53 protein-coding genes, 1 tRNA gene and 1 riboswitch (2 of these 55 running past the window's edge) are annotated in these 57,671 nt (G+C 60.2%); of the genes, 26 read left to right on the forward strand and 28 right to left on the reverse strand.

Annotated features, from left to right (window positions below; genetic code table 11):
* From nusA to LJE98_RS04705, 10 genes are all read left to right on the forward strand, one after another.
* A protein-coding gene (gene nusA, locus LJE98_RS04660; RefSeq protein ID WP_229573669.1) for a transcription termination factor NusA crosses the window boundary here: on the forward strand, nt 1–93 show its 3' portion. It extends 1,527 nt beyond the left edge of the window; only the last 93 of its 1,620 coding nucleotides appear in the window; the start codon falls outside the window, past its left edge; the stop codon is at nt 91–93.
* Nucleotides 93–776 carry an RNA-binding protein gene (locus tag LJE98_RS04665; RefSeq protein WP_229573670.1) on the forward strand — a complete coding sequence of 228 codons (684 nt, stop codon included), beginning with the start codon at nt 93–95 and terminating at the stop codon, nt 774–776. The genes nusA and LJE98_RS04665 overlap by 1 nt, the downstream gene beginning before the upstream one ends.
* A gap of 101 nt (nt 777–877) precedes the next feature.
* On the forward strand, nt 878–3,577 hold the full coding sequence (infB, locus tag LJE98_RS04670; protein WP_229573671.1) for a translation initiation factor IF-2: 2,700 nt from the start codon (nt 878–880) through the stop codon (nt 3,575–3,577).
* 161 nt (nt 3,578–3,738) lie between these two features.
* Complete coding sequence (gene rbfA / locus LJE98_RS04675) at nt 3,739–4,143, forward strand: 30S ribosome-binding factor RbfA (protein ID WP_229573672.1); 405 nt, start codon at nt 3,739–3,741, stop codon at nt 4,141–4,143.
* 12 nt (nt 4,144–4,155) lie between these two features.
* On the forward strand, nt 4,156–5,085 hold the full coding sequence (truB, locus tag LJE98_RS04680; RefSeq protein ID WP_229573673.1) for a tRNA pseudouridine(55) synthase TruB: 930 nt from the start codon (nt 4,156–4,158) through the stop codon (nt 5,083–5,085).
* A gap of 150 nt (nt 5,086–5,235) precedes the next feature.
* On the forward strand, nt 5,236–5,505 hold the full coding sequence (gene rpsO, locus LJE98_RS04685) for a 30S ribosomal protein S15 (RefSeq protein ID WP_112247036.1): 270 nt from the start codon (nt 5,236–5,238) through the stop codon (nt 5,503–5,505).
* Nucleotides 5,506–5,822: 317 nt separating this feature from the next.
* A complete protein-coding gene (pnp, locus tag LJE98_RS04690; RefSeq protein ID WP_229573674.1) occupies nt 5,823–7,961 on the forward strand; it encodes a polyribonucleotide nucleotidyltransferase in 2,139 nt (712 codons plus the stop codon).
* A 75-nt stretch (nt 7,962–8,036) separates the two neighbouring features.
* Nucleotides 8,037–9,053, forward strand: coding sequence for a class I SAM-dependent methyltransferase (locus tag LJE98_RS04695; protein WP_229573675.1), 1,017 nt, complete (start codon nt 8,037–8,039; stop codon nt 9,051–9,053).
* 117 nt (nt 9,054–9,170) lie between these two features.
* Nucleotides 9,171–10,193, forward strand: coding sequence for an AraC family transcriptional regulator (locus LJE98_RS04700; protein ID WP_229573677.1), 1,023 nt, complete (start codon nt 9,171–9,173; stop codon nt 10,191–10,193).
* A 209-nt stretch (nt 10,194–10,402) separates the two neighbouring features.
* Nucleotides 10,403–10,666 (forward strand): LuxR C-terminal-related transcriptional regulator, encoded by a 264-nt coding sequence (locus LJE98_RS04705; RefSeq protein ID WP_229573678.1) that lies wholly within the window; start codon nt 10,403–10,405, stop codon nt 10,664–10,666.
* Between the two features lie 87 nt (nt 10,667–10,753).
* Here the strand turns inward: LJE98_RS04705 and fabB are convergent, their stop codons facing one another.
* Both fabB and fabA read right to left on the reverse strand, forming a co-directional pair.
* Nucleotides 10,754–11,977: a beta-ketoacyl-ACP synthase I gene (gene fabB, locus LJE98_RS04710; protein ID WP_229573679.1), complete on the reverse strand. Its 1,224-nt coding sequence runs from the start codon at nt 11,975–11,977 to the stop codon at nt 10,754–10,756.
* Between the two features lie 44 nt (nt 11,978–12,021).
* Nucleotides 12,022–12,537, reverse strand: coding sequence for a 3-hydroxyacyl-[acyl-carrier-protein] dehydratase FabA (gene fabA, locus LJE98_RS04715; RefSeq protein ID WP_229573681.1), 516 nt, complete (start codon nt 12,535–12,537; stop codon nt 12,022–12,024).
* A 304-nt stretch (nt 12,538–12,841) separates the two neighbouring features.
* Between fabA and irrA the strand changes: the two genes are divergently transcribed.
* Complete coding sequence (gene irrA / locus LJE98_RS04720; protein WP_229573682.1) at nt 12,842–13,258, forward strand: iron response transcriptional regulator IrrA; 417 nt, start codon at nt 12,842–12,844, stop codon at nt 13,256–13,258.
* A gap of 24 nt (nt 13,259–13,282) precedes the next feature.
* Here irrA and LJE98_RS04725 read toward each other — a convergent pair whose 3' ends face one another.
* Nucleotides 13,283–13,918, reverse strand: coding sequence for a trimeric intracellular cation channel family protein (locus LJE98_RS04725; protein WP_229573684.1), 636 nt, complete (start codon nt 13,916–13,918; stop codon nt 13,283–13,285).
* A 125-nt stretch (nt 13,919–14,043) separates the two neighbouring features.
* Here LJE98_RS04725 and LJE98_RS04730 point away from each other — a divergent pair, with 125 nt between their 5' ends.
* Nucleotides 14,044–14,520 (forward strand): hypothetical protein, encoded by a 477-nt coding sequence (locus tag LJE98_RS04730; RefSeq protein WP_370660300.1) that lies wholly within the window; start codon nt 14,044–14,046, stop codon nt 14,518–14,520.
* A 6-nt stretch (nt 14,521–14,526) separates the two neighbouring features.
* Here the strand turns inward: LJE98_RS04730 and LJE98_RS04735 are convergent, their stop codons facing one another.
* Nucleotides 14,527–15,318 carry a YdcF family protein gene (locus tag LJE98_RS04735; protein WP_229573686.1) on the reverse strand — a complete coding sequence of 264 codons (792 nt, stop codon included), beginning with the start codon at nt 15,316–15,318 and terminating at the stop codon, nt 14,527–14,529.
* 143 nt (nt 15,319–15,461) lie between these two features.
* Here LJE98_RS04735 and LJE98_RS04740 point away from each other — a divergent pair, with 143 nt between their 5' ends.
* From LJE98_RS04740 to LJE98_RS04750, 3 genes are all read left to right on the forward strand, one after another.
* Complete coding sequence (locus tag LJE98_RS04740) at nt 15,462–15,659, forward strand: hypothetical protein (protein ID WP_229573692.1); 198 nt, start codon at nt 15,462–15,464, stop codon at nt 15,657–15,659.
* A 209-nt stretch (nt 15,660–15,868) separates the two neighbouring features.
* Nucleotides 15,869–17,221: a DUF6538 domain-containing protein gene (locus LJE98_RS04745; protein WP_229573693.1), complete on the forward strand. Its 1,353-nt coding sequence runs from the start codon at nt 15,869–15,871 to the stop codon at nt 17,219–17,221.
* A gap of 1,567 nt (nt 17,222–18,788) precedes the next feature.
* On the forward strand, nt 18,789–19,811 hold the full coding sequence (locus LJE98_RS04750; protein ID WP_229573695.1) for a hypothetical protein: 1,023 nt from the start codon (nt 18,789–18,791) through the stop codon (nt 19,809–19,811).
* 134 nt (nt 19,812–19,945) lie between these two features.
* Here the strand turns inward: LJE98_RS04750 and LJE98_RS04755 are convergent, their stop codons facing one another.
* The 3 genes from LJE98_RS04755 to LJE98_RS04765 form a co-directional block, all read right to left on the reverse strand.
* The gene (locus LJE98_RS04755) at nt 19,946–20,209 is read right to left on the reverse strand and encodes a hypothetical protein (RefSeq protein ID WP_229573697.1); all 264 of its coding nucleotides are present in this window, start codon (nt 20,207–20,209) and stop codon (nt 19,946–19,948) included.
* A gap of 244 nt (nt 20,210–20,453) precedes the next feature.
* A complete protein-coding gene (locus tag LJE98_RS04760) occupies nt 20,454–21,023 on the reverse strand; it encodes a hypothetical protein (RefSeq protein WP_229573699.1) in 570 nt (189 codons plus the stop codon).
* A gap of 1,359 nt (nt 21,024–22,382) precedes the next feature.
* The gene (locus LJE98_RS04765) at nt 22,383–22,853 is read right to left on the reverse strand and encodes a hypothetical protein (RefSeq protein WP_229573707.1); all 471 of its coding nucleotides are present in this window, start codon (nt 22,851–22,853) and stop codon (nt 22,383–22,385) included.
* Between the two features lie 176 nt (nt 22,854–23,029).
* Between LJE98_RS04765 and LJE98_RS04770 the strand changes: the two genes are divergently transcribed.
* A complete protein-coding gene (locus LJE98_RS04770) occupies nt 23,030–23,599 on the forward strand; it encodes a recombinase family protein (protein WP_229573708.1) in 570 nt (189 codons plus the stop codon).
* 262 nt (nt 23,600–23,861) lie between these two features.
* Here LJE98_RS04770 and LJE98_RS04775 read toward each other — a convergent pair whose 3' ends face one another.
* From LJE98_RS04775 to LJE98_RS04785, 3 genes are all read right to left on the reverse strand, one after another.
* Nucleotides 23,862–25,610, reverse strand: coding sequence for an AAA family ATPase (locus tag LJE98_RS04775; protein WP_229573709.1), 1,749 nt, complete (start codon nt 25,608–25,610; stop codon nt 23,862–23,864).
* A 232-nt stretch (nt 25,611–25,842) separates the two neighbouring features.
* A tRNA-Ala gene (locus LJE98_RS04780) sits at nt 25,843–25,918 on the reverse strand.
* Between the two features lie 155 nt (nt 25,919–26,073).
* Entirely contained in the window at nt 26,074–26,460 is a 387-nt protein-coding gene (locus LJE98_RS04785) for a TIGR02300 family protein (protein WP_229573710.1), read from the reverse strand.
* 220 nt (nt 26,461–26,680) lie between these two features.
* On the opposite strand from LJE98_RS04785, the gene cmk reads away from it, so the two are divergent.
* Nucleotides 26,681–27,307, forward strand: a complete 627-nt coding sequence (gene cmk / locus LJE98_RS04790) for a (d)CMP kinase (RefSeq protein WP_229573711.1) — start codon at nt 26,681–26,683, stop codon at nt 27,305–27,307.
* A gap of 152 nt (nt 27,308–27,459) precedes the next feature.
* Nucleotides 27,460–29,163 (forward strand): 30S ribosomal protein S1, encoded by a 1,704-nt coding sequence (rpsA, locus tag LJE98_RS04795; RefSeq protein ID WP_229573712.1) that lies wholly within the window; start codon nt 27,460–27,462, stop codon nt 29,161–29,163.
* A gap of 73 nt (nt 29,164–29,236) precedes the next feature.
* On the opposite strand, the gene LJE98_RS04800 is transcribed toward rpsA, so the two are convergent.
* Nucleotides 29,237–30,829, reverse strand: coding sequence for a hypothetical protein (locus tag LJE98_RS04800; RefSeq protein WP_229573713.1), 1,593 nt, complete (start codon nt 30,827–30,829; stop codon nt 29,237–29,239).
* 342 nt (nt 30,830–31,171) lie between these two features.
* On the opposite strand from LJE98_RS04800, the gene LJE98_RS04805 reads away from it, so the two are divergent.
* On the forward strand, nt 31,172–32,569 hold the full coding sequence (locus tag LJE98_RS04805; protein WP_229573714.1) for a nicotinate phosphoribosyltransferase: 1,398 nt from the start codon (nt 31,172–31,174) through the stop codon (nt 32,567–32,569).
* Between the two features lies 1 nt (nt 32,570).
* Here the strand turns inward: LJE98_RS04805 and LJE98_RS04810 are convergent, their stop codons facing one another.
* Entirely contained in the window at nt 32,571–32,900 is a 330-nt protein-coding gene (locus LJE98_RS04810; protein WP_229573716.1) for a hypothetical protein, read from the reverse strand.
* Nucleotides 32,901–33,144: 244 nt separating this feature from the next.
* Entirely contained in the window at nt 33,145–33,768 is a 624-nt protein-coding gene (locus tag LJE98_RS04815) for a ribonuclease D (RefSeq protein WP_229573718.1), read from the reverse strand.
* Between the two features lie 579 nt (nt 33,769–34,347).
* On the opposite strand from LJE98_RS04815, the gene LJE98_RS04820 reads away from it, so the two are divergent.
* Together LJE98_RS04820 and LJE98_RS04825 are read left to right on the forward strand one after the other, a co-directional pair.
* Complete coding sequence (locus tag LJE98_RS04820; RefSeq protein WP_229573720.1) at nt 34,348–35,772, forward strand: phosphomannomutase; 1,425 nt, start codon at nt 34,348–34,350, stop codon at nt 35,770–35,772.
* A gap of 52 nt (nt 35,773–35,824) precedes the next feature.
* On the forward strand, nt 35,825–36,577 hold the full coding sequence (locus LJE98_RS04825; protein ID WP_229573721.1) for an SDR family NAD(P)-dependent oxidoreductase: 753 nt from the start codon (nt 35,825–35,827) through the stop codon (nt 36,575–36,577).
* Nucleotides 36,578–36,610: 33 nt separating this feature from the next.
* Here LJE98_RS04825 and LJE98_RS04830 read toward each other — a convergent pair whose 3' ends face one another.
* The 3 genes from LJE98_RS04830 to LJE98_RS04840 are packed head-to-tail and all read right to left on the reverse strand — an operon-like array spanning nt 36,611 to nt 39,968.
* A complete protein-coding gene (locus LJE98_RS04830; RefSeq protein WP_229573722.1) occupies nt 36,611–37,828 on the reverse strand; it encodes an SAM-dependent methyltransferase in 1,218 nt (405 codons plus the stop codon).
* The gene (locus LJE98_RS04835) at nt 37,825–38,619 is read right to left on the reverse strand and encodes a DUF1365 domain-containing protein (protein ID WP_229573723.1); all 795 of its coding nucleotides are present in this window, start codon (nt 38,617–38,619) and stop codon (nt 37,825–37,827) included. Before LJE98_RS04835 ends, LJE98_RS04830 begins: the two co-directional genes overlap by 4 nt.
* Nucleotides 38,616–39,968: an NAD(P)/FAD-dependent oxidoreductase gene (locus tag LJE98_RS04840; RefSeq protein WP_229573724.1), complete on the reverse strand. Its 1,353-nt coding sequence runs from the start codon at nt 39,966–39,968 to the stop codon at nt 38,616–38,618. The genes LJE98_RS04835 and LJE98_RS04840 overlap by 4 nt, the downstream gene beginning before the upstream one ends.
* Between LJE98_RS04840 and LJE98_RS20215 the strand changes: the two genes are divergently transcribed.
* Genes LJE98_RS20215 through LJE98_RS04865 form a run of 5 tightly spaced genes read left to right on the forward strand, consistent with a single transcriptional unit; the run spans nt 39,868 to nt 44,578 of the window.
* The gene (locus tag LJE98_RS20215) at nt 39,868–40,788 is read left to right on the forward strand and encodes a sigma-70 family RNA polymerase sigma factor (protein WP_324255810.1); all 921 of its coding nucleotides are present in this window, start codon (nt 39,868–39,870) and stop codon (nt 40,786–40,788) included. The two genes, LJE98_RS04840 and LJE98_RS20215, sit on opposite strands and share 101 nt — an antisense overlap.
* Entirely contained in the window at nt 40,785–41,462 is a 678-nt protein-coding gene (locus tag LJE98_RS04850; protein WP_229573725.1) for a ChrR family anti-sigma-E factor, read from the forward strand. Before LJE98_RS20215 ends, LJE98_RS04850 begins: the two co-directional genes overlap by 4 nt.
* Before the next feature lie 40 nt (nt 41,463–41,502).
* Nucleotides 41,503–41,904, forward strand: coding sequence for a DUF2177 family protein (locus LJE98_RS04855; protein WP_229573726.1), 402 nt, complete (start codon nt 41,503–41,505; stop codon nt 41,902–41,904).
* Nucleotides 41,905–41,946: 42 nt separating this feature from the next.
* Entirely contained in the window at nt 41,947–42,957 is a 1,011-nt protein-coding gene (locus LJE98_RS04860; protein ID WP_229573923.1) for a ligase-associated DNA damage response exonuclease, read from the forward strand.
* Nucleotide 42,958: 1 nt separating this feature from the next.
* Nucleotides 42,959–44,578: a cisplatin damage response ATP-dependent DNA ligase gene (locus tag LJE98_RS04865; protein WP_229573728.1), complete on the forward strand. Its 1,620-nt coding sequence runs from the start codon at nt 42,959–42,961 to the stop codon at nt 44,576–44,578.
* A 1-nt stretch (nt 44,579) separates the two neighbouring features.
* On the opposite strand, the gene glpK is transcribed toward LJE98_RS04865, so the two are convergent.
* The 12 genes from glpK to LJE98_RS04925 all read right to left on the reverse strand — a co-directional run bounded on the left by glpK (nt 44,580) and on the right by LJE98_RS04925 (nt 57,464).
* Nucleotides 44,580–46,073 (reverse strand): glycerol kinase GlpK, encoded by a 1,494-nt coding sequence (glpK, locus tag LJE98_RS04870; protein ID WP_229573730.1) that lies wholly within the window; start codon nt 46,071–46,073, stop codon nt 44,580–44,582.
* A gap of 81 nt (nt 46,074–46,154) precedes the next feature.
* On the reverse strand, nt 46,155–47,873 hold the full coding sequence (locus LJE98_RS04875) for an ABC transporter substrate-binding protein (protein ID WP_229573732.1): 1,719 nt from the start codon (nt 47,871–47,873) through the stop codon (nt 46,155–46,157).
* 83 nt (nt 47,874–47,956) lie between these two features.
* On the reverse strand, nt 47,957–48,238 hold the full coding sequence (locus LJE98_RS04880) for a DUF2160 domain-containing protein (protein WP_229573734.1): 282 nt from the start codon (nt 48,236–48,238) through the stop codon (nt 47,957–47,959).
* A gap of 10 nt (nt 48,239–48,248) precedes the next feature.
* Nucleotides 48,249–49,067: a carbohydrate ABC transporter permease gene (locus tag LJE98_RS04885; RefSeq protein ID WP_229573735.1), complete on the reverse strand. Its 819-nt coding sequence runs from the start codon at nt 49,065–49,067 to the stop codon at nt 48,249–48,251.
* 11 nt (nt 49,068–49,078) lie between these two features.
* On the reverse strand, nt 49,079–49,945 hold the full coding sequence (locus LJE98_RS04890; protein WP_229573737.1) for a carbohydrate ABC transporter permease: 867 nt from the start codon (nt 49,943–49,945) through the stop codon (nt 49,079–49,081).
* Nucleotides 49,946–49,948: 3 nt separating this feature from the next.
* Nucleotides 49,949–51,019, reverse strand: coding sequence for an ABC transporter ATP-binding protein (locus LJE98_RS04895; RefSeq protein WP_229573739.1), 1,071 nt, complete (start codon nt 51,017–51,019; stop codon nt 49,949–49,951).
* Nucleotides 51,020–51,030: 11 nt separating this feature from the next.
* Nucleotides 51,031–52,110 carry an ABC transporter ATP-binding protein gene (locus tag LJE98_RS04900; RefSeq protein ID WP_229573741.1) on the reverse strand — a complete coding sequence of 360 codons (1,080 nt, stop codon included), beginning with the start codon at nt 52,108–52,110 and terminating at the stop codon, nt 51,031–51,033.
* Between the two features lie 51 nt (nt 52,111–52,161).
* Complete coding sequence (gene glpD / locus LJE98_RS04905) at nt 52,162–53,673, reverse strand: glycerol-3-phosphate dehydrogenase (protein WP_229573743.1); 1,512 nt, start codon at nt 53,671–53,673, stop codon at nt 52,162–52,164.
* Between the two features lie 101 nt (nt 53,674–53,774).
* The gene (locus LJE98_RS04910; protein ID WP_229573745.1) at nt 53,775–54,554 is read right to left on the reverse strand and encodes a DeoR/GlpR family DNA-binding transcription regulator; all 780 of its coding nucleotides are present in this window, start codon (nt 54,552–54,554) and stop codon (nt 53,775–53,777) included.
* Nucleotides 54,555–54,627: 73 nt separating this feature from the next.
* Nucleotides 54,628–55,638 carry a FecCD family ABC transporter permease gene (locus tag LJE98_RS04915; RefSeq protein WP_229573747.1) on the reverse strand — a complete coding sequence of 337 codons (1,011 nt, stop codon included), beginning with the start codon at nt 55,636–55,638 and terminating at the stop codon, nt 54,628–54,630.
* 54 nt (nt 55,639–55,692) lie between these two features.
* Nucleotides 55,693–56,649, reverse strand: a complete 957-nt coding sequence (locus LJE98_RS04920) for an ABC transporter substrate-binding protein (protein WP_229573749.1) — start codon at nt 56,647–56,649, stop codon at nt 55,693–55,695.
* A 20-nt stretch (nt 56,650–56,669) separates the two neighbouring features.
* Nucleotides 56,670–57,464 carry an ABC transporter ATP-binding protein gene (locus tag LJE98_RS04925; RefSeq protein ID WP_229573751.1) on the reverse strand — a complete coding sequence of 265 codons (795 nt, stop codon included), beginning with the start codon at nt 57,462–57,464 and terminating at the stop codon, nt 56,670–56,672.
* 201 nt (nt 57,465–57,665) lie between these two features.
* Nucleotides 57,666–57,671, reverse strand: a riboswitch (cobalamin riboswitch); it runs 227 nt beyond the window's last position.

The following is a 57,671-nucleotide window of genomic DNA, read 5'->3' on the forward strand; positions in this document are numbered from 1 at the left end:
GCCGGTTGGATCACCGAGGAAGACCTCGCAGCCGAAGCGGAAGTCGAAGCTGAAGGCGAACTCGAAGGCGAAGAAGCCGAGCAGGCAACGTGATGGGCGCGCAGACGCCCGACGCGACAGAGGCCGAAGACGATTTCGACTTCTCCGACGCGAACGGACGCATGTGCATTGCCACCCGCGAAAGCGGATCGCCCGAAACGCTCCTGCGTTTCGTGGCCGCGCCTGACGGGACGGTCGTCCCGGATCTGAAGCGGACGCTTCCGGGCCGGGGCTGCTGGGTCAGCCCCAGCCGGGAGGCCGTCGAGAAGGCCGTGGCGAAGAAACTCTTCGCCCGGGCCCTGAAACGAGATGTGAAGGCGGATCCGGATCTCGGATCCGTGGTTGAGCGGCTTCTGGTCGCGCAGCTGATCGGAATGATGAACATGGCGCGCAAGGCCGGCCAGTTCGTCACCGGAGCGGCGAAAGTCGAGGCGGCGGTACGAAGCGGTGAGGCCATTGCGGTGTTCCATTCGCAGGATGCCGCAGCGGATGGCGTGAGAAAGATCGACCAGGCCCGTAAGGCCTGGCACCTCGGAACGGGGGCGAAGGCGGAAGTGCCCGCTTTCCACCTTCTGACCGGGGCGGAATTGGAAGAGCAGATGGGCCAGAATGCGTTTATCCATGCTTGCGTGCTTGCAGGGCAGGCAGGTGAAGGTGTAGTGAAGCGCGCAACTCTGCTCGAAACCTATCGCGGCCACGCGCCGCAGGTCTCGGGCGCTGGCCCGAAATCACAATGACGCGGTCACCGGCACAGGTCGGCCTCCGTGGTTTAGGACAGTATGTGAACGGCGAGGCCTGATGCTCGGCATCCGGCCCCGCTCGAAGGAACGGGAACGGAATGACCGACAACAAAGACGACAAGACAATCGGCGTGAAGAAGACACTCACCTTGAAGCCCTCAGGGATGAGCCAGGGTACCGTGCGCCAGGACATGGGGCGCGGCCGTACGAAGTCGGTCGTCGTAGAGACGGTGAAGCGCCGCCCGACCCGCCCGCTGGACGAAAAGCCACCGATTACACCGGTTACCCCTGTTCGTGCGGAACCGGTCGCGGCAGCTCCGACGCCGGCACCGACACAGGCGCCTTCGCCGGCTCCGGCACCCGTTGCAGCGGCCCGCCCGGCACCAGCACAGCAGCCGCAGCGCCCTCAGCGCCCCCAGCAGCCGCAGCGCCAGCAACCTTCGCAGCCGCCGCGCCAGCAGGAACGCCCGCGTGGCGCCGTTCTGCACGACCTGTCGGCCGGCGAAATGGAAGCGCGTCGCCGCGCTCTCGCCGAAGCCCAGGTTCGTGAAGTCGAGGAAGCCAAGCAGCGCGTGATCGACGAGGCTCGCCGCAAGGTGGAAGCCGAGGAAGCCGCACGCGTGGCCGCCGAGGAGGCAGCGCGCCGCGCTGCCGAACCGCAGCCCGAACCGCAGGCGGAACCCGACGCTGCTGCCGAGCCCGCTGAAGCGCCGGTGGCTGCTGCGCCCGTCGCTGTGAACCGTACGGCCATTCCGGCACCCGGCGCACCCGGATTCGTGCGTGGGCGCAAGACCAATGACGAAGACGATAGCCGCGCCTCTCCGCGGACGATCCCCGGCCGCGGCAAGGTCGCCATGCCCGTGGCTCCCAAGGTCCCTGCCCGTCCGAAGGTCGAGGAAGACCGTCGTCGTGGCAAGCTGACCGTCACCACGGCCAATGTCGAGGATGACGGCACGGCACGCGGCCGTTCGCTGTCTGCCATGCGCCGCCGGCAGGAGAAGTTCCGCCGCAGCCAGATGCAGGAAACCCGCGAAAAGGTCATGCGCGAGGTCATCCTGCCGGAAACCATCACCATTCAGGAGCTGTCGCAGCGCATGTCCGAGCGCGCCGTCGACGTCATCAAGTACCTGATGAAGGAAGGCCAGATGATGAAGCCGGGCGACGTCATCGACGCCGACCTCGCCGAGCTCATTGCCACCGAATTCGGTCACACCGTGAAGCGCGTTTCGGAATCCGACGTTGAAGAAGGCATCTTCAACGTCAAGGACGACGAAGGCGAGCTGGTGTCGCGTCCGCCCGTGGTCACGATCATGGGTCACGTCGACCACGGCAAGACCTCGCTGCTCGACGCCATCCGCAAGACTTCGGTCGTATCCGGCGAAGCCGGTGGCATCACCCAGCATATCGGTGCCTACCAGGTCGAGCAGAACGGCCAGAAGATCACCTTCATCGACACGCCCGGCCACGCCGCCTTTACGGCCATGCGTGCCCGTGGTGCCCAGGCGACAGATATCGCGATCCTCGTGGTTGCCGCCGACGACAGCGTGATGCCGCAGACGATCGAATCGATCAACCACGCCAAGGCGGCCGGTGTGCCGATCATCGTGGCGATCAACAAGATCGACAAGCATGAGGCAAACCCGGACAAGGTTCGTCAGCAGCTTCTGCAGCACGAAGTCTTCGTGGAATCCATGGGTGGTGAAGTGCTCGACGTCGAGGTTTCGGCGAAGAACAAGCTGAACCTCGACAAGCTGCTCGAAGCCGTGTTGCTGCAGGCCGAAATCCTCGACCTGAAGGCCGACCCGACCCGCACCGCCGAAGGTACCGTTATCGAAGCCCAGCTCGACCGCGGTCGTGGCGCGGTTGCAACCGTTCTCGTCCAGAAGGGTACGCTCAAGCCTGGCCAAATCATCGTGGCCGGCGATCAGTGGGGCCGTGTTCGTGCGCTGGTCAACGACCAGGGTGATCACGTCAAGGAAGCCGGACCTGCCATGCCGGTCGAAATCCTCGGCCTGTCGGGTACGCCTGCTGCCGGTGACAAGTTCGCCGTCGTTGAAAACGAGAGCCGAGCCCGCGAAATCTCGGAGTATCGCCAGCGTCTGACCCGTGACAAGGCCGCAGCCCGCCAGTCGGGTCAGCGCGGCTCGCTGGAACAGATGATGAGCCAGCTGCAGAATACCGGCTTCAAGGAATTCCCGCTGGTCATCAAGGCCGACGTGCAGGGTTCCGTCGAAGCAATCATTGCGGCTCTCGACAAGCTCGGCACCGACGAAGTGCGCGCTCGTATCGTCCATTCGGGCGCCGGAGCGATCACGGAATCGGATATCTCGCTCGCCGAGGCATCCAACGCCGCGATCATCGGCTTCAACGTGCGTGCCAATGCTCAGGCCCGCACCGCCTCCGAGCGTGCCGGCATCGAGATTCGCTACTACAACATCATCTACGATCTGGTGGATGACGTGAAGGCAGCGATGTCGGGTCTGCTCTCTCCGGAGCGTCGCGAAACCTTCCTCGGCAATGCCGAGATCCTCGAGGTGTTCAACATCACGAAGGTCGGCAAGGTCGCGGGTTGCCGCGTCGTCGAAGGCAAGGTCGAACGTGGTGCCGGCGTGCGCCTGGTGCGCGACAACGTCGTCATCCACGAAGGCAAGCTCAAGACGCTCAAGCGCTTCAAGGACGAAGTCGCCGACGTGCCGATGGGTCAGGAATGCGGTATGGCCTTCGAGAACTACGAAGACATCCGTGCCGGCGACACGATCGAGTGCTTCCGCGTGGAACACATCACGCGTACGCTCTGATTTCAGGCGTTTCGAACCACGATCCCTTCGGGCGCCGGATCTTCCGGCGCTCGCTGTTTATGGGGATCATGAGCTCCGGCGCATCGTCGGATGAACGACAATTCACAGCATGATGCGCGCGGCGAAAGCTCCGGATGCCTCGTGCGAAAGGCGACTGAACCATGACAAAACCAACCTCATCGGCACCTTCGCAGCGCATGCTGCGCGTCGGCGAGCAGGTGCGCGCCGCCATAACCCAGGTGCTTCAGCGCGGAGAGGTCAATGACGACCTCATCGAAAAGACAGTGATTTCGGTTTCGGAAGTCCGCATGTCGCCCGATCTGAAGATGGCGACCGCCTATGTGGCGCCGCTCGGCGTTTCCGATCATGACGCGGTGATCGCGGCCTTGAACAAACATGCGAAATTCATTCGCGGACGCATCGGCGGCCAGCTACGGCAGATGAAGTACATGCCGGAAGTACGCTTCCGCGACGACACCAGCTTCGACAACTACCAGAAGATCGATGCGCTGCTGCGCTCGCCGGAGGTCCAGCGCGACCTCGGTACCGACGAAGACAAAGACTGAGAAAAGACCTAGATGTCAAAACCCAGAAAGCCCAAGGGCCGCCCGATCTCGGGCTGGCTCATCCTCGACAAGCCGGTCGATTTCGGCTCGACCGAGGCAGTCGGCAAGATCAAGTGGCTGTTCAATGCCCAGAAGGCCGGACATGCCGGCACGCTCGACCCTCTCGCTTCCGGCATGCTGCCGATCGCGCTCGGTGATGCGACAAAGACCGTTCCCTACGTGATGGATGGGCGCAAGATCTACGAATTCACGGTCACCTGGGGCGAGGAGCGCTCGACGGACGATCTGGAAGGCGAGGCCACACACACCTCCGACCAGCGTCCGAGCGAAGACGCCATACGCGCCCTGCTGCCGAACTATACCGGCACGATCAATCAGATCCCGCCGCAATTTTCGGCGATCAAGATCGCTGGCGAGCGCGCCTATGACCTCGCCCGCGATGGCGAGACGGTCGAGATCCCCTCGCGCGAAGTCGAGGTTCATCGCCTGACACTGCTCAATTGCGAAACCGACAAGGCGCATTTCGAGGTGGAATGCGGCAAGGGAACCTATGTACGCTCGCTGGCCCGGGACTTCGGTCGCGATCTCGGCTGCTACGGTCACATCTCCTCGCTCCGCCGTACCTTTGTCGCCCCGTTCGCAGAAGAGATGATGGTGCCGCTCGCAGAGCTCGTGGCGCTCGAAGGCATTGAAGACCGCGATGAGCGTCTGGCTGCTCTCGACGCCTTCCTCGGGGATACGGCCGAGGCGCTGTCGGCCTTGCCGCAGCTTCGGATCACCGATGACCAGGCGCATCGCCTGCGGATGGGCAACCCGATCATCCTGCGCGGGCGCGATGCGCCCGTCGCCGAACCGGAGGCCGTCGCACTTGCCGGCGGCAAGCTGATCGCGATCGGCGAGATCGCTGGCGGTGAATTCCATCCACGGCGAGTTTTCGCCTGAACCCTTCCTGCCGCCTGCTCTTTCCTTTCATCAGGGAATAGAGTATAGGCGGCGGCAGCTGGCCCTTCGGGTGCCTGCATTCACGGCCAATGCTGGACGACATCCCGGCCTTTGGCGTCCCTGTCTCCTATAATCCAGAAAGGATTTACGATGTCGATCACTGCAGAGCGCAAGGCTGAGCTCATCAAGGAATACGCGATCAACGAAGGCGACACCGGTTCGCCGGAAGTCCAGGTTGCGATCCTGACAGAACGGATCAACAACCTGACCGAACACTTCAAGGGTCACAAGAAGGACAACCACTCGCGTCGTGGCCTTCTGACCATGGTTTCGAGCCGCCGTTCACTTCTCGACTACGTGAAGAAGAAGGACGAAGGCCGTTACACGAAGCTGATCACGAGCCTCGGCATCCGCCGCTAACAAGTTCCCGGCGGGTCTTCGCTAGCGAAGATCCGCCGGTTGCCTTTCCGGGTCAGGCCAAAGGACCCGCACCCCGTCTCGCGCATGGATTTGCCCGGGACGAATGACAGACCGGATGGGCCGGTCATGTCGACACCAACCGATGACCTGTCATGGGGCAGGATTGTTGGATGCTTCCGCGCCATAGGGCGAATTTGCGGGGATGACCCGCCGGATCTGAAGCCTCCCACTGTCTTGCCCGTGATTGCGTCAGCACATTGCAGACCCTGCGAGCCCCCGGATTACGGCGGCCCGGACCTGCATATGAAGGACAAGATATGTTTGATGTTCACAGCGTTGAAATCGAGTGGGCAGGCCGTCCGCTGAAGCTGGAAACGGGCAAGATTGCCCGCCAGGCCGACGGCGCCGTTCTCGCCACCTATGGTGAAACCGTCGTTCTCGCCACCGTGGTTTCGGCCAAGTCGGCAAAGCCGGGCCAGGACTTCTTCCCGCTCACCGTCAACTACCAGGAAAAGACCTATGCCGCCGGCAAGATCCCGGGTGGCTATTTCAAGCGCGAAGGTCGTCCTTCGGAAAAGGAAACGCTGGTTTCCCGCCTGATCGACCGTCCGATCCGCCCCCTCTTCCCGGAAGGCTACAAGAACGAAACCCAGGTCGTCGTCACCGTCGTCCAGCATGACCTCGAAAACGATCCGGACGTACTTGCCATGGTTGCCGCTTCGGCGGCCCTCACGCTCTCCGGCGTTCCGTTCATGGGCCCCGTCGGCGGCGCACGCGTTGGCTACATCAACGGCGAATATGTTCTGAACCCGCATCTCGACGAGATGGACGAGTCGACCCTCGACCTCGTCGTTGCCGGCACCCAGGACGCCGTGCTGATGGTCGAATCGGAAGCCAAGGAACTGAACGAAGACATCATGCTCGGCGCCGTCATGTTCGGCCACAAGGGCTTCCAGCCGGTCATCGACGCGATCATCAAGCTCGCCGAAGTCGCTGCCAAGGAGCCGCGCGAATTCGAACCGGAAGATCATTCCGCTCTCGAAGCCGAAATGCTCTCGATCGCCGAGACCGAACTTCGCGCTGCCTACAAGATTACCCAGAAGGCTGATCGCTACGCCGCCGTCGACGCCGTCAAGGCAAAGGTGAAGGCACACTTCTTCCCGGAAGGCGAAGAGCCGAAGTACCCGAATGAAGTGATCGGCGCCGTCTTCAAGCACCTGCAGGCGAAGATCGTTCGCTGGAACATCCTCGACACCAAGAGCCGTATCGACGGCCGTGACCTGTCGACCGTTCGTGCGATCGTGTCTGAAGTCGGCATCCTGCCGCGCACGCATGGTTCGGCTCTGTTCACCCGTGGCGAGACCCAGGCGATCGTTGTCGCCACGCTCGGCACCGGCGAAGACGAACAGTATGTCGACAGCCTGACCGGCATGTACAAGGAACGCTTCCTTCTGCATTACAACTTCCCGCCCTACTCGGTCGGTGAAACGGGTCGCATGGGTTCGCCGGGCCGTCGCGAAATCGGTCACGGCAAGCTCGCATGGCGCGCCATCCGTCCGATGCTGCCGTCTGCAGAACAGTTCCCGTACACGCTGCGCGTCGTCTCCGAGATTACCGAGTCGAACGGCTCGTCCTCGATGGCAACCGTTTGCGGCACGTCGCTGGCTCTGATGGACGCCGGCGTTCCGCTGGCAAAGCCGGTTGCCGGTATCGCCATGGGCCTCATCCTCGAAGGCGAGCGCTTTGCGGTTCTCTCCGACATCCTCGGCGACGAAGATCACCTCGGCGACATGGACTTCAAGGTAGCGGGTACTGCCGACGGCATCACCTCGCTGCAGATGGACATCAAGATCGCCGGTATCACCGAAGAGATCATGAAGGTCGCGCTCGGCCAGGCTCAGGGTGGCCGCAAGCACATCCTCAACGAGATGGCCAATGCCCTTTCGGAAAGCCGTGGCCAGCTCGGCGAGTTCGCCCCGCGCATCGAAGTGATGAACATCCCGGTCGACAAGATCCGTGAAGTCATCGGTTCGGGCGGCAAGGTCATCCGCGAAATCGTCGAAAAGACCGGCGCCAAGATCAACATCGAAGACGACGGCACCGTGAAGATCGCCTCTGCCTCCGGCAAGGAAATCGAAGCTGCCCGCAAGTGGATCCATTCGATCGTGGCCGAGCCGGAAGTCGGCGTGGTCTACGAAGGTACGGTTGTGAAGACCGCCGACTTCGGCGCCTTCGTCAACTTCTTCGGTTCGCGTGACGGCCTCGTGCACATCTCGCAGCTCGCTTCCGAGCGCGTTGCCAAGACCTCCGACGTCGTCAAGGAAGGCGACAAGGTCTGGGTCAAGTTGATGGGCTTCGACGAGCGCGGCAAGGTTCGCCTGTCCATGAAGGCCGTCGACCAGACGACCGGCAAGGAAGTCGCTGCCGATAAGAAGGATGGCGAAGCCGCTGAATAAGCGGACGTCGTTCCCGATCCGAGGCGCGGGAGAAATTCCGCGCCTTTTTTGTTCGCCGAGAGAGAAGACCGAGCCATGAGCCGCGAAAGCCTGAAGACCCTGTTCCATCCCTTCGTTACCGAAGCTGTCGCCCTGCCGGCTGCGGAAAGCCGCTGGCTTTTCCTGGGCGCTGAAGCAGGGTTTGCCAAGCCCGAAGGTTTCGCGGCCGAACTCACGGCCGTTCAGGATTTCCGCCCCGAATTCCGCCGCCTCGAGGCGAGCCATCTCAAGCCACTGCCGGCTGTCGAGGGCAATGATTACGATGGCGCGCTGGTACTGTGCGGCAAACACAAGGGTGTCAACGAAGATCGCGTTGCCGAGGCGCTGAAGCGCGTCAAGCCCGGCGGCACCGTGCTGGTCGCCGGCGCCAAGGAAGACGGGATCCTGCCGCTTCGCAAGCAGCTCGATCGCCTGGGTCTTTCGCCCGAATCCATGCCGAAATATCACGGCGTGGTCGCCTGGTTCACCGTGCCCGAGGATACATCGGCACTCGTTTCGACATTGGCCGCCAAGACGGTCACGGTCGATGGCCGTTTCGAGACCCGCTCGGGGCTCTTTTCCCATGCCCATGCGGATGAAGGGTCCGAATTGCTGGCGACCCGTCTGCCGGCAGACTTCAACGGCAATGCCGCTGATTTCGGCGCTGGCTGGGGCTATCTTTCGGTGATGCTGGCAGATGCTGCCCCCCGCACCAACCGTATCGACCTGTTCGAGGCGAGCCACGAAGCGCTGGAACATGCCAAGCGCAACCTGGCGAAGAACTGCCCGACCCTGACAACGCGTTTCTTCTGGCAGGATCTGGCCAACGAACCGGCGAAAGAGAAATACGACCTCGTCATCATGAACCCACCCTTCCACGAGGGGCATGCCGCCGAACCGTCGATCGGGGCGGCCATGATCAAGGCAGCCGCAGAAGCACTTCGCGGCGGTGGCGAATTGCTGATGGTGGCGAACCGCGGCCTACCCTACGAGCCAATCCTCGGGGCGCATTTCAAGCAGCATGGCGAAGTCTGCCGCAATGCCCGCTTCAAGGTGCTTTGGGCCAAACGCTGAGCAGACGCCTTTGTGATCAACCGCGTTCGGACATAGACCATGTGGCACTCGACTCTGTGCCTGTCCTCGCTTAGCATCTGACGCCAGTAGCTTTCACTTCTGGCGCCAGCGGTCTTCATGCCTTCTCGGAACCTCACCGATGAATTGACCACCGTGGCCGGCCTTGCTTCGGCGGTGGTCGTGCATGCCAAGTCCTATGGAATAGACGTCGAGCCGATCTGCAGGGCTCTGGAGATCGATCCCGAGACATTTCAGAGCCTGACTGCCCGGATCAGCCTCGACCGCCTCTGCCGGCTCCTGGAGGCCTGTGCCTTGCTGGCCGATGACGAGGCTTTCGGGCTCACGAGCATCAAGGACTATGAAGCGGGGTCCACCGGGCCTTTCGGTTACGGCCTCATGGCAGCGCCTACCGGGCTGGACTTCGTTCGCTTCCTGGACGACCACATCCAATATGTCACCCATACCAGCTATTGCCGGCTCTCGCTCGACGAACGCGGGGCGCATCTGGCCTGGACCTTTGCGCCTGTTATCGTGAAGCGCGACCAATATGTCGACATGTCGGTTGGTCTCGTCATGCAGCGCGCAAAGGAACTCGCCAACAGCGATGGCATAGAGATCGAGCTCGAACGGCCGCACCCGCGCAATCCGCAGCTTTTCCGCCAGTTGCTGTCACGCCGCGTGAGCTTTGCGGCGGGCATGAACTGCATTCACTTTCCCTTGAGCTTTCTGGAGGCGCACAACTCCACGGGCGACCGGCGCCTCTTCGAGCTCATGGACCTCCAATGCCGCAGCCTGAGACCAGCCTTGCCGGAGAAGGGAGCGGATTTCCTGGAACAGGTGCGCCGCTATCTCCTGCTTCATGTCTCCGACGACGACTATCCCCTCTCCGAAATCGCACCCTATTTCGGCCTCTCCGGGAGGACATTCCAGAGACGGCTTGCCGCCCAGGGGACCAGTCTCAACGACTTGCGGGACCAGATCAGGAAAGACGTCAGCTTCAGCCTGCTGACGGAGAGCGAACTTCCGATTTCGGAAATCTGCTATCGCCTGGGCTATTCGGCTCCCAGCGCCTTTACTCGATCGGTGACGCGCTGGTTCGGCTCGACGCCGACAGAAGTGCGCGAGCGCAAATCCGCCTGAGCGCAGCCCAGCTTGACAAGTGGCGGCTGAGCGGCCCTAATATGCTCCACGAGACGCTCCATGCAGCCGGCTCCGCTTATTTAGCGCGTGCGGATAAATACTTGGCGTGCAGTGTCAACGACACGGTTCCAGTTATAATGGTATTCGCGCCGTCTGACGACCTGATGTGATCATCAGGTCGCGTATTCTCCATGGCGGTAATTGCAATTATGAATACCGATACCAAACGGGCGATCGGGCGACATCCCGCCTTTGCCGTCTTATCAGCCCGCGAAATCCGCTGCCTGCAGCTCGTGGCCGAGGGCATGCGCGCGGACGAAGCAGCCAATGTGCTCGCACTATCGAGTGATGAAGTAAACGAGGCGCTCACCGGCGCTCGGGAGAAGCTCGAAGCAAGCAATCTCATGCATGCAGTCAGCATCGCCATGCTGATGGGCGTCATAGATCACACCAATCCGCATCAACCGAAGTAAGCCGTGCTTCCACGGCTGGCGGACCACTTCGGATGAATGCCTGGCGCAGCAACGCGCCAGGCTTTTTTTTTGTGCCGGCTGTCAGGATCAGCCGTTGTGACGCTGGAAGACCAGCGTCGCATTGGTGCCGCCAAAGCCGAAGGAATTGGACAGCACCGTATCGATCTTCGCATTGTCGATGCGCTTGCGCACGATTGGCACCCCTTCGAATTCAGGGTCGAGTTCGGTGATGTGGGCGCTCTCGCCGATGAATTTTTCCTGCATCATCAGAAGGCCATAGATCGATTCCTGGACGCCGGCGGCACCCAGCGAGTGACCCGTCAGAGACTTGGTCGACTGGATATGCGGGATCTTGTCGCCGAAGACTTCCCGGATCGCGCCGATTTCCTTGCTGTCGCCCACCGGCGTCGACGTGCCGTGGGTGTTGATGTAGTCGACGTCGCCTGTCACCGTCGAGAGCGCCTGGCGCATGCAGCGCATCGCGCCTTCGCCCGAGGGAGCGACCATGTCGTAACCGTCAGACGTCGCGCCATAGCCGGTGATTTCGGCGTAGATCTTGGCACCGCGAGCCTTGGCATGCTCAAGGTCTTCCAGAACCAGGACGCCGGCACCGCCGGCGATGACGAAGCCGTCACGCGAGACATCGTAGGCCCGGGAAGCGGTCGAGGGCGTGTCGTTGTATTTTGACGACATGGCGCCCATGGCGTCGAACAGGCTCGACATGGACCAGTCGAGATCCTCGTGGCCGCCGGCGAAAACCATGTCCTGCTTGCCCCACTGGATCATCTCATAGGCATTGCCGATGCAATGGGCCGAGGTCGAGCAGGCAGACGAGATCGAGTAGTTGACGCCGTGCAGCTTGAACCAGGTGGCAAGCGTTGCAGACGCGGTCGACGACATGGCCTTCGGTACGGCAAACGGGCCGATGCGCTTGGGGCTCTTGTTCTGGCGGACGATATCCGCGGCTTCGACGATCTGCTTCGTCGACGGGCCACCGGAGCCCATGATGATACCGACGCGCTCATTTTGCGCATAGTCGGCCTCTTCGAGGCCGGCATCGGCGATCGCCTGTTTCATGGCGACATGATTCCAGGCGCCGCCCTGCGACAGGAAGCGCATTGCGCGGCGATCGACCAGTTCGGTCGGATCCAACGTCGGCTTGCCCCAGACCTGGCAACGGAAACCATTCTCGGCGAAATCGGGAGAAAAGGTGATGCCCGATTTGGCGTCGCGCAAGGATGCGGTGACTTCGGCGGCATCGGCACCGATGGAGGACACGATGCCCAGACCCGATATTACAACCCGTCTCATCTCTCAGACCTTCTTCATGAACTCAAGGTACGGACAAGGCCGGATCAGGCCGCCTTGTCCTTCGACAGACCAACGCGGAGGTCGGTTGCCTGATAGATAGTTTCTCCATCGGCCTTCAACCAGCCGTCGGCCGTACCAAGTACGAGGCGACCGCGCATGACGCGCTTGAAGTCGATGCCATATTCGAGAAGCTTGGTCTCGGGGCGTATCATGCCCTTGAACTTCACTTCGCCTGTCGACAGCGCCATGCCGCGGCCGGGTTCACCCAGCCAGCCGAGGAAGAAACCCGTCAGCTGCCACATGCCGTCGAGACCGAGGCAACCAGGCATGATCGGATTGCCCTGGAAATGGCAGGGGAAATACCAGTCGTCGGGGCGCACGTCGTATTCCGCGCGGAGGTAACCCTTGTCGAAGGCGCCGCCGGTTTCCGAGATATCGGTGATCCGATGCACCATCAGCATGGGCGGAAGGGGAAGCTGCGCATTGCCGGGGCCGAACAGTTCACCGCGGCCGCAGGCGAGGATTTCATCGTAATTGTAGCTGGACTGTCTCGTAACCATTGTTCTTCTTCTTCCCCCCTCTGCTTCACATGTCCGGGACCCAATAGAGCAAGACGAAGGCAAATTGAAGCCCTGCAGGCCCTGCACCTCTGTCCCGGGACATTGGGCGCCCCAGTCTCATATCATGGTCGCATACAGGAAGGAAAAGACCATCACCAGTGCGGATGGTCCAAAAAACCGCCGAACTTCAGCATGTGCAGGCTCGAAGCGCGGCGGAACTATTGAAACACCCTGATTTTGCAGCTATATCGACACTTGCGTACACTAATTCGTACCGCAATGAGACTGGAGTGCGTCCTTGACGATGGCAAGCTGCCAAACAGGCATCGAACTGAAACTGCGTCGCTCGGGTCTTCGTCCGACGAAACAGCGCATTGCCTTGGCCGGACTTCTGTTTGCCAAGGGCGATCGCCACCTGACGGTCGAAGAGTTGCATGACGAGGCGCTCGCCGCCGATTTTCCGGTCTCTTTGGCAACGGTCTACAATACGCTGCACCAGTTCACCGAAGCCGGCCTCATACGGGTCTTGGCCGTCGAGAGCTCAAAAACCTATTTCGACACCAATGTCTCGGACCATCATCACTTTTTCGTCGAAGGCGAAAACAGGGTGCTGGACATCCCGGTCAACAATATCAGCATCGACAACTTGCCGCCGGCCCCGGAAGGCATGGAAATCGCTCATGTCGACGTTGTCATCCGGCTGAGGCCCAAGCAGGGCTGAGTTTTCCGACCCGCGCCCTTCCCCTCACATTACCTCATCGGGATGCCGGCCGGGCTTGTGCTTGTAGGTCGGGAAGGTCCAACCGAAGTACAGCGCTCCTCCGCGAATAACAAAGGCCGCCAAAGCGCCAATGACCGACGCTGCATAGAGCGGCATTCCAAATTCGTTGGCCCCCGTGAACACGGCTGCGCCCACCAGGGCCGCCGTGATGTAGATCTCCGGCCTGAGCAACACCGATGGCTCGTTCGCCAGAAGATCACGCAGGACACCGCCAAGGCTTGCCGTCAATGTACCCGTCACGATCGCAATCGTCGGGGAACCAGTCGCGGCCAGACCCTTTGCCGCGCCCATCACGCAATAGGCCGAGAGCCCGATCGCATCGAGCCAGATCAGCAGGCGGTAACGCGATTCGACCATGTGGGCGGTGAAGAAGACGAGCACGCCGATCGCACAGCAGATCAAGATATAGTCAGGATTTAGCACCCAGTAGACCGGGACACGCCCCAGCACGATGTCGCGGACCGTGCCGCCTCCGAGCCCCGTCACCACGGCGAAGAAGAGGAAGCCGATCATGTCGAGCTGCTTGCGCGACGCGGCGAGAGCGCCAGTGGCCGCAAACAGGGCGATCCCGGCATAATCGAGATAAGACAGGAACGACATGGATGATTTCCTTGCTGGAGCCTTCAGTCGGGGCCAGATTTGGATCACGCCGTTAAGGGTGAGGCAAGACGCAGGCGCTAGACTTCCCCATCGTTCAGCACAGATTGCGCTCCGGAGTCCAGACCGTGACCTTCCTCTCCCGTTTCCTTCTCCTCGTCGTCGTGGCCGGCCTTTTCGCCGGGCCTGTCGTCGCTCAGCAGGAATTGCTGACCGATCCCGAGATTTATGAGAAGAATCACTACGCCAAGCGATGCAAGGTGGTGCAATATGGCGGCCGCTTCATCGACCGCATCGACATCAACAATGACGGCATCAAGGACGCGGTCACCAATAGCAGCGAGATCGTCTGCGACGGAGTGCGCGGCCCTGATTGTTCGGCCGAGGGCTGCCCGTTCAACTTTTATCTGCAGGTGAAAGAGGGCGGCTATTTCATGATCGCCACGGCGCAGATGTACACCTATGATTTCATCAAACGGTTCGGCAACATGGTCTTCGTACTGAAGATGCACCCGCGCTATTGCGAACGCGCAGAGGGCGAGCAGCCCTGTGAGATGACCGTTCGCGTGCGCGGGACCAAATTCCTGACAATCTCGAAGAAATAGCCGTGTCTACGGCGCCGGATAGACGGCGTCGATCCGACCGAGCATCCGGTAGGCAAGCAAGCCCACCCATTCCCGCAACGCCGTCGACATCTGCTGCGCATTGAGGCTTGGCTGGGTGAAGTCGAGCGCGAAAGAGACGTTGCCGGCGGTGCGATAATCGACGGGCCAGGGCGTCACCTCGACGCCCGCCTTGCGGAACAGGCCGACAGAGCGCGGCATGTGGAAGGCGGAGGTGATGAGCAGGCATTGTCGCAGACCGCTGGAGGCCAGGAGCTCGCGGCTGTTTTGGGCATTTTCGTCGGTGTTTCTCGACGTGGTCTCGGCAATCAGCCTGTCGCGAGAAATCCCAAAGGCCTCGAAAAAGCGGACCGAGGCAGCGGCATCGCCCTCAAAGGCGCCGCTCAGGGAGCCGTCACCGCCCGAGACGAGGATCCGCGCCTGCGGATATCGGATCGCCAGCCGCAGCGCCTCGACGAATCGGTCAGCTGCCTGATTGAGGTCCATGCCGCCGCGTGTCGTGGTCACCTCCGTCTCGAAGGCACCACCCAGCACGATCATGCAGGAGAGCTCCCGGGGATCGGCGGCCGGCCTTGGAAAGCGGGCCTCGAGGGTCTGCAGCAGGAGCGAACCCAATGTCGTGTAGAGGGTGAGGAAAAGCACGATCAAGGACAAGGACAGCGCGGCCGCCGCCATGCGAACCCACCGCATCCAGATCATCACCAGGGCCAGGCCAGCAAAGACGAAGACCAGGGACAGGGGCTGGACGAGGTTCCAGAAAAGCTTGGACACGACGAACACTGCGCATTCTCCCTGCCCGGCATCGGGCCTCTTTCACCGTGCTGCCCTCTTTCTGTCGGGAGACCAGCTTCGCTCAAGGAGGCGTTACTAGACCCTCGACCCACTGTCATCATTTGAATGCTGAATTTTTCGGGAGCACACCCATGCGATTTGCCGTCGATACCGTGGACGAATCTGGCAATGATCGCCTCTGTATCGGCACTCCCGTTGAAGTCCGCGAGGACAAGCTGCACCTCAAGCTGCGCGATGGCGAAGTGAAGCTCGACGTCGCCAAGATCATCGACTGGTTCCAGATCGATCTCTCCAAGAGCGGCGAACGGGTGGATTTGTTTCAGCGATGAGAGACTGAGCGCACAGCATACGGCACGGTGGGAATGCGCCCGTCTGGGCGCTGTCGTCTGTAGAAAGTTGTCTGAAAAGTTTTGGTGGAGCTAAGCGGGGTACGAATTGCCCCGCCTCTTGCTTGTTTCGTTTCAAATAGTTACGTATTCCCAATGACTTCCGAGGAGCACCTTGGGGGAGCGATTGGGTACGCATAGGGCGATTTGAAGTGGCACGACCGGCGAAGAGTGACAAGCGGTATCTGGAGCAACATGGGGCGAAATGGCGCATTGTCGTCGCGGTCCCCCGCAATCTCCACAAGGCCCTTGGGACAACCAAGCTAAAGCACACGCTCGACACTGACAGCCTGGCAGAAGCGAACCGGCAGAAGTGGGCAGTAGTGGCTCAACTCCAAGCCCAGATCGAAACCGCAAGGAACCCCCAAGGGAAACCCCAAGACCTCATCGCAGAAGCCCAGAAGCTCGCCGCGATCCGCAGGGCGATCAAGGATGACGACGAGGAGGATGGCCTTGACGCCTACATCATGCAGCGTGTCGAGGAGATCGCCGGGGATATCATTGGCGAGGAGCGCGACAAGTCACCGAAGTATGCACCGGAGCGGGAAGCCGCTGCAAAGACATTCGCCGGGATCGCCACGGGGCAGAAGACACCGATAGACGCGCACCGGGAGCGGTATCAGTCGCAGTTGCGTGTGAAGCCCCGCACCATTGCCGACGACAACAGAGCAATGAAATACCTGCTCGACTGGTGCAAGGCGGAAGACGTGTCTCCCTTCTTAGAAACCTTCGGGAAGCGTGAAGCCATCCGCTTTACCGACGACTTCCCCGCCCTCATTGGGACCCACCAGCCCCGCACCCTGAACAAGTATGTTCGCCGTCTTGGCTCCTATTGGAAGTGGATGGAAGGACGCGACGAGGTGTCGGCAAACGTATGGCAAGGGCGAACCTATACCATCCCGCTCCAGACCGACGACGAGAAGGAGCGCCCCTTCACTGACGACGAGTTGAAGCGCCTACTCAGTGGCCCAGCCTCTCCAGAGATGCACGACCTGATGAGGATCGCGGCATTGAGTGGCGCTCGACTGGACGCAATCGTGTGTCTCCGCGCCAAAGACTGCAAGGACGGTAACTTCACGTTCAAGCCGCAGAAGAAGGAGACATCCTTCCGCCTTTGCCCAATCCATCCGGCGCTTGTCGACATTGTTGAAAGGCGCACCAGCGGCCTGTCCAACGATGACAGCATATTCCCCGAATGGCCCCCGGCGAAGTCCCGCAAGACCCTCCGGGAGCACTCTTTCAAGGCTTCGAACCACTTCACCGCCTACAGGCGAAAGGTAGGAGTTGACGACACACGGGAAGGCAACAGGCGCTCCCGTGCCAACTTCCATTCGTTCCGCCGATGGTTCATCACGGCAGCGGAGAGAGCAGACCAGCCAGAGAGCATCATTGCCGCCGTCGTGGACCACAAGAGGCAAGGCATGACACTTGGGGTTTACTCTGCGGGACCCCTTTTGGAGCAAGCAAGGCGTTGCTTAGAGGCGGTAAAACTGCCAATTGACTGAGACCTGCGATCAACCGGAGAGGGTAGGGGAAGCCGTGGTTCGTCGCGGCTGATGTGTGCTCGCCCTGGGAATTGTGAACGTTTCCGACGCTTGCTCTAACCTCGGCCAGGGCGAGAATAGAGCGATCCTCATCAACGACGGTCGATACGGTAGACCAAGCCCCCCTCATCACGGAAAGCGGCCTTTACAAGCTCGTTATGCGCTTCGATAAGGACCAGGATAAGGAGTTCCAGGACCGGGTAACCCGCGCGACGTTCTCCCAGCGATCCGCAAGAATGGTCACTTCACGATTTCTTAAGGCCCGGTCGGAGAGCAATAGACGAAGTACTTCCCGCCTAATCGTTGCGTCAGTTTTCCATGCACCCGGAAGCGTGTGCCAAGAGCGTGAAGAGTACGCATTTCATTTGAACAGGAAACGTCCAGACCTTCAGGGAAAGGCTGTCCCGCGACCACACTAACCCTTCGGTCATGTTGATGGCCACCCTTGAGACCCGTATACGTTTCGACCACCACCAGCTTGTAAGGTGGTTTCGGTTCCGGCAGATCAGGCAAGCAAGCCTCCGCAGTCCACTACGGCAAGTTATTTGACGGGAGCGCGGCCCGAAGTCCAGACCCCGCCCCGCTTGTACTTCCCAATTGACGGGCCGCACAATTACCCGCGCATACAGCACTAAGAAGCGCTCTCCGGGATCACCGACCATGCCGCAGCGGGAACGCGCATAATTCGCCTCGACGGCAACAGAAAGAATGCAGGTTTCAAAGCGGGGAGCAGGTCACCGGCAGCGGCCCCGGAATAATTACCCCTGCATATAGCACAGTATGAAGAGTTTTCCCGGCTCCCGAGCGGTCATCGCGACACCCCTCCGAGGGATCGGACAGGGCCCGGCAGGGGACACCGGCAGCGGCCCCATCAAGGCACATTAGCGATCAATTCAACAAATTGATATTAAACGATAAATAATTACCCCGCCATTCAGAGAAGACGAAGCTCCACGACAGACCGAATTGGACAGCCGGAATGGATGAAGCATAAGCGAAAACGAGCATGAACAAAAAACAGTGGCATTGACGGCGACAGCAGGAGACAGTATTCGCATGTACACGTCTTAAAGATATAAATCTAAGTTACATATAAGATACCATTAGGTAACGTCTGCAATGTTTATTGAAAGACATAGCGGGAGTATTACCTAGAGATAAACTCAAGGTTCCCTCAGGGTATCCCATGACTTCTCCGGGATGCCCTTCCGAGAGCTCTCCCTTCCTTGTCTCCATCCAGACCCATACCATCGAATCCCGCAGAGACTCGCTGAGAGCCTTCCGGCTACTTCCGCTATCTCGACATCTCCGAGCCCCCTGAACGCTCTCTACGGGCCTCTGTGAGTCAAGGAGAGGCATCGCAGCGCCCTACCCCACCCGCAACCCAGCCACGACGATCACCACAGCCCCGCCAAGACCTCCCGACGACACCCCTAGGTGACCGGCGGAGGCCTCAGCGTGTCCAATCGATACCCAGCGGCCCCAGCCGACATCCAACCTCCCCGAACTGGAAAAGGTAACCAGCAGCATGACCATCGCCACACTCCCACTCCGCCCCGTCGTAACAATTGAACTAGTCGGCTCCTTCACGGCTCGCCATGTCGAGAGCGGCACGACCGTTGACCTTACTGGACGACGGAACCGCAGCACCACGAAAAGTCCCTTGCCGGTTCTTTGCCGGGAACTCCTCGCCCATGGCTTGGACCCCGTGACCCGCGCCCATGTCATCCGCAAGGCCTTGGACCGTGACGGCTTCATCCCTGTGTTCAAGCGTGACCGCACCCTTGCTGTCTGGGCAGGTCTGGACGCAGTGGAGAGCGAAACCCGTTCCGTTCATGTCGAGAAGCACCGGCCATATCGTGGCCCCGTCAAGGGCAAGGGAGAGCAGGAGGTTGCCGAGGTAACCAAGCGACACCCCGGAGAGCCAGCCGCAGAAAATCGCATCAACGGCAGCACGGGAAGCGGCAGTGAGGGCAGCAGCATGATCATGATCGACGCCACCGCCCCAACCATCCTTCCCGGTATGTGCATGCAGTACACCTCAGAAATCCTGGACAGGAAGACAGGGGAGATGGTTTCCATCGACCAGGGCCACTGGATCACCATGGATGAACTCAGCAAAGCCTTTGGGATCGGCAGGAGGCAACTCGCTATCGTCCTCCACCAGATGAACTTTCTTCAGATCGAAGGCACCGGCTCTAATGCCCGCAACCGCATCCAAGATTGGGTGATCGCCAAGGGGTACGGAAAGCGCAACAAGCGCAAGTCAGACGGCATGCCGTTTGATGTTGTCTCATCGGAAGGTGTCCGATGGATTGCGGAACGCTGGGAGGCGGCAAGGAAGGCGGTGGAGGCGAAGACCTCAGGGTCCCGCCGAGGAAGCCCGAGAAGCCTTGCAGGAGTTCAAGAAGCGCCGCAGCGGCCCCATGGGTGGAAAGCAGGAAATCCATTGGCTTGCCGATCACTTCCCACACCTCACCCACGACCAGATGGCGCAAGCCCTCAGCCTGTCACGCCAGTTGGTGACTCGGTTCATGAAGATGAGGAGTGATCAGATTGCCAATGCCAAGGCACTCCGAGAACGTCACCGGGAACCCACGGGGGACACCTCGCGGTGTGTTGCACAGTAGGCCTATACACAAAAAGGCAACACCCGGAAAAATGACCGCAGTAGCGAGAGACAGCTTAGGCCCTGTCGCTCCAGCCGGTCCTTGCGCTGATCTCGCAGAGGACCCCGAGGGCTACACCTACGGCGAGCGCTATTGCGGCCTTGTCTAGCGTGGCACCCAGCCCTTCAAGACCGCCGCTGCCGATGTACGCCCTGACGAAAGCCTGTTGCTCGTCAACACTGAGAGGGCCGAACATGACAAAGAGACAGGTGGCGACACGAAAAGCGCTAAGCCAGAAGACGAGGTGCGCAATCACCTTGCCGATACGAGTGAAGAACACGAACCTATACCCTCCAAAGTGGTCCCCGGCAGCGGCCTTAGCAGAGACCGCCCATGGGGAGCAAGGCAGGGTGTGGAGACAGGTGGAGCGCTGAACCCAGCGTTCCCCGAGAGGATCGCCGGGGGATCATCGCCCCCGGCAGGTCCCTCAGGGTTCCCCCAAACTGACTTGAGGGGAACGCAACAAACACGGCGAGAACACCGAGGGAACCCCGTGTTGCCTCAAGCATAACGCCTTCGAGGAGTCATGGTGGTTCATTAGAACCAACGTAATACGCCACGATCTCGTCAAACGATTGCTGGTCAATATTTGCCGATATCGTCGCATCGACATAAAACCCTAGATGCATTAGAGACGATGTATAGAAGCATCTCTCTAGGTCGTCGCGCCTGATCCGCTTTCCTATGATCACTATTGACTGATTGATCCGATCTCTGAAGCCGCATGCACCATAAACATGCTTGAAACGTGTTGCTGGGTACTTACTGTCCGAGATCAAGAAGTTCACCGCGATCTGATCCTCAAAACGCGACCTTAGATACGTTACCAGTCCATTCCTCGCCGCGATGGCGCTCAAGTCCTCGCAAACATTCGTGGGATCAACGCCTCTTGCATAGATGCAAGAATATATCAGGTGAACGTTGGTGCTCTGAAACTGAGGATGCGCATCCTTGGGATTTTTCGCGATGAAGTAGTCTATCACGGACGTCGTGCCGTCAGCGATGGCAGCATTGGCTGTGGCGAGGATGGCCAACGTAGCGGCAAAGAAGAGCGAAGACGAGATCAGCACCGATGCGGTCCGACAGCTTGCCATTTTTTCCGACTCCCCTCCGTCAACCGTTAGCGGCACAACCTGTCTAGTGCATGAAGAATTTGATACGCCAATGCTCGTTACCCTGAAAGAAAAACGTAGACTGAGGGCGAGTTTGTCGGAACCAACACGCCAAACTGAAGAATGCGATATTCAACGCCGAAGCTTAGTAGGGCATCGAAGCACCATATCTGCGCCAGATGAAAAATCACGGCTAGTTTCAGTCGGGTAACTTGCGTCGCCTATGCGTGAAAGGAGATCGAAATCAACTGGTGCAGTGGCAACGTGGGTGTGAAACAGCGGGTACATCTAGCCTGTCACCCTGGCTGCCCACGGGAAACCCGAGGTGCCCTGCCGAGGGTCCCTGCGATAGCGCAGCAAAGCTCATTTTGGGCTGGGGCGTCCCTCGCTTCCCAGCACCACCTCTCCTGACTCCGTAGAGCCTCGTGGAGAGCGCTCTGTTACGGAAGGTGTCGCAAGGTCATCCGAGTTGCTGGAGGCGCACCAATCGCCTCGACGGCGACAGGAAGAGCCGCCTTCACCACGCAAGCCCCATAGACTGGCTCGCCATTGTCATTGACCGATGGTTGCAGTAACTCAATCAGGACGAGACTGGAGGAGGAAGACCGTCGGGAGCTTTTCGATTTGGCACTGGATAGTTGTCTTCCTGATCCTCTTCCTTCCGCTCTACCTCCTCCTCCGCAAGCCCCAGCGCAAGGCCAGCCAAGACAGTGCAGCGCAGATCGGCGCATTGTCGAATGTCGAGAAGTTGGAGAAGCTCGCCAAGTTGAAGGCTGACGGTGCAACCACCGCAGCGGAGTATGACGCAGAGAAGCGGCGGATACTCGGGTAACCACGTAGGTCCCGGCAGGAGTCCCAAGGGGACCCCGCGACCTTTTCACAAAAACTGTGTGAGCGAACTACATATACTATCCATCGCTCACCCCCCCCGTGGGGTGGGGGTGAGGTCCAGCCGTGCCCTATCCCGGCGCGACCCTATCTTAACCTTGCCACTTGTTTTCAGTCGCCTTCACACTCGTCGCAGAAACCCCATTCACCTCCAGCCGCCAACGCCATTCTGAATGGTCTTCCGCAGTGAATGCAGTTCGCGTCCGCATTGGCCGACTCCGCCTTTCGCGCAGCCTCCTGCCAGTTCCGGTCATATTTCCGCTGCGCATCTGTCCGTCGGCGCAGTTCCGCCTCCACCTCTTCCTTAGTCCAGCCTACTGTCATTTCGACACCTCCACGGCACGACCCTAGCCACGTTCAGTTCCCCCGACAACTTGCCGGAGATTTGGCGTGGTTTACGAAGGAATACTGTAGGGCAGCAAATGGTGCCAGTGGTGGCATTTCCGGACGCGTCTACTCCTCTTTCTCGGCATCGATCACTCGATAAGAAGCAGCCCCGCCATCTCGGGACCGCCTTTGCGACAACTCGTCAATCAGATATTTGGCGAACATGGCCCCACCGCCTAGGACAATCCACAAGGGCACGCCAATCGCTGTCCCTAGCGCCGCGATCCCGGCGTTGGCCCCACCGAATAGTGCAATTCCAGTCGCGGCAGCACCCATTCCAATTCGCTGCGCCGGTGAGCGCCTGTCCCATCCATATGTCTTAGATTGACGCGCAATCATTTTCAGCACCGGCATTATGACCTTGCTTGAGGCTGTCAGAGCTATCGCCTGCCTCCCCTTCGCATAGGACGACAGATCGCTCTCTCTGATGCTTAGCAAGCCTTGCGCCCAGAGCCGTAATGCATCTGCTTCGGTGTGACTGGTACTACGAGAAATGGTGATTGCTAGTTGCTGTTGCTTCGTCTCGTCTGAGGTCACACGCTACATCCTCTATTCCGCGTTGCAACCAGCGTATCCGCGATCCCATTGAATGGAAATGATCAACACCGCCTAGCGTCCACAATGTTTACTTTCTGGACAATGCCCACTTGACTGTCCATTTAGCGTCCACTAAGTATGCGTCCACAACAGCCATAAAGGAAAGTGGACGGCAGATGATCGTAGGATACGCGAGAGTGAGTTCAACCGGGCAGGATCACGCAACCCAGATTGACCGCCTCACGGCAGCGGGTGCGGAGAAGCTGTTCAGTGAGAAGCAGTCGGGCCTAGATAAGGACCGCCCTGCCCTTGAGGAATGCCTTCGGTTCGTCCGAGAAGGCGACGTGTTGCTAGTGACCAAGCTGGACCGCCTCGCCCGTTCTGCCTCGCACCTTCACCAAATCGTGGAGGGCTTGAACCAGAAGGGAGTAGGCTTCCGGGTACTGGACGACGCTACGCTAGACACCACCACCAGAACCGGGAAACTGGTCTTCGGCATCCTTGCGAGCATCGCAGAGTTTGAGACAGCTCTTCGGAAGGAGCGGCAGCTTGAAGGCATAGCCAAGGCGAAGGCCGAAGGCAGGACCGGAGGGAGACCCGCCCAGATCACTCCGGGTGTCAAAGCGGAAATCATTCAGTTGAGCGCCGAAGGCGTCAGTGTCCGCAAGATCGCGGCGGAGGTGGGGTTCAGCAAGTCAGCCGTTCAGAAGGTGTTGGACGAAGCGAAGGCCCCAAAGACACCCTGAGGGACCCGTGAGCAATCTTGCTCGTGTCTGTCCTTCCACATTTTTCCACCGCCCCACCTGAACCCTCTCCTATCCCGCTGCGAAACCCGCAGATCACCTGCAAGGAACCCGCTATGATCACCACAGGAACCGTTATCGTCACCATCGCTTGCATCGTGGGCTATGGGACCCTCTTTGGGCCTCCACTCGTCATCATCCTCCGCAATCTTCGAAAGTGAATGAAGAGGGGGTGTGGCATGAGTTACGGTTTGTGTAGGACCGATCAAACGTGGTTCGCCTTTTGGATGAAATGAACCAAATCTGTTACCTGCTTTCTTAAATCCAGCACATCGAGCGAAAGGTCCGTGCCGCATACAAGGTGAGCAACGGCCACCTTATCAATCTTCGTCTCTAGCAGGCTTTCTGCCTCCTCCCTGGTGGTGCGTCGTTTCTTGGGCTCCTTGCGCTCGTAATACAGAGCATGGTCGTATTGCCCTCCAGCACCCGGTTTGTCGTAAGCTTTCCCGCTGACTGACTTAACCGCATCTTGGAGAACCCCGTGCTCGACGTAGTTCTCAATCTCGCGCCCCCCGGTGATCCAGCAGAAGCCCGACTCCTTGGAGAACTCCTCGCGCAATCGCTTCTTGGTATCGTTGATCCTGTCCCGTGAATTTTTCATGTCACTATCGATGACCATTGCAGAGTTGCGGTTAAGAGAGCGCAGCTGAATGAAGTCTTCAATTGTCTCAGCTTCACCGCTTAAGTGGCTTAGAAGGCGACCGCCGTAGAACATGATGGAGTAGTGAACTCCCTCAATCAGTGAGTTATCAACCAACGAGATCCACTTATTTATATAGATGCGGTCGGACGGCCCCTCAACCCAAACGACAGCGTTTGATTGTAGAATATCGGAGGCCCGGTATCCTAAGTCGGCGCAAACCCTATATTTTTCTGAGCGCAGCCCTGTTCCGCGTATGTACGTCTGAGTGCCATCGTTACTAACGTGGAAAATGGCCGCCCCAGGGGTATCAATAAAGGCGGCAGAGTGCGTAGCGATAAAGTATTGGTTGCTGGTGTTCTCCTGGAGATATCGCACAAGTTTCCGCTGGAGAATGGGATGAAGATGTATCTCTGGTTCTTCGATACACATTATGCTGTTCTCATGAATTGTCGAGAAAGCTGCGAGCATCACTACTTCATGTATCCCCGTCCCGAGAGCCTCCAGAGGCAGAACTTTGTTATCCATGTGCACAAGGATGGCGCTCCGACTGTACGGAACCTCTATGCGAGCGCCGGGATGATCGGTGACGCTTTCCAGAAAGCTATTAATTTTTGCAAACTGCTGACGATCACGGTCGTAGTCGTAATGCTCAGGTATCTGACGCTTGAGCAATTCATCGATCAGACCCCGTCCGCTCAGATCATCAAACTTCTCGTCCTTAGGGCCAATAATTCTCTTTGCCGGGATCAAATGGACATCCGGCAGCAAAACCCGTTGATGAAGTAAGAGACGATCCAAAATATGCGGTAACCAGTCCCTATCCCAGCCCCGACGGCTTGACCGAACAAGCGCGTCCCACAACCTCTCCCAAATAGAGACCGGAAACAGATCATAGAGATCGTGCTCTTCACCGTACCGGCTGACGGCCCCGTCGCCCTGATCACTCGGAATGACCCAGACAACGCCTTCCGGACTCATCGCAGCCACCAATTTTTCGAGATGCATTCCCAGGCGGTCCCGATAACCTTCCCCGATATTTTCGTAAACCGAACTAAGAAACACCGATGGTGGGATGCCAATGCAATAATTTAGCTCACCAGTTTCGGCCCCACGGTACCTCTCGGTCGAAGTCTGATCATAACCTTTGCGTGCTAATTTCAAACGAGTTGCCAGGAAGTTTAGAATTATGGACTTGCCGGAATTATTCGCGCCGATGAAGAAGTTGAAATCACGGAGCTCGGTAATCCGCTGCTCGTGAGGCCCTATACCCCGATAGAACTTTAGCGATAACGCATTTAAAAACTGTGCCACTTTGCTCCCCCGCTTAGATCAACAGCGTATGACAGCCACAAGCGACTCCTCAAGCTGCTAATCGAAATCGTCCACGATCGGTCAGCCCGTGCGCCGCTTAGACAGGGCGATAACATAGAACGACCATTGCACATGGGGGAGCAAGCTGGGTACGCAACTGGGTACGCAGCGCAAATCGAACACCGCTAAACTAGCATTGCATTCAATGACTTGATCGAGAAAATCGTAAGTTTGGTGGAGCTAAGCGGGATCGAACCGCTGACCTCTTGCATGCCATGCAAGCGCTCTCCCAGCTGAGCTATAGCCCCATCAGGGTACCGGGTTTATCCCGGCTCCGGGAACCCTTTGGAAAGCACCGCTTCCGTCGGGGTGGCGGCTTGATACTTCCGGTAGTCGGAGATGGCAAGCCGAAAAATGAAAGCCCGGGCATTTTTTTGGACCCGGGCTCGAAATGCTTGAAATATCAGGCTTCGTCGTCGTCGCCGTTGACCCCGATCAAGCCGGTCACGTCATCGTCGTCATCGTCTTCATCGGCCTCGAGGAAGGTGTCGTCGTCATCGCCGTCGATTTCGACGTCGTCATCGTCGCCGATGTCCGGGATGTCGTCACCCGAGGAATCGTCGGCGTCATCGTGGGACACCAGCTCGACATCCGTGTTTTCGGTATCGACTTCGGCAACTTCCTCTTCCTCAGCCTTCTCCATGATGGCTGCGACCGAGGTTTCCTCGAAATAGGAAAGCGGCCAGGACTTGCCCGTGTACGGCGACACGATCGGGTCCTTGTTCAGGTCGTAGAATTTCTTGCCGGTGTCGGGGCAAGTGCGTTTCGTTCCAAGTTCTGCCTTCGCCACTGTCAAAGCCTCATGAAGTCGTGAAGATTAAGGGCATGCGCCAAGCGCCCGGCGCGAGGCCGGCCAAACTGTAGTCGGTCCCCTTAATCGCTGATGCCCGTCCTGTCAAAGGCTATCTGCGCATGAATTTTGGCAACCGTGGGTTCGCATGCTTCGCTTGGCAAGGGCTGCCAAGATTTGTATCAGCGATGGCATGAGAGACAGAGACAAAGAGGGTCGAATGATCATCGCCATAGATGGACCGGCCGCCGCCGGCAAGGGGACACTGTCGCGCCGGATCGCGGAAACCTACAGCTTCCATCATCTCGACACCGGCCTCACCTATCGCGCGACAGCCAAGGCGCTTCTGGACGCCGGCCTTCCGCTCGATGATGAAGCGGTTGCCGAACGAATGGCACTTGACGTGGAGCTTGCCGGACTCGATCGCGACGTCCTCTCGGCACACGAAATCGGCGAAGCGGCCTCGAAGATTGCGGTGATGCCCGCCGTACGCCGGGCTTTGGTCGAGGCTCAGCGCGCATTTTCGAAGCGCATACCGGGCACGGTGCTGGATGGGCGCGACATCGGCACCGTGGTCTGCCCAGAGGCACCCGTGAAGCTCTATGTCACTGCCTCGCCGGAAGTGCGCGCGAGGCGGCGATATGACGAAATCATCGCCAAGGGCAGCGCTGCGGATTTCGAGGCGATTTTCGCCGATGTGAAGACGCGGGACGCGCGTGACATGGGACGGGCCGACAGCCCTTTGAAACCAGCTGATGACGCGCACTTGCTAGATACTTCCGAAATGAGTATAGAGGCCGCATTCTTGGCGGCGAAGATGATCATCGACGCTGCCCTGACGAAATGAAGTGACCAGGATCCGGCCAAGCCGGAGCCTCAAGGCCGACATCCAGTCCCCGCGCCGGATTGCTCTCCAGATGAGAGCGGATCGGATGCCGGCCAAGATCAACACCAACCCCCGGCGCTCACGCATCCAGTGGGATGCGACTAGGAGATTTCATGTCTGTTTCTACCCCGTCGCGTGAGGACTTTGCTGCCCTCCTCGAGGAATCCTTTGCCAAGACCGATCTGGCCGAAGGCTATGTTGCCAAGGGCATCATCACCGGCATTGAGAAGGACGTCGCCATTGTTGACGTCGGCCTCAAGGTCGAAGGCCGCATCGCACTGAAGGAATTCGGTGCTCGCGCCAAGGACGGCACGCTCAAGGTCGGCGACGAAGTTGAAGTTTACGTCGAGCGCATCGAAAACGCTCTCGGCGAAGCTGTTCTGTCGCGCGAAAAGGCTCGTCGCGAAGAAAGCTGGATCAAGCTCGAAGCCAAGTTCGAAGCTGGTGAGCGCGTTGAAGGCGTCATCTTCAACCAGGTCAAGGGCGGCTTTACGGTTGACCTCGACGGCGCCGTTGCCTTCCTTCCGCGTAGCCAGGTCGACATCCGTCCGATCCGCGACGTGACCCCGCTGATGCACAACCCGCAGCCCTTCGAAATCCTCAAGATGGACAAGCGTCGCGGCAACATCGTCGTATCGCGTCGTACGGTTCTCGAAGAGTCGCGTGCCGAGCAGCGTTCTGAAATCGTTCAGAACCTCGAAGAAGGCCAGGTTGTTGACGGCGTCGTCAAGAACATCACCGATTACGGTGCGTTCGTTGACCTCGGCGGCATCGACGGCCTGCTGCACGTCACCGACATGGCATGGCGCCGCGTCAACCATCCTTCGGAAATCCTGTCCATCGGCCAGTCGGTCAAGGTTCAGATCATCCGCATCAACCAGGAAACCCACCGCATCTCGCTCGGCATGAAGCAGCTCGAGTCGGATCCGTGGGATGGCATTGCCGTCAAGTATCCGGTTGGCAAGAAGATCTCCGGTACCGTCACGAACATCACCGATTACGGTGCATTCGTCGAGCTGGAGCCGGGCATCGAAGGCCTGATCCACATCTCGGAAATGTCCTGGACGAAGAAGAACGTTCATCCCGGCAAGATCCTTTCGACCACGCAGGACGTCGATGTCGTCGTTCTCGAAGTCGATCCGTCGAAGCGCCGTATCTCGCTCGGTCTCAAGCAGACCCTCGAGAATCCGTGGCAGGCATTTGCCTTCAGCAACCCGGCCGGCACTGAAGTCGAAGGCGAAGTCAAGAACAAGACCGAATTCGGCCTGTTCATCGGCCTCGAAGGCGACGTCGACGGCATGGTTCACCTCTCTGACCTCGACTGGAACCGTCCGGGCGAACAGGTCATCGAGGAGTTCAACAAGGGTGACGTGGTCAAGGCTGTCGTTCTCGACGTCGACGTCGAGAAGGAACGCATCTCGCTCGGCATCAAGCAGCTCGGCAAGGATGCCGTCGGCGACGCAGCCGCTTCCGGCGACCTGCGCAAGAACGCTGTCGTTTCATGCGAAGTCATCGGTACCAATGATGGCGGCATCGAAGTGAAGCTGGTCAACCACGAGGACATCACGTCCTTCATCCGCCGCAACGACCTGGCCCGCGATCGTGACGATCAGCGTCCGGAGCGTTTCTCGGTCGGTCAGGTTGTCGACGCCCGCGTCACCAACTTCTCCAAGAAGGACCGCAAGGTCATGCTGTCGATCAAGGCTCTCGAGATCGCTGAAGAGAAGGAAGCCGTCGCACAGTTCGGTTCGTCCGACAGCGGCGCTTCGCTCGGCGACATCCTGGGCGCAGCCCTGAAGAACCGCAGCAACGACTAATCCTCGCTGTTGATTGAACAAAAGAGCCCGCCGGGAGCGATCCTGGCGGGCTTCTCTGTGTCGCAACGAAGAATCAGTTGAGACCGGCCATCCGGAGATAGAGCTCGTGAGCCGGTTCCGGCGGAAGTTGCACGACGGTGTCTGACGGCGCCGGCAAGGCCCGGCTCGGCATGGCGTGCCCCTCGGGGAGGGCTGGCGTGGCCACATCGTCTGCCGGCTGATCCTGATCATCGGACTTGGCCGTCAACGGCGCCTTGGCATCATCTGGCGCCTCTGCGCCTTCCGACCCCTCTTCGTCCTCGGGATGCCCCCGATCCTCAGTCTCCCGCTCCTCCTCTTCCTCGACCTCCTCCTCCCACTCGATTTCGTCTTCGATCATGTAGGAGACGAATGGCAGCGGCACGCCTTCGCGACCGAGGATCGACCGGATAGCCGCCTGCTCGGCAAGTGGAGATGGGGTCGGGGTCGGCTCGGTATCAGCAGGGCGAGGTGCCTGACCTGCCTCGGATATTCGGGTTTCCTGTCCAGCCTCTTCGGTCGGGGGAAGTGCAGCGGCACCAGTCGCTGCACGTTCCACGACTGTTGTCCGGCTTGGCGCGGCTGCCTGCGACGCCGCGCTGAATTGCTCGGCTGGCAGGGTCTTCAGCCGCAACAGCGCCTTCACGAAGTCTGTCTCCAGCAATTCGGCCAACCAACCGCCGGGCTGGGGGAGCGCGGGCTTCTCTCCGGCTATGCCGGTCGGAGGAGGCATTGGTACCGCGGCCAGTGATGGCCTGCCGGACGGGCGGGACGAATCGCGGCTCTGGTCACTGTCGGCATCGGCGGGTCGGGCTCCAGAAAGCGATGTCGGGGCCGAACCATGCAGCTGTCCGGTAAGACCCACCGATGGAGCCGGAAGGGGCAGTTGACCCCTTGCGGACGGCAATGGCGACGCTGTTTCAGATGTTCCCCTTGCTGCAGGAAACCCGGGGACGGACTTGATCACCGTCGCGTCGAGCCGACGCTCCTGACCCTGGGTCGAAGCCCCCGCTGGTACAGCGGCTGGCGTTTGCTGCCGGTGAGCCGAACTCGGCCGCAAATCATTTATCGAGGTTGGTGATGTCAGCCTGCCCTCGCCCGGCTTCGGATTGCCCAGGGGCAGTGTAGAGGCCGCGAGCGGTGATTGCGAAACGGCGCTCCCGGCCGGGCGAGCCCGCTCAGCAAAGGATCTCGGACTGTCGTTGGCAAGTGGCGGGCGGCCGGGGCTCAGGGGATTGGAACGCCCCTCGCCTGCCAGTTCGCGGTACGACGAGATGACCGAGCGCGTCGCGCCGTCCCTGTCTTTGTGGCGGTAGAGCTCGAGATAGAGCGCAAGGGTCGCGCGCTCCGGCCCCGATGGGTTCGCCATGGCCTCGAGCAATGTGCGCAACTGCAGACCGGCAAAGGCCTGCGAAAGAAGTTTCTGCAGCTTCACCCGGTCGGCAACGGGAAGCGCCGCAATCCCTTCGATCAACCTGCCCATATAATCGTTGACGCTCTCGCCAATCCGCCGGTCGATCTTCAGCGCGGATCCCAGGATATCGGACAAGGCCGCGAGGTTCTGGGACATCCGCTCGGGCCCGGAGAGCAGCATGATGTTGAGCTGTCCGGCAATCGCGGAATTCTGGTCGGCTATCGCCGGCGCCATGGCTTGGAATACCGCCGTCGGCCGTGTCGTCGGGGCCTGATCCGGACGCTGTTTGGCTGACGTCGTGGCCTGATTTGCTGACGCAAGGACTGGAGGAAGCATGGGCAACCTCTCCGGTTCTGGTGCCTCTGGACCCAGGCCTCGATCGAGGACCTGCACGGGCCACAAGGGTGTGACTGCCGCCCTGTCGCGAACGCTGCCGATCCTCGATCTTCGCCTGCTATGGTTAATCAAACCCTAACGACGGCGCCAGAACGCGAGACTCCAGCTTCGCGCATTGATTGACCGTCATCATGCGCGAGGCGGCAGACTGTCGCCCCAGTGACCAAGGACAGCGCCGGCATGACACGTAATCTTCTTTTGAACACCGACAGCTACAAGCTCGGCGTCTTTCTGCAATATCCGAAGGACACGCGGGCCGTCAGTGCATTCGTGACCACGCGTGGCAACTCGTTCCGTCCTGAGGTGATGTTCTTCGGGCTGCAGATGTTCCTCAAGGACTATCTGTCTGCGCCGATCAGTCGTGCCGACATCGATGAGGCGCAAGAGATCTCTTCGGCTCATGGCCAGCCTTTCGACCGCAGTGGCTGGGAGCATATTCTCAATGCCCATGGCGGCATGCTGCCGCTGAAGATCGAAGCTCTGGCGGAAGGCTCGGCGATTCGCCGCGGCGTGCCAGTGATGCAGGTGGTGAACACCGATCCGCGCGTGCCTTGGCTCACATCCTATATGGAAACGGCGCTGCTTCGGGCAGTCTGGTATCCGTCGACAGTGGCAACAACGGCATGGCGCCTGCGCATGGCGATCCAGCCATTCCTCGACAGAACGACAGACGATCCCATGGGTCTGCAGCCGAGCCGCATCAGCGACTATGGCTGCCGCAGCACATCGAGTGTCGAACAGTCAGCGATTGGCGGCGCCGCACATCTGGTACACTTCGACAGCTCGGACTCGCTGCCGGCCATTCTGCAGGCTCGCCGTTTCTACAATGCGTCCATGCCAGCCCGTTCGATCCCGGCGGCCGAGCATGGTACGATCATCGCCTGGGGGCAGACGCAGGAGACCGAAGCATATTCGCATCTGATCGACAATTTTGCGAGCTTCGGTGGCTATTCCGTCGTGTCCGACAGCTTCGACCTCCACAATGCTGTTTCGGAGATCTGGGGCAAGACGCTGCAGACCAAGGTGCGCGCGTCAGGCGGCGTGCTCGTTGTTCGCCCCGACAGCGGCGATCCGATCGAGACACCGATCCAGGTGGTGGCGCAGCTGGCTTATGCCTATGGCACGCGGCTCAATGGCAAGGGCTTCAAGGTCATCGACGGCAATGTGCGCGTGCTCCAGTCGGACGGCGTCTCCCTGCAGGACATCCAGATGATCCTCGGCCGGCTCGAAGGCATGGGGTTCTCGGCGGAGAACATCTCTTTCGGCATGGGATCGGGCCTGCTTCACAAGATCAACAGGGACACGCTGTCCTTCACCATGCGCACCAGCGCCGTGCAGAAGGGCAACGAGCAGTGGCGCCCCGTGGTTCGGCGCCCCTCCAATCCGCAGGAGCGGATCGCCATGGCGGGTCTCGTGGCTGCAATCGCTGACGGCCACGACATCATGCCGGTACCGCTGGAAGATCTCGGGGCGCGGCCCAATCTCATGGCGACGGTCTGGCAGGACGGTGAATTGCTGGTGGATTCGAGCCTGGACGAGATCCGCGCGCGGGCAACGGCCGCCAGCCTTCCCCGGTAGCTCAGTCGACGAGACGCATGAAACGAGGATAGAGGCCCGCCTCGTCCGACGGCACGGGAACCCGTTCGCCAAAGGCTTCGTCGGAGCGGCTGCGCTCATCGACGATAAATGCATCGAGCCAGTTGGCCGGGGCATAACGCGGGCCGCTGTCTTCAGTTTCTGCGAGGTCGGCGGTCGCTTCGATCAGGTCCGAATCATAGCTGGATGGGTTACGCGATATCGAGTCGAGTAGGATACTGGATGCTTCCGTCATGGTCGCCTGATCAACGCCTTTATGGGAACGCGCAACTTGAAATGCCCGCACCGTTACTGATTTGTCCGGGAGGATCATGCGAAGTCTCGGTTAACGAAACCTTGGCGCGCGCACCCGGATTTTCCTCAGTTTTCATCCACAAGAAGCTCTAGTCGCAAGCGTCAGGCCTTCCGCATCCCTCTTTTCCCATCCGAACGGGACCATAAGGCCGCTGGACACCGAGCACATGGGAGAAGAGGGCACGATGGCTCAGGTCGCGGCCACTCGGCGACGCTCGCGTTTCCATGCAAGGCATAGCGAGCGAAAGCCCGGGTGTGAAATATCAGCTGTGGGCGAAAATATCGGTCTCTTCCCAGCCCAGGAGGTCGAGCTTGGCGCGCGTCGGCAGGAATGCAAAGCACGCCTTGGCATGCTCCATGCGCCCGTCGCGCAGCAATCGGTGCGTGAGCTTGTCGCGCAGGGCATGCAGATGCAGCACATCTGATGCAGCATATTCGAGCTGGGCTTGGCTCAGGGTCTCTGCCGCCCAGTCGGAGGATTGCTGCGCCTTGGAGATATCGATCTCAAGCATTTCCTTCAGATTGTCCTTGAGCCCGTGACGATCCGTATAGGTGCGGGCAAGCCGCGAGGCGATCTTGGTGCAGAAGACCGTCTCGGTCGTGACGCCAAAGGTCTGAAACAGGACGGCGATGTCAAAGCGTCCATAATGGAAGATCTTCTCGCGGGCCGGATCCGCCAGCATCGCAACGAGGTTCGGCGCGGCCGTCTGGCCGGCTGCAATCTTGATCACGTCCGCCGTGCCATCGCCGGAGGACAGCTGCACGACACAGAGACGGTCGCGACGCGGCACCAGGCCCAGGGTCTCTGTATCGATCGCAATCGCGTCGGTGTAGCGGGCGGCATCGTCGCCTGAAATGTCCCCCACGTGATAGCGAATCGTCGTCATTTCTGCCTCCAGACGTCATTGGTCGGTTCTGCCCGCTATAGCCGAAAGCCCTGGACCGTACCATCCCGCTGAGCGCCACGCTCTCGGGATTACCGTCAGGATCGCTGCTCTGTGACCAGCGCATGCAAATATCGTGTGCACAGAGTTTGAATGATGAAAGACTAGGCATGCGAACGTTCGTTTGCATCGCTTCGGCTTAAAGAGAAAGAGACGAAAGCGATCATCGCGGGCAAACGACGATCGCAGAATTGATGACTTTCACTAGCCATGCATTTAACGCACTGCTGCGTTGCAACAACGATCATTGGCAGGCGAAAGTGATTTGAATATAACAAAACCATCGAAGCGGCGCACTCCTCCTCCCAGTGCCGCTCGGTAGGATCGGCAATACTCCTCCTCCTCCCAATTGCCGATCAAGTTTAAGAGCCTGGCGCATCCTCCTCCCGCGCCAGGCTCTTTACATTTCTGCCTTGTGGCACTCCCCAGACATACGAAGAACGCGCACTCTGCTTCCGCTTGATGCCAGAGGACCGCCGGCCCATATAAGGCATTCTGTTTGAAAACGCTGAGGAGGCATGCATGTCGGTAAAGTTCGGAACGAGCGGTCTGAGGGGATTGTCCACGGATCTGGTTGGCTCCGTATCCGCGCTCTATGCCACGGCATTCGCGCGACACATGCTGGCCAGCGGGCGCCTCCAGTCCGGATCGCCCGTCGTGATCGGCCGGGACTTTCGCCCTTCCAGCCCCGAAATCGCATCGACAATCATGGCTGCCCTGAAGCGCGCCGGACTGGAGCCAATCGACTGCGGCACCATCCCTACGCCGGCACTTGCACTTTACGGTGCATCGATTGGTGCTGCCGGCATCATGGTGACCGGCTCGCATATCCCGGCGGATCGCAACGGGATCAAGTTCTATCGGCCCGACGGGGAGGTCAACAAGGCGGATGAGGAAGCAATAACGCACTTCGCTTCCGAACTCGCCGCCGATCCGGAAGCCAACCGCGTCGAGACCGGCGCCGGGCAAGACCATGAAGCGGAGGCGACCAAGCTGTTCGTCGATCGCAACCTCGGCATCCTTCCGCCGGATGCGCTCAAGGGCAAAAGAATCGGCATCTACCAGCACAGCTCCGTCGCCCGGGACATGCTGGTGACCATCTTCGAAGAGTACGGCGCCACCGTGTTTCCGCTGGGCCGCTCCGACCAGTTCATCCCGGTTGATACGGAGGCGGTATCGCCCGATACCGTGACCCAGCTCGCCCGCTGGACGGACGATCTGGCGCTTGATGCCGTGCTTTCCACCGATGGAGACGGCGACCGGCCGCTGGTGGCCGACGAACACGGTGTGCCGCTCCGCGGCGACCTGCTCGGGCTGATCACCGCCCGGTTTCTCGGCGCATCTGTTGTCGCGACCCCGGTCACTTCCAATTCCGGTCTCGAAAAAGATGGGGGATTCGACGTTAGACGGACTCGCGTTGGCTCTCCCTTCGTCATCGCGGCCATGGAAGAGGCGCTGGCGGCGGCAAAAGCCGGCGTGCTTGGCTTCGAGGCGAATGGCGGCTTGATGCTGGGATCGGATTTCCGCATAGGCGACAAGGCGATCAAGGCGCTGCCAACGCGGGACAGCTTCCTTCCGGCACTTGCCGTTCTCGGCACGGCGGCCGAGCGGGGCCTGTCCCTTTCGGCTCTCGTCGAGGACTTCAGCCTGCCGGTTGCGCTCAGCGATCGGCTCGAAAACTATGCCAGTGAACGAAGTGCCGCTCTGATGGCTCATCTTCGCGGCTCGGTAGAGCAACTCGGGGCTTTTCTTGCCCCTCTTGGCGCCGTTCAGACGGTCAGCGACATCGACGGTCTGCGGGTGACGCTCACTGACGGTCGCGTCATCCATTTCCGTCCTTCGGGCAATGCACCGGAGATGCGCTGCTATGTGGAGGCTTCGGACAAGGAGAATGCGGCATCGCTTCTCAGCCAGGGGCTTTCGCTGCTCGCGGGCTGGCCAGCCTGAACCAGATCGGCTCCCCAGGCGTATTGGTCATGAGAGAAAACATGAGGATGTCATGACCAAGATCGCGTGGATTACGGGTTCCAGCTCCGGCATCGGCCGAGCGCTTGCCGAGCGGCTGTTGCGCGACGGCTACCGCATCGCAGTCAGTGCACGCAGCGCCGATGCCCTGGCTGAACTCGCGACGAACCATCCCGGCCAGGTTGGCGTCTATCCCCTCGACGTGACGGATCCAGATGCCGTGAAGCAGGTCTTCGCGGCGATCGAGAGCGAGATGGGTGCGGTCGACCTTGCCGTTTTCGCGGCGGGATCCTACACGCGCGATTATGCCGAGGATTTCGAGCTGAGCCGGACACGACAGATGTTCGACCTCAACGTGCTGGGCACGGCGTCCTGCCTCGAGACGGTGATGCCGGCCATGATTGCGCGCCGCCGCGGCCACATCGCCGTCGTGGCCTCCGTATCCGGCTATGTCGGTCTACCGGGTGCCGCCACCTATGGTGCGACCAAGGCCGCACTCAACGTCATGTGCGAGGCCCTCTATCCGGAACTCGAGCGGCATGGGGTGAAGATCACCATCGTCAATCCGGGTTTCGTCGACACGCCGCTGACCGAGAAGAACGATTTCCCGATGCCGTTTCTCGTTTCGTCTGAGGAAGCGGCCGACACCATCGCCAAGGGCCTGGCCAAGGGCAAATTCGAGATCATCTTCCCGTGGAAGATGGCGCTCGCGATCAAGCTGCTGCATGCGCTGCCGCATTCCCTGCGCTTTGCGCTCACACGGAAAATGCTGCGGCCCAAGCATTGACCGCAGCATCTGGTCTCCAAGACATGGGGATGGTCAGGCTGGCTTGTCCAGCCTGAACTGTACGACATCGATGCGGCCGAAACGGAAGCCGACAGCGCAGTAGTGGAGATAGAGCCGCCACATCCGATGGAAGCGGCGATCAAAGCCGAGCGGCTCGATCTTCTGCCAGTTGGCCGTGAATGCGCTGTCCCATGCGAGCAATGTGCGATCGTAGTCGCGGCCGAAACGGAAGCGGTCGCCGACCTTCAGTCCCGCTGCCATGGCAGCGTGTTCGAAGACGGTGACGGAGGGCAACATGCCACCGGGGAAAATGTAGGTCTGAATGAAATCGGCGCTGCCGCGATAATAATCGAAGCGGCTCTCATCAATCGTGATCGTCTGGATCAACGCCTTGCCGCCTGGAACCAGACGCTTCTGGACAGCCTCGAAATAGATTGGCCAGTTCTCTTCGCCGACGGCCTCGAACATTTCGATGGAAACGATCTTGTCGAAATGACCGCTGCAATCCCGATAGTCCTCGAGACGGATGTCGACCCGATCGGCAAACCCTGCCTTTTCCAGCCGTGCGCGGGCGAACTTCGCCTGCTCGGTGGAAAGCGTCAGGCCTGTGACGCGACAGCCGGTCTTGCGGATGGCAAGTTCGGCAAAGCCGCCCCAGCCGCAACCGATTTCCAGCACGTGATCATCCGGCCCGATCTGCAACTCTTCAACGATGCGGGCATATTTGGCTTCCTGCGCATCGGCGAGTGACATGCCCGGCGCGCTGTAGAGTGCCGACGAATAGGTCATCGTCCGGTCGAGCCAGAGCCCGTAAAACGCGTTTCCGAGATCATAATGATACGCGATGTTTCGCCGGCTACCTTTTTTCGAATTGCGTCGCAACTTGTGGCGCAGACGCGCCAGGGCCTTGAAGACGGAGGACGACGCAAGCACCGCCCCGAGTTGCGCCTCATTCGACAGCGCAAGCTCCAGGACGGCCCCGATATCGGGCGACTCGAGGTCGCCGTCCATGAAAGACTGCGCGAAGCCGAGCGTGCCACCGGTCAAAATCCGCAGCACGGGGCTTGCATTTCGAACGCACAAAACGGCATTGGGCCCGGGCTTTCCCCCGATCGCCACGTGTTCCCCGTAGCCCTCAAACTGGAGCGTCAGACGTCCGACGGCAATGCGATCGGCCCAGCGGCACATCATGCGCTGCCAGAAAGTGAGACTGCTCACGATCGGTTGCATATCCTCTTCGGCATGACTCATGACTTAGTGACCCCATTCTGCACGACGATCGTCGACGCAATCTTGGCTGCCGCCGGCTTGTGCCGATAAATCGGAACACCTTTCCACCAGAGCTTCAACGCTTCCCAGTGGATGCCCCCCATCACCTTCATGGTCATCAGGGGATAGGTCACCAGCATGCGCAATAAGGCCCGATCCGACAAGGGGCGACGTTTGCCGGAGAAGGTTGCGAAGAGCATTGGACCATCCGCATCGCTCTCACCGATATTGATGGCCACGTCGTCCGTCGGGGGGCTTATGCGAAAATTGTATTCGCAGTTCATGGGCATGAAGGGGGAGACATACATCTCCTTGGCGCAGCGGTGGCGCAGGATGCCGCCGGCCTCGGATTCCACCGGGATCACGTAGGTATGACGCTCGTTGAAGGTGTTGCAAACCTCGTAGAGCACGCCGGCGAGCTGGCCTTCCGGCCGATAGCAGAAATAGACCGTGATCGGATTGAACACATAGCCAAGGATCCTCGGATAGCAGAGCATCCGGATCTTCCAGCCACGGCCCTGAAGCCCGGCCGCCGCCAGACGCTCCTCGACCCAAGACCGCAATTCACCCGGCCGGCCATTGCCGTGATCGGCATCGTGCACCGAATAGAGAGCCGGCTTGTTGTAGCCGAACAGACGTAGCGTCTTGTTCAATTCTTCTACCTCGTCGAGATCGACGATCAGCGAGAATACCCTGTAGCGAAGACTATGCTTCCTGGGGCGGCTGCGGGTATGCAGCACATGGCCGGCATAGATTGCGGATTGATGTGTCATTCCGCAGCCTCGAGTGCGCGGTTGATGACAATGCGACCGGACTCGTTTTCGACCGACCACGGACGGCGTGAACCACCGAGTGCTTCGGCAACCGCAAGCCCGGCCTGCAAGCCATCCTCATGAAACCCACTGCCGAAATAGGCACCGCAGAACCACGTGTTGCGGCGGCCCTGGAGCTGCCAGATGCGGCGCTGGGCGCGAATGGCCGCAACGTCGAAAAGAGGATGCTCGTAGTGAAAGCTCCTAATGATCTTCGAAGGGTCGATCGGACGGCAGGGGTTGAGCGTAACGAAGAGCGGGGTCGCCGGATCGAGGGACTGCAGCATGTTCATCCAGTAGGTGACGCAGAGCGCATCGCTGGCGTCAGTCTGCTTTTCAGCAACATAGTTCCAGCTCGACCACACCGACTTGCGCTTCGGCATCAGGCTTTCATCAGAATGCAAGACAGCGAGATTGGGTGTGTACTGGAAGGAGTCCAGCACCTCACGCTCAGCGCCGTTTGCATCTTCAAGCAAATCGAGGCTCTGGTTCGCATGGGTGGCCAAAACGACGTCGTCGAAGGTTTCCACGCCCCCATGAACATCGGTCACTTCCACGCCGGCCCTGCCGCGTCGAACCCCTGTCACGGCGGTCGCGAGGCGAACTTCACCGGTAAAATCGGCCAGAATACGCGCGACATATTCACGGCTGCCACCTTTTACCGTCCGCCAGCGCGGACGATCCGAGAGGGTCAGCAGACCGTGGTTGGCGAAAAAGCGGATGAAGGCGTGCAGCGGATAGAGACGCATCTCTGACGCCGTCGTCGACCAGATGGCGGCCCCCATCGGCAGGAGATGGTCCTCCACGAAGGTTGGGGCATAGTCGGCAAATGCCAGGTAGTCGCCGAGTGACACGCCCTCCAGTTCGCTCCGGTCCAGAAGCGCTGGCGCTTCCTTGTAGAAGCGCAGGATATCCTTGACCATGCGCCAGAAGCGCGGACGCAGAATGTTCGATTTCTGGCCCAGAAGGCCGGAAAGACCAGAACCGGAATATTCGAACGCACCTCCGCCGAGCGATGCGGCAAACGACATGTTCGACGGCAAGGTCGGCACGTCGAGATGCTCGAAAAGCTTCACGAGGTTCGGGTAGTTTCGGTCGTTGTAGACGATGAACCCGGTATCGACAGGAATGTCCCTGGCGCCCCCTGGCGCCAGCACCGTGTTGGAATGACCGCCTGCGCGATCCTCCGTTTCGTAGAGGACGACATCCATGGTCTTGGAAAGGAGCCAGGCACAGGATAGGCCCGATATTCCCGACCCGATGACCGCGATCCTGCGCTTACCGCCGAAAGCGGCCTTCGTAACACCCATGTCCATTCAATGCCCTTTACCGATTGTTCTATTTAAGGGTTTTGAACATGACTACGCATGGTATTCGGCACTGGATCGATCGGTGCGAATAAAATCCGATGCGGTGATCCGGGCAAAGAGAGGTGGCGTAAAGCTCTTCATGATGATGAACGCGATACACATCTCCGCTGATGCGTGCCAGAATGACCCCGGGCGAACTGCGCGGCGTCAGGTCTTTGCGCCGCTCAAAAGAGGGAAAACAATCGTTTCGATGACCGAGTCGGCGGAAGAACTAGACCAGCGTAAATTTGCGCAGCTATTGGCCGCCGTGGGCCGTGATCGTGACATCGAGGCCTTCGAGACGATCTTCAAGTATTACGGACCGAAAGTGCGCGCCTATATGGCAAAGCTTGCCCGCGACGGGCAGGCCGCCGAGGAACTGATGCAGGAGACGATGCTGACGGTCTGGAACAAGGCCGAGCAATTCGACCCGGCGCGGGGCAATGTGTCGAGCTGGATCTTCACAATTGCCAGAAACCTCAGAATCGACGCGTTTCGTCGCGAGAAGCGGCCGACTTTCGATCCGACCGATCCGGCTTTCGTCCCGGATGACGTACCGCCGGCCGATATGGAATTCGAAACACGCCAGGAGGCCGATCGCCTCCGCCGCGCCATGGAAACCCTACCACCCGAACAGCTCGAACTCCTCAAAATGTCATTTTACAGAGAAGCATCTCACAGCACGATCGCCGCCGAACTCGGCCTGCCGATGGGAACCGTCAAATCGCGCATTCGCCTGGCCTTCGCCAAGCTGCGCGCAGCACTGGAGGAGCGGGCATGACGCTCCACGTCCAACATCACATCAGCGACGAACTGCTCCTGGATTATGCCACTGGCAACCTGACCGAAGGCTGGAGCATTGCGGTCGCCACGCATCTGGCGCTTTGCCCGACCTGCCGAAACCGGCTGTCCTTCATGGAGCACACCGGCGGCCAGTTGCTCGAGGCGGCCGATGAAAACGACACCCCGGCGATTTCGACCGACAGCTGGGCCGCGATGAAGGCGAAGCTTTCTTCCGAGGGTCCATCCAGGGCATCTGCGGCCAAGCCCGTTGCAGCGCCCGCGGACATTCCAGTTCTTCCCGAACCCTTGCGCTCCTATCTCGGCGGCGATGTCGAGGCGTTGAAGTGGAAATCGCTCGGACGTGGTGCCTATCATATCCTGATAAAGACCGGAGATCTGCAAAGCCAGGTCCGCCTTCTCAAGATCCCGGCCGGCAAGCCTGTGCCGGAGCATTCTCATGGCGGTCGGGAACTGACGCTGGTGCTGAAGGGGGCCTTCACCGACGGCGCGACCGTTTTCAAGCGGGGCGACATTGAGGAAGCCGACGAGACACTGACGCATCAGCCCGTTGCGACGCCGGACGGGGATTGCATCTGTCTCGCTGTGACCGACGCACCTTTGAAATTCAAGAGCCTTCTGGTGCGGCTGGTCCAGCCGGTGCTCGGAATTTAGTGAAAGGCAGAGCCGAGGTTCTGCCCGAGGGAGAAGCACAATGACTTATGTTATTGCCTATATCTCGACGGCCGTGGTCTTCTTCGCGCTGGATTACCTGTGGCTCACACGCATCGCGATCGGCTTCTATCGCGAGCATATCGGCACACTTTTGCTTTCACCGCCCAATTTTGCGGCTGCCGGCCTCTTCTACCTGCTCTACGTGATCGGACTTGTCTACTTCGCCGTCATGCCAGCGGTTACTGCCGGCAGTGTGCTGACGGCGGTCTTTAACGGAGCGCTGCTCGGCCTGCTTGCCTATGGCACCTATGACATGACCAATCTCGCCACGTTGAAGGGTTGGTCTCTGCAGGTAAGCCTCGTCGACATGGCCTGGGGCGCATTCCTGTCCGCGACGGCCTCGGCTGCGGGCTATTACGCCGTTTCGCGCTTTGCTCAGTAGGCGCTGGCAGGGCATCTTCGGGCGCCCTATGTTCTCGGCATGATCAAGCCGGACCTCCTCCTTCATCCGACACCCGGCGGGCTCTATTGCCCGCTCGGTGAATTTTATGTCGATCCGGTCCGTCCTGTCGACCGCGCCCTCATCACGCACGGTCATTCCGACCACGCCCGCTCCGGCCACACGCATGTTCTCGCCACGCAGCAAACCCTCGACATCATGGCAATCCGCTATGGCGAGGATTTCTGCGTCACATCCCAGAGCGCTACCTTCGGCGAAACCGTTTCGGTCAATGGAGTTAAGGTGCGCTTTCATCCGGCGGGACATGTGCTGGGCTCAGCACAGATCGAGATCGAAGCACAGGGAACGCGGATCGTGGTTTCTGGTGACTACAAGCGGGGAGCGGATCCGACCTGTGCGAGCTTCGAGCCCGTGCCATGCGATGTCTTCATCACCGAAGCGACGTTCGGACTGCCGGTCTTTCACCATCCGGAGCCAAGACAGGAGATCCAGAAGCTGCTGACCTCCCTGCAGCAGTTTCCGGAACGCAGCCATCTGATCGGGGCCTATGCACTGGGCAAGGCGCAGCGGGTCATCTCGCTCATCCGGCGCAGCGGTTACGAGAAGCCTATCTATATACATGGTTCGATGGCGCGGCTGTGTGACTACTATTCGGAACAGGGGGTGGAACTGGGCGAGCTTCCACCGGCAACAACCGAGGACAAGACGTCAGGCAGCTTCAAGGGCGCCGTGGTGATCGGTCCGCCCTCGGCCTTCAACGACCGCTGGGCACGGCGTTTCGAGGATCCGCTTTCCATATTCGCTTCCGGCTGGATGATGGTGCGGCAAAGGGCAAAACAGCGAGGGGTGGAACTGCCATTGGTCATCTCCGACCACTGCGACTGGCCGGAACTGCTGGACACGATCCGCGAAGTCGGTCCGCAAGAGGTCTGGGTGACCCATGGCCGCGAGGAAGCGCTGGTGCGCTGGTGCGAACTGTCCGGGATCAAGGCACGCCCGCTGCATCTCGTCGGCTATGAAGACGAGGGGGACTGAGATGAAGGCTTTTGCGCGCCTCCTCGATCGCCTGCTCCTGACACCCAGCCGCAATGGCAAGCTGACGCTGCTGATCGATTATTTCCGTGTGACGCCCGACCCGGATCGCGGTTATGCGCTGGCTGCCCTGGCCGATGGTCTCGACATCAAAGGCGTGAAGCCTGCCCTGCTCAAGGAACTGGTGCTGGAGCGGATGGACCCGATCCTGTTCCAGTATTCCTATGACTATGTCGGGGATCTGGCCGAGACCATTTCGCTCGTCTGGGAACCCAAGGCGTTGGAGGCGGAGACCGGTACGGATCTTCAAAGCCTGTCTGGGATCATCGAACGGCTGCAGCGCCTCGGTCGCAACGAGACCCGCTCCGTGATGCGCGATCTCTTCGACCGGCTCGACACTTCTGAGCGATTTGCGCTGATCAAGCTTGTTACAGGGGGCCTCCGGATCGGAGTCTCGGCGCGGCTGGCCAAACAGGCGCTGGCGCTGTTCGGCGACAAGGATGTCGCCGACATCGAGGGTCTCTGGCATGGGTTGACGCCGCCGTATACAGAGCTCTTCGCATGGCTGGAGGACCGGATCGAGAAACCCGTCCTGTCGACGCCAGCGATCTTCCATTCGGTGATGCTCTCCACGCCGATCGAAGACAGGGATCTGCCCAATCTCGATCCTGACGATTTTGCCGCCGAATGGAAGTGGGACGGCATTCGCGTGCAACTGTCCTGCTCCGGCGGACGTAGCCGGCTCTACTCGCGATCAGGCGACGATATCTCGGGCGCCTTTCCCGACGTGATCGAGGCAGCAAGCTTCGAGGGCGTGATCGACGGGGAACTGCTCGTCGGCGGAACCTCGCGCACCAATACGCCGACCCGGACCTTTTCCGACCTGCAGCAGCGGCTCAATCGCAAGACGGTGACGGCCAAGATGCTGGAGGACTATCCAGTCTTTATCCGCGCGTATGACATCTTGTTCGATGGGGACGCGGACGTTCGGCCAGAAACCTTTCTCACACGCCGTGCGCGGTTGCATGCGCTCATCGAGCAGCAGGAACCGCGGCGCTTCGACCTCTCTCCGCTCGTGCCGTTTTCCACCTGGGAAGAGCTGGAACGCTTCCGGGCGGCACCTCCCGATCCTGTCATCGAAGGGGTGATGCTGAAGCGACTGGACAGCCGCTATCAGGCCGGGCGCGCCAAGGGTCCGTGGTTCAAGTGGAAGCGCGATCCGATGAATGCCGATGCCGTGCTGATGTATGCGCAGCGCGGGCACGGCAAACGCTCAAGTTACTATTCGGACTTCACCTTCGGGGTGTGGACGGCGGTCCCCGGCGAGGGAGACGTTCTGGTACCCGTCGGCAAGGCCTATTTCGGCTTCACCGACGAAGAACTCGAAGTGCTCGACCGATTCGTGCGCAACAATACGGTCGACCGCTTCGGCCCCGTGCGGGCGCTCCGAGCCGAGCCGGAGCACGGTTTCGTGGTGGAGGTGGCCTTTGAAGGGCTGGCACGCTCGAGCCGGCACAAGTCCGGCGTGGCGATGCGGTTTCCCCGCATCGCGCGGCTTAGGCAGGACAAGCTGCCCAAGGATGCCGACCGGCTGGAGACCCTGGTCGCGCTGATCGACAAATAGGCTAGCGGCTCGTCAGGCAACGCGAAACGCTGTCCTGCCAGCCTGCAATCGCTGCCTTCCGCTCACTCACATCCATGCCGGGCTCGAAGCGGTTATCGCGCTTCCAGGTCGCGGCAAAGCCCTTCTGGTCGGGCCAGAGACCGGCGCGGGAGCCGGCGAGCCAGGCGGCGCCGAGGACCGTGGTTTCGAGCACCACGGGACGGTCGACGGGGGCCGCGAGAATGTCCGCCAGCCGTTGCATCGTCCAGTCTGACGCGACCATGCCACCATCGACGCGCAGCACCGTCTTCGATGCGCTGCCGCTCCAGTCCTTCTTCATGGCCTCCAGGAGGTCATAGGTCTGGTAAGCGACGCTCTCAAGCACGGCACGGGCGAATTCCGCGGGTCCTGTTCCACGCGTCAGTCCGAAGATCGCGCCACGGGCATCGGCATCCCAATGGGGCGCGCCGAGGCCGGTGAAGGCTGGAACAAGGTAGACGCGTTGATTGGGATCGGCCTTGCTGGCAAGCGCATCGGTTTCCGAGGCGACCTTCACGAAACCCATCTGATCACGCAGCCACTGGACGGCCGCGCCAGCGATGAAGATCGAGCCCTCGAGGGCGTAGGTCGTCTCGCCGTTCAGGCGATAGGCAATGGTGGTCAGCAGGCGGTTCGACGAGGCGACGCGATCGCGGCCGGTGTTCAGGAGCGCGAAGCAACCTGTGCCATAGGTAGACTTCATCATGCCCGGCTCAAAGCAGGCATTGCCGATGACGGCAGCCTGCTGGTCGCCGGCAACGCCGAGGATCGGGATCTCGGCGCCAAGCACGGCCTTGTCGGTGATGCCAAAATCATCGGCGCAGTCCTTGACCTCCGGCAGCATGGAGCGCGGAATTTCAAGGATCGAAAGGAGTTCGTCGTCGAAACGATTTTCGCCGATATCGTAGATCAGCGTGCGCGAGGCATTGGTTGCATCGGTCACGTGGACCTTGCCGCCGGTCAGCTTGTAGATGAGCCAGCTATCGACCGTACCAAAGCAGATCTCGCCGTTTTGCGCGCGGGTCTTCAGACCATCGACGTTCTTCAGGAGCCAGGACAGCTTGGTGCCGGAGAAATAGGGATCGAGCAGCAGGCCGGTCTTCTCGGTGAAAAGCGGCTCCAGGCCCTTGTGCTTGAGTTCATCGCAGAAGCGCGCGGTGCGACGATCCTGCCAGACGATGGCACGATGGGCAGGCTTGCCGCTCTCGCGGTCCCAGACGACGACGGTTTCGCGCTGGTTGGTGATCCCGATCGCGGTGACATCGCCGATCTTGATGCTCGCGGCAGCGAGCGCCTTTTCGATGGTCGCGAGCACACTCTGCCAGATCTCGTCCGCATCATGTTCGACCCAGCCGGAATCCGGGAAGTGCTGGGTGAACTCCTGCTGGGCAACGCCGACAATGTGCATCTCGTGATCGAAGATCATCGAGCGGGTCGAGGTTGTTCCTTGGTCGATGGCCAGAATGTAACCGCTCATCAGGCTGAAACTCCTTAAGTGAAGAAGCCGGGGCGTAGTTTGCGCCCCGGCGATTGTCAATTCAGCGGTGATCGCCGATCGTTACTGCCAGCTCTTGACGAGCTCGTCGTAATTGACCGTCATCGGCTGTTCTTTCTCGTTCTCGATCTTCAGCTGCGGAGCGAGATTGCCCTTGGCCACGGCATCGGCGTTCCACTCTTCGAGGGTCTTTTCCTCGGCGAGCTTCGGACCGATATCGCCCTGGACGCCAGCGCGTTCGAGACGCTCCATCACCTTTTCCTGCTCGGCGCAGAGCGAGTCCATGGCTTCCTGAGCGGACTTGGCGCCGGAAGATGCATCACCAATTGCCTGCCACCAGAGCTGAGCCAGCTTCGGATAGTCAGGAACGTTGGTGCCGGTCGGCGACCACTGCAGGCGAGCCGGCGAGCGGTAGAACTCGACCAGGCCACCGAGCTTCGGTGCGCGTTCGGTGAAGGACTGGTGGTCGAGGGTCGACTGACGGATGAAGGTCAGGCCGACATGGCTCTTCTTCACGTCGACGGTCTTCGAGGTGACGAACTGTGCGTAGAGCCAGGCGGCCTTCGCACGGTCTTCCGGGGTGGACTTCATCAGCGTCCAGGAACCTGCGTCCTGATAGCCGAGCTTCATGCCGTCCTTCCAGTAGACGCCATGCGGGCTCGGAGCGAAACGCCACTTCGGCGTGCCATCCTCGTTCACGACCGGCAGGCCTTCCTTGACGAAGTCGGCGGTGAAGGCGGTGTAGGTGAACATCTGCTGGGCGACTTCACCCTGCGACGGCACCGGACCGGATTCGGAGAAGGTCATGCCCTGGGCAGCCGGAGGGGCGTATTTCGTCATCCATTCGAGATATTTCTCGATGGCGTAGACGGAGGCAGGGCCGTTGGTGTCACCGCCGCGGGCGACGCAAGAGCCGACCGGACGCGAGTTTTCGTCGACCTTGATGCCCCATTCGTCAACCGGGTTGCCGTTCGGAATGCCCTTGTCGCCGTTGCCGGCCATGGAGAGCCAGGCATCGGTGAAGCGCCAGCCGAGGGACGGGTCCTTCTTGCCGTAGTCCATGTGGCCGAAGACCTTCTTACCGTCGATTTCGCGACCGGTGAAGAATTCAGCGATATCCTCGTAAGCCGACCAGTTGACCGGTACGCCGAGGTCGTAGCCGTATTTCGCCTTGAAGTCGGCCTTGTTCTTCTCGTCATTGAACCAGTCGTAACGGAAGAAATAGAGGTTGGCGAACTGCTGGGTCGGAAGCTGGTAGAGCTTGCCGTCCGGAGCCGTCGTGAAGGACTTGCCGATGAAGTCGTCGATGTCGAGGGTCGGGCTGGTGACGTCCTTGCCCTCATTCGCCATCCAGTCGGTCAGGTTGCGCACCTGCTGGTAGCGCCAGTGGGTGCCGATCAGGTCGCTATCGTTGATGTAGGCGTCGTAGATGTTCTCGCCCGACTGCATCTGGGTCTGAAGTTTTTCGACAACGTCGCCTTCACCGATCAGATCGTGGGTGATCTTGATGCCGGTGATGGCGGTGAAGGCCGGAGCGAGGACCTTCGCTTCATATTCATGCGTGGTGATGGTTTCAGAGACGACCTTGATTTCCATCCCGGAAAACGGCTTCGCCGCATCGACGAACCACTGCATTTCGGCTTCCTGCGTGGCGCGGTCGATGGCCGACATTTCGCCGACCTCGGCGTCCAGGAACTTCTTCGCCGCTTCCATGTCGGCGAATGCGGCGCCCGTCATTGCCAGAAGCATGGCGGCCGTCGTCGTCAAAAGGTGTTTTCGCATAGCGTCCTCCCTAAGGTTGCGTTTGCATTCAGGTTTCAGTCTCGAGGATGGCGGCCTCCCGCCGCCATCCATCTTGTCTTGCCCTAGACGAAACGGAATACGCCGACGGCGTAGACCACGGACAGGGCGAGAGCCCACCACAGGTTCGGCCCAACGAGGCCGAGCCAAGCGAGATTGATGAAAGCCGACCCGATCAGCGACACGAAGAGACGGTCACCGCGGGTGGTTTCGAAGCGCAGGATGCCGTTTCGCGGATTGCCGCCCGGGGACAGATACTCCCAGACCGCCATCGACAGGATCAGGCTGAAGATCACGACGAAGAATATGGCCGTCGGCGTCGTCCAGGCCATCCATGTAAAGTCCATCGGAACCTCCTCAGACGCGGCCCAGGGCAAAGCCCTTGGCGATGTAGTTGCGGACGAAATAGATCACGAGCGCTCCGGGTATGATCGTGAGCACGCCGGCTGCGGCCAGCACGCCCCAGTCCATTCCGGAGGCAGAAACCGTCCGCGTCATGATGGCGGCAATCGGCTTGGCATCCGTTGTCGTCAGGGTACGGGCAATCAGAAGCTCGACCCAGGAGAACATGAAGCAGAAGAAGGCGGCGACACCGATGCCGGATGCGATCAGCGGCATGAAGATCTTCACGAAGAACTTCGGGAAGGAATAGCCGTCGATATAGGCCGTCTCGTCGATCTCCTTCGGCACGCCCGACATGAAGCCTTCGAGGATCCAGACAGCCAGCGGCACATTGAACAGGCAGTGCGCGATGGCAACGGCGATATGCGTGTCGATGAGGCCAAAGGCGGAGTACAGCTGGAAGAAGGGTAGTGCGAAAACGGCCGGCGGCGCCATGCGGTTGGTCAGCAGCCAAAAGAACAGATGCTTGTCACCCAGGAAGCGATAGCGCGAGAAGGCATAGGCTGCAGGCAGAGCGACAGAGACTGCGATCACAGTGTTCATGCACACATAAATGATCGAGTTGATGTAGCCCTTATACCACGAAGGATCGGTGAAGATCACCGCATAATTGGCAATTGTCGGATTGACGGGCCAGAGCGAGAAGGCGCCCGTGATCTCTGCATTCGTCTTGAAGCTCATGTTGACGAGCCAATAGATCGGCAGCAGCAGAAAGATGATGTAGATCGTCGGAACCAGAAAGCCGAAGCCGGTGCGATTATCAGTGCTTTTCATCGGTATCTCCCTCAGCCCTTCGCGTCACTGTTGGTCATGACGGTGTAGAAAACCCAGGACAGCGCGAGGATGATCAGGAAGTAGATGATCGACATCGCCGCCGCCGGACCGAGGTCGAACTGGCCGACTGCCATCTTGACGAGGTCGATCGACAGGAAGGTGGTCGAATTGCCCGGGCCGCCGCCTGTCAGGACAAAGGGCTCGGTGTAGATCATGAAGCTGTCCATGAAGCGGAGCAGCACGGCGATCAAAAGCACGCGCTTCATCTTCGGCAGCTGAATGAAGCGGAACACGGACCAGCGCGATGCGCCATCGATCTTGGCGGCCTGGTAATAGGCATCGGGGATCGAGACGAGACCGGCATAGCAGAGCAGCACGACAAGGCTCGTCCAGTGCCAGACATCCATCACGATGATGGTGATCCAGGCGTGGATCGGGTTCTGCGTGTAATTGTAGTCGAAGCCCACGGCGTTCAGCGAATAGCCGAGGAGACCGATGTCAACGCGACCGAAGACCTGCCAGATCGTACCCACGACATTCCACGGAATGAGCAGTGGCAGCGCCATCAGGACGAGGCAAACCGGAACTCCCAATCCCGTTTTGGGCATGTTGAGCGCGATGAAGATGCCAAGCGGCACCTGGATCGCAAGAATGATCATGGAGAAGATCAGGTTGCGTCCGAGCGCATCCCAGAAGCGGTCCGACGAGAGAATGTCGGAAAACCAGTCGGTGCCGGCCCAGAAGAACTGGTTGTTGCCGAAGGTATCCTGGACGGAATAGTTCACCACGGTCATCAGCGGAATGACGGCCGAGAAGGCTACCAGCACCAGGACCGGAATGACCATGAACCAGGCCTTGTTGTTCCAGGTCTTCTCCATGGTTCAGCCCTCCATTCCAACGCGCCAGGAATCGGCGAAGATGCCGACCCCCTCGGGGACGAATGTCACTTTCGGATCTGCAGGAATTTCCGCATCCTCGGGGATGACGATCGACAGCGGATTGCCGGCAAACTGCGCCCGCACGATCTTCTGACGGCCGATATCCTCGACCTTGTCGACGGCCACGGGCATGCCTTCGCGTCCTAGACGCAGGAATTCGGGGCGGATGCCGAGCTCGATCTTGCTCTGGCCGGAGAGTTTCGGCGTTCCCGGCAGGTTCACCGTCTGGTCGCCGACGATGGCTGTCGTGCCACTGACCTTTGCCGGCATGACATTCATGCCCGGGGAGCCGATGAAATATCCGACAAAGGTATGGCTCGGGCGCTCGAAGAGTTCAGCCGGCGTGCCGATCTGGACGATCTGGCCGTCATACATCACCACGACCTTGTCGGCGAAGGTCAGGGCTTCCGTCTGGTCGTGGGTGACATAGACCATGGTAAAACCGGATCGCCGATGCAGGCGCTTGAGCTGCGAGCGCAGGACCCACTTCATATGCGGATCGATGACGGTGAGCGGCTCGTCAAAAAGGATCGCGTTGACGTCCGAGCGCACAAGGCCTCGGCCGAGCGAAATCTTCTGCTTCTGGTCGGCGGTCAGCCCCTGGGCCTGATTGCGGGCCATGGGCTGGAGGTCGATCATGTCGAGGATTTCATTGACCCGCTTGTTGACCTGATCTTCCGGTACATGACGATTGCGCAGCGGAAAGGCCAGGTTGTCGTAGACGCTCATCGTGTCGTAGACGACCGGGAACTGAAAGACCTGGGCGATGTTGCGGGCCTGGGTCGGCAGATTCGTCACATCGACGCCGTCGAATTCGATCCGGCCGTCAGATGGATGAATGAGGCCCGAGATGATGTTGAGCAAGGTCGTCTTGCCACAGCCGGAGGGGCCGAGCAGGGCATAGGCGCCGCCATCCTTCCATTCGTGATGGACTTCCTTCAAAGCGTAATCGCCCGATGCCCGCGCAGCGGGGGTGTAGGCGTGGCGGATATGGTCGAGATTGATGCGAGCCATGACGTTCCTCCTCACGCAGCCAGTTCGGCGGGGGCGCCGAGCGCCTTGCCGGCGGCGTCGAACGCCATCAGGTGACGGGTGTCGATGAAGACGTCGATCTCACGGTCGGGATCGATGTCGTGAATGCCGTGCGCCAGGCAGACCCAGCGAGCACTACCGTATTCGACATGAATGAAGCTCTCGGAACCAGCGATTTCCGACACCAGCGTGCGCGCGCGCATGGCCATGGTATCCGGCAGGGCAGAAAGCGATAAATGATGAGGATGGAAGCCTACGGTCACCGGGCCATCTGCAATCGATGCGAGATGGGCCGGCACACCGAGAACCGGCTGGCCGTTCAGCACGAAGCTTGCGCCCTGCTTGACGAGCGCGATGGTATTGAGCGGCGGGTCGGCGAATGTCCGCGCGGTCAGCAGGTCGGAGGGCTGGCGATAGACGTCGATGGTCTGGCCGAACTGGGTGATGCGGCCTTCGGAGAGCGTCGCCGTGTTGCCGCCGAGCAGCAGGGCTTCGGACGGTTCCGTCGTCGCGTAGACGAAAATCGCACCCGATTCCGCGAAGATCTTCGGCAGTTCTTCGCGCAGCTCCTCGCGCAGCTTGTAGTCGAGATTGGCGAGCGGCTCATCGAGAAGAACGAGGGTTGCGTTCTTGACGATGGCACGAGCCAGGGCGGTGCGCTGCTGCTGGCCGCCGGAGAGGCTGAGAGGCGTCCGATCGAGATAGGGCGTCAGCCGGAGAAGATCGGCGGCCTTGCGGACCTCACGGTCGATCGTGGCCGCATCCTTGCCTCCGACGCGCATCGGCGAGGCGATGTTTTCATAAACCGTCAGCGCCGGATAATTGATGAACTGCTGGTAGACCATCGCGACATTGCGCTTCTGGACCGGCATGCCTGTGACGTCCTTGCCGTCAAAATGCACGGTTCCGGATGTCGGCTTGTCGAGGCCCGCCATCAAACGCATCAGGGATGTCTTGCCCGATAGGGTCGGGCCGAGCAGGACGTTCAGCGTACCCCGCTGCAACGTCAGGTCCGTCGGGTGGATGTGGTATCCACCTCCCGCCAATTTCGAGACTTTACGCAGTTCCAACATATGTCCTCGGGCCTCCTCCAAACCGTCGGTCTATTTCAGTGGGATGGGCGATCAGGCCGCCGCCAGCATCCCCAGATAGGCATCCAGCCCCTTCGCCTCCTCCGGCGTCAGGAACAGTCCCTGTTTCGTTCTGCGCCACAGCACGTCTTCGGCTGTGACCGCCCATTCCTTTTCGACCAGCCAGCGCACTTCCGCCTCGTAGAGCGAGCCTCCGAAGTGGCGGCCGAGATCGGCGATCGACGTCGCACTCCCCAGGATCGACTTCGAATCCGTGCCATAACAGCGGATCAGCCGCTCGGCATGGCCGCGCTCCAGGAAGGAATAGGTCTGCAGCAGGCCGGAGACCGTCGCTTCAAAAGACGTGGCAGGGAAATCTCCCCCCGGCAGACGACTTCCGGCGGTCCAGGGCGCGCCCTTTTCCCCGATCGCTTCGCCGATCTTCTGCAGCGCGTGTTCGGCCAGACGCCGATAGGTGGTGAGCTTTCCGCCAAAGACATTCAGCAAGAGCGCTTCGCCCTCGGCGCCTTCGATCTTCAGCACATAGTCACGCGTCGCTTCCTGCGCCTTTGACGCACCGTCGTCATAGAGCGGACGGACGGCAGAATAGCTCCACACGATGTCCTCGGGCCGCACCGGCTCCTTGAAGTACTCGCTTGCAGCGCCGCAGAGGTAGTTTACCTCCTCGGAGCTGATGCGAACATCCTTCGGATCCTCGGTGTAGTCGCGGTCGGTCGTGCCGATCAGGGTAAAATCGCCCTCGTATGGAATGGCGAAGATGATGCGATTGTCCGGATTCTGGAAAAAATAGGCGCGCGGGTCGGTAAACTTCTTACGCACAACGATGTGACTGCCCTGGACAAGGCGGACATTGTGCACGTTGTTGCGACCGAAGGCGCCTGCCAAAACCTGATCCACCCAGGGGCCTGCGGCATTGACCAGCATACGCGCGCGGTGCGTTTCAACAGCGCCGTCGCGCTGCGACTTTGTCGTCACGACCCAGTGGCCGTCCTCCCGATGGGCTGACATGACGCGCGCGCGGCTCAGAATGTTTGCGCCACGGATCTGCGCGTCGCGGGCATTGAGGACGACCATGCGGGCGTCATCGACCCAACCATCGGAATATTCAAACGCCTTGGAAAAGACCGGCTTCAATGGCTTGCCAGCGGGATCGTGGCGCAGGTCGAGCGTCTTCGTCGCCGGCAGGAGCTTGCGGCCGCCGAGGTTGTCGTAGAGGAAAAGGCCGAGGCGGATCAGCCAGGCGGGGCGGATGCCCCCCTTCTGGAAGGGCAGGACGAAGCGCAGCGGCCAGATGACATGCGGCGCCATGGCCCAGAGGACCTCACGCTCCATCAGGGCTTCGCGCACCAGGCGGAACTCGTAGTGTTCGAGATACCGCAGTCCGCCATGAATGAGCTTGGTGGCGCCAGACGAAGTGCCCGAGGCGAAATCGTTCATTTCAGCCAAGGCGACAGAATATCCACGGCCGGCCGCATCACGCGCGATCCCGCATCCATTGATCCCACCGCCGATCACAAACAGATCGTAGATTGGCTGCCCTGACATCACCCCTCCGCATGTTCGCACCTGCAGCATTTGCTGCCATTGCGAAAGTCTCAATATAATTTGCGAAATTTAAACGAATGTCAAACGAAACTTGCTTCCGGCTAGGTTTGCCCATTCAGAGGTGCTGTTTCGACGAGGCGGACATCCTGCTCGGCGCAGATGGCCCTGATGCTGTCAGACGGACAGTGATCGGTGATAAACGTCTGGACTTGCGAGATATGGCCAATGCGAACGGGTGCCGTGCGTTCGAACTTCGAGGCGTCGGACACGAGGATGACGTGGCGCGCGTTTGCGATAATCGCCTGGGCCACTTTCACTTCACGAAAATCGAAATCGAGCAGCGCACCATCCTCATCGATGGCGGAAACCCCGATGACGGCGAAATCCACTTTGAACTGACGGATGAAATCCACGGCCGCCTCGCCGACGATGCCGCCGTCCGATCCGCGGACCACGCCGCCTGCGATGACGACTTCGATCGAAGGGAAGACACGCAAATGATTGGCAACATTTATGTTGTTTGTGATGACCATCAATTCCCTGTGGTCGATCAACGCATCTCCGACGGCTTCAGTGGTGGTGCCGATATTGATGAAGAGGGAAGAATTGTCAGGGATCAGATCAGCGGCGGCCCGGCCTATCGCCTGTTTCTCGGTTGCAGCCATTGACCGGCGCGCTTCGTATTTGACGTTCTCGTTTCCGCTGGGGAAAACGGCACCGCCATGGATACGGTTCAGGGCCCGCGCATCGCACAGGTCATTCAAATCCTTGCGGATTGTCTGGGGAGTGACGGCAAATCGCGCCGCGAGTTCATCCACCAGGACACGGCCGTGTTCCTTGGCCAGAGCCATGATCTCTGCCTGCCTCGCCGAAAACATCATGTCGCCCCCTCCCGTTTTCGTTTTTCTTCAGTCTAGGCAAATACGAAACAGGAGCAATAGCCACGGTCCGAAACTATCGACGGCGCAGAAGCAGAATGAAGGCGAGGCCGCCGGCAAGGCCGGTGATGACGCCAATCGGCAGATCCTCCGGCGCCATTATGGTGCGCGAGACAATGTCTGCGAAGATGAGGATGACGGCGCCGGCAAGCGCTGAGAGGGGAATGACGCGGATGTTGTCGCTACCGGCCGTCAGGCGAACAAAGTGCGGAACGAGAAGACCGACGAAACCAATGGCGCCAGAGAAGGCGACCATGACGCCGGTCAACAGGGCCGTGACCACGAAGAGCTCCGCTCGGAACCGGGCAACGGGAACGCCGAGCGTGGCTGCCGTTTCATCCCCCATGGCCATTGCGTTGATCTCCCGCGCACGCACGACAAGGAAGGTCAGACAGCCGACAAGCACCATCGCCGGATAGAGCAGATGCGACCACTGGGCGAGGCCGAGACCACCCAGCATCCAGAAGACCACCGTATGCGCCGCTCTCGGATCCCCGAGGAAGATTGCGAGATTTCCCAAAGACGTCGCGACAAAGGCGATCGCCACCCCCGAGAGGACAAGGCGGTCGGCACCGGCACCGGTGAAACGGGTCACGGCGACCACGGCCAGCGTCGCCAGGAGAGAACCGGCAAAGGCAAACAGCGGCACTGTGACAAGGCCGAAGATCAATCCGGTATGCAGCAGCGCAATGATGGCTCCCAGAGCACCGCCGGAGGAGACGCCGAGCAGATGCGGATCGGCGAGCGGATTGCGGGTGACGGCCTGCAGCACGGCACCCACCGTGGCGAGACCGGCGCCGACGAGACCGGCAAGAATCACACGCGGAAAGCGCACATCCCAGACGATGCTTTCGCGCCCGGCCGACCAGGTCGGCTCGAAGGTCCCGGGCATCAGCTTGTTGACCAGGATCGACCAGACTGTCTCGGCCGGTATGGAGGCTGACCCCAGTGATACGCCTGCTGTCAGGCACAGTGCGAGAAGGAAGAGCGCTAACCCCGCCCAGATGAACAATCGACCTTGCATCATGCTGCCTTGAAACGTGTTGCCCGAGGGGGACGCAGGGCGACCCCTTCGCAGGCATCACATGTTACGCGGATGGAAGGCGTCGGCGAGACGGTCGATCGCCTGCACATTGCGCGGGCCGGGCGTCGCCTCGACATATTCCAGCACGACAAAACGATCCTGCTTGACCGCATCGAGATTCTTGAAAGCCGGGGTTTCCTTCATGAAGGCGATCTTCTGTTCTGCGGTCACATCGCCGTAGTTGACGATGACGATGACCTCCGGGTTGCGTTCGATGACCGGCTCCCAGGACACTTCGGTCCAGCTCTTTTCGACATCGTCCATGATATTGACGCCACCGGCGGCCTCGATCATGGCAGTCGGAATTCCGAAGCGGCCGGGGGTAAAGGGCTTCTCCGTGCCGGAATCATAGACGAAAACCCGTACGGGTTTCTCGACGGCGCCGACCCGCGTGGTGATCTCACCGAGGCGCTTGCGATAGCCCGCTACCAATTCTTCCGCACGCGCCTCTACGCCGAAGATCTTGCCTAGGTTGAGCAGGTCCACGAACATGTCATCCATGGTCGGCTTGTTTTTTGCCATGATGTGGATGCAGGATTCGGTGAGTTCATAGACCTTGACGCCGAAGGGCTCCAGCGTTTCGGGCGTCACTTCGCCGCCCACCTTCATGCCGTAATTCCAGCCGGCGAAGTAGAAATCGGCGTCGGCGTTCAGCATCACTTCCATCGTCGGGTATTTTGGCGAAAGCTCCGGCAGCTCCTTCACCCCTTCGCGCAGTCCCTCGTCCAGTGTCTTCCAGCCGGAAATGCCAGTGTAGCCGACCATGCGGTCCTGCAGTTTCAGGGCGAGCATCATCTCGGTCAGGTTGACGTCGTTGGAAATCGCGCGGGCAGGTGCGGCATCGAAGGTGACTTCCCGATCGCAGCTCTTGACCGTCACCGGATAGGCGAAAGCCGACGTGGCGGTGAAAACCGAGGCGAAAAATGTGGCGGACAGGAGGAGGCGGGTCGCCATATGGACAGGTCCTTTCGAAATCAATTCAATTCAAGGGAAAAGGAAAAGCGGTGGGGCCGGTGGCTATCGCCCGGCTGGCGGGCGGCGAATACACCAAATGTCCCGGACAGGGCCTGCTCGGTCAGCACGGCTTCCGGCGCGCCGAAGGCACTCATCCGCCCGCCTTGCATCAAGGCCACATGGCTTGCGAATTCGGCAGCCAGATTGATGTCGTGCAGGGTGGTGATGATGGTGAGGTTCAAGGCGCCGAGCAGGTCGAGAATTTCAAGCTGGTGGCGAATGTCGAGATGGTTGGTCGGTTCGTCGAGAATGAGGATCTCGGGCTTCTGGGCCAGCGCACGCGCCACGAGGACACGCTGCTTCTCGCCTCCGGACAGGGTCGAGAACTGCCGACCTGCCAGACGCAGGAGGTCGAGATGGTCAAGCGCATGCTCGGCTTCCGCCCGATCCTGGTCGCTCCAGCCTGCGAAGCCCTCGCGCCACGGAACCCGGCCCATCATGACCACATCTCTGACGGTAAAGGGGAAGTCCCCCGGCATTTCCTGAAGAACCACGGCAACGCGGCGCGCGAGCTGGCGCGCGGTCATCGACCAGATGTCCTGGCCGTCGACCTCGACCCGGCCTTCGAGCGGCGAGACGCCACGATAGAGGCAGCGAAGCAGCGTGGTCTTGCCCGCGCCATTCGGCCCGACAATGGCCATGCGATCACCCGCATCGAGAGCAAATGACACGCCTCGGACGAGGAAATGCGATGGCTTTGGCCCCCAGCCGAGATCAGCGACCCGGACGGAGCATCCCTTGGTGCTGCAGCTCATGACTGAGCCTCCGCCAGAGAGCGGTGACTTGCCGTCGGGTCACAGGCACGGTGAAAAGGCTGCCGTGCCGGCCTAAAATCGGGAAGAGAATGCATGCCAGTCCTCCGCAGGATTTGTCCGGAGGCAAAATGGCATGAGTTCGGCGCGCCAACGGGCGCTGTGCAAAAGCCAGTTCGTATCCATCGGAACACCCCGTCCGCTTCGGTT

The sequence above is a fragment of the Rhizobium sp. 'Codium 1' genome (genome assembly GCF_020889605.1).
In the GTDB taxonomy this organism is placed as follows: Bacteria; Pseudomonadota; Alphaproteobacteria; order Rhizobiales; family Rhizobiaceae; genus Allorhizobium; species Allorhizobium algae.

Coding starts and splice junctions, on each gene's coding strand:
- LJE98_RS04885 (WP_229573735.1), bottom strand. CDS start 49,067: ATGAAAAGCACTGATAATCGCACCGGCTTCGGCTTTCTGGTTCCGACG.
- LJE98_RS04850 (WP_229573725.1), top strand. CDS start 40,785: ATGACGCTCCACGTCCAACATCACATCAGCGACGAACTGCTCCTGGAT.
- LJE98_RS04820 (WP_229573720.1), top strand. CDS start 34,348: ATGTCGGTAAAGTTCGGAACGAGCGGTCTGAGGGGATTGTCCACGGAT.
- LJE98_RS04825 (WP_229573721.1), top strand. CDS start 35,825: ATGACCAAGATCGCGTGGATTACGGGTTCCAGCTCCGGCATCGGCCGA.
- LJE98_RS04910 (WP_229573745.1), bottom strand. CDS start 54,554: ATGATGTTTTCGGCGAGGCAGGCAGAGATCATGGCTCTGGCCAAGGAA.
- LJE98_RS04880 (WP_229573734.1), bottom strand. CDS start 48,238: ATGGACTTTACATGGATGGCCTGGACGACGCCGACGGCCATATTCTTC.
- LJE98_RS04800 (WP_229573713.1), bottom strand. CDS start 30,829: ATGGCGCCGGCGATAGCCGACCAGAATTCCGCGATTGCCGGACAGCTC.
- glpD (WP_229573743.1), bottom strand. CDS start 53,673: ATGTCAGGGCAGCCAATCTACGATCTGTTTGTGATCGGCGGTGGGATC.
- LJE98_RS04890 (WP_229573737.1), bottom strand. CDS start 49,945: ATGGAGAAGACCTGGAACAACAAGGCCTGGTTCATGGTCATTCCGGTC.
- LJE98_RS04875 (WP_229573732.1), bottom strand. CDS start 47,873: ATGCGAAAACACCTTTTGACGACGACGGCCGCCATGCTTCTGGCAATG.
- LJE98_RS04810 (WP_229573716.1), bottom strand. CDS start 32,900: ATGATCCTCCCGGACAAATCAGTAACGGTGCGGGCATTTCAAGTTGCG.
- rpsA (WP_229573712.1), top strand. CDS start 27,460: ATGTCTGTTTCTACCCCGTCGCGTGAGGACTTTGCTGCCCTCCTCGAG.
- LJE98_RS04700 (WP_229573677.1), top strand. CDS start 9,171: ATGCCTTCTCGGAACCTCACCGATGAATTGACCACCGTGGCCGGCCTT.
- LJE98_RS04815 (WP_229573718.1), bottom strand. CDS start 33,768: ATGACGACGATTCGCTATCACGTGGGGGACATTTCAGGCGACGATGCC.
- LJE98_RS04900 (WP_229573741.1), bottom strand. CDS start 52,110: ATGTTGGAACTGCGTAAAGTCTCGAAATTGGCGGGAGGTGGATACCAC.
- glpK (WP_229573730.1), bottom strand. CDS start 46,073: ATGAGCGGTTACATTCTGGCCATCGACCAAGGAACAACCTCGACCCGC.
- LJE98_RS04750 (WP_229573695.1), top strand. CDS start 18,789: ATGACCATCGCCACACTCCCACTCCGCCCCGTCGTAACAATTGAACTA.
- LJE98_RS04695 (WP_229573675.1), top strand. CDS start 8,037: ATGAGCCGCGAAAGCCTGAAGACCCTGTTCCATCCCTTCGTTACCGAA.
- LJE98_RS04895 (WP_229573739.1), bottom strand. CDS start 51,019: ATGGCTCGCATCAATCTCGACCATATCCGCCACGCCTACACCCCCGCT.
- LJE98_RS04725 (WP_229573684.1), bottom strand. CDS start 13,918: ATGTCGTTCCTGTCTTATCTCGATTATGCCGGGATCGCCCTGTTTGCG.
- cmk (WP_229573711.1), top strand. CDS start 26,681: ATGATCATCGCCATAGATGGACCGGCCGCCGCCGGCAAGGGGACACTG.
- infB (WP_229573671.1), top strand. CDS start 878: ATGACCGACAACAAAGACGACAAGACAATCGGCGTGAAGAAGACACTC.
- LJE98_RS04830 (WP_229573722.1), bottom strand. CDS start 37,828: ATGAGTCATGCCGAAGAGGATATGCAACCGATCGTGAGCAGTCTCACT.
- rbfA (WP_229573672.1), top strand. CDS start 3,739: ATGACAAAACCAACCTCATCGGCACCTTCGCAGCGCATGCTGCGCGTC.
- LJE98_RS04865 (WP_229573728.1), top strand. CDS start 42,959: ATGAAGGCTTTTGCGCGCCTCCTCGATCGCCTGCTCCTGACACCCAGC.
- LJE98_RS04840 (WP_229573724.1), bottom strand. CDS start 39,968: ATGGGTGTTACGAAGGCCGCTTTCGGCGGTAAGCGCAGGATCGCGGTC.
- LJE98_RS04705 (WP_229573678.1), top strand. CDS start 10,403: ATGAATACCGATACCAAACGGGCGATCGGGCGACATCCCGCCTTTGCC.
- fabB (WP_229573679.1), bottom strand. CDS start 11,977: ATGAGACGGGTTGTAATATCGGGTCTGGGCATCGTGTCCTCCATCGGT.
- irrA (WP_229573682.1), top strand. CDS start 12,842: ATGGCAAGCTGCCAAACAGGCATCGAACTGAAACTGCGTCGCTCGGGT.
- LJE98_RS04805 (WP_229573714.1), top strand. CDS start 31,172: ATGACACGTAATCTTCTTTTGAACACCGACAGCTACAAGCTCGGCGTC.
- fabA (WP_229573681.1), bottom strand. CDS start 12,537: ATGGTTACGAGACAGTCCAGCTACAATTACGATGAAATCCTCGCCTGC.
- LJE98_RS04665 (WP_229573670.1), top strand. CDS start 93: ATGGGCGCGCAGACGCCCGACGCGACAGAGGCCGAAGACGATTTCGAC.
- LJE98_RS04835 (WP_229573723.1), bottom strand. CDS start 38,619: ATGACACATCAATCCGCAATCTATGCCGGCCATGTGCTGCATACCCGC.
- LJE98_RS04915 (WP_229573747.1), bottom strand. CDS start 55,638: ATGATGCAAGGTCGATTGTTCATCTGGGCGGGGTTAGCGCTCTTCCTT.
- truB (WP_229573673.1), top strand. CDS start 4,156: ATGTCAAAACCCAGAAAGCCCAAGGGCCGCCCGATCTCGGGCTGGCTC.
- LJE98_RS04920 (WP_229573749.1), bottom strand. CDS start 56,649: ATGGCGACCCGCCTCCTCCTGTCCGCCACATTTTTCGCCTCGGTTTTC.
- LJE98_RS04855 (WP_229573726.1), top strand. CDS start 41,503: ATGACTTATGTTATTGCCTATATCTCGACGGCCGTGGTCTTCTTCGCG.
- pnp (WP_229573674.1), top strand. CDS start 5,823: ATGTTTGATGTTCACAGCGTTGAAATCGAGTGGGCAGGCCGTCCGCTG.
- LJE98_RS04925 (WP_229573751.1), bottom strand. CDS start 57,464: ATGAGCTGCAGCACCAAGGGATGCTCCGTCCGGGTCGCTGATCTCGGC.
- LJE98_RS04770 (WP_229573708.1), top strand. CDS start 23,030: ATGATCGTAGGATACGCGAGAGTGAGTTCAACCGGGCAGGATCACGCA.
- rpsO (WP_112247036.1), top strand. CDS start 5,236: ATGTCGATCACTGCAGAGCGCAAGGCTGAGCTCATCAAGGAATACGCG.
- LJE98_RS20215 (WP_324255810.1), top strand. CDS start 39,868: ATGGTCTTGGAAAGGAGCCAGGCACAGGATAGGCCCGATATTCCCGAC.
- LJE98_RS04760 (WP_229573699.1), bottom strand. CDS start 21,023: ATGGCAAGCTGTCGGACCGCATCGGTGCTGATCTCGTCTTCGCTCTTC.
- LJE98_RS04740 (WP_229573692.1), top strand. CDS start 15,462: ATGCGATTTGCCGTCGATACCGTGGACGAATCTGGCAATGATCGCCTC.